Source organism: Serratia sp. FGI94, from assembly GCF_000330865.1.
GTDB lineage: Bacteria > Pseudomonadota > Gammaproteobacteria > Enterobacterales > Enterobacteriaceae > Serratia_B > Serratia_B rubidaea.
The window spans coordinates 4356763-4413060 of sequence record NC_020064.1 but is presented as its reverse complement, the minus strand read 5'-3'; the positions used below and the strand labels follow the sequence as shown (position 1 = coordinate 4413060).

Sequence of the window (56298 nt, the reverse complement as noted above, 5' to 3'; positions counted from 1 at the left end):
TGCATATCGGCGTCGCTGACCTTGATATAGGCGTTGTACGGCATTGCCGGGTAGAGGTTCTCCCCCTGTTTGCCCTTGCCGTGACGCACCGCGCGGAAGAAGTCGCGCTCGCTCCAGCCGCCGATGCCGTCTTCGACGTCCGGGGTGATGTTGCTGGCGTAAATGCTGCCGAACGGCGTGCTGATTGGGTAACCGCCGGAGAACGGCTGCTTGCTGCCCGGCGCGGTATGGCAGGCCACGCAGTCGCCGGCGATCGCCACGTATTTGCCGCGGATCACCGCCTGCGCGTCCGCCGCGGACGGCGGCTGGCTGGTCAGCGTCTGGTCGTCCGCCACGTTATCGGCGCTGGCGTCGCCGTTTCTCCACAGCAGCCCAACCACCACGGCGGCGGCGATCACGGCGATCCCGCCCGCAATTTTGATTTTTTTCATCTCACACCTTTACCAGCGGACCGGGGTTTTTGACGTACTGCTCGATGATGGCTTTCGCCGTCCACAGGCTCAGCGCGCCGATGGTGCCCGTCGGGTTGTAGCCGGCGTTGTTGGGGAAGGAGGATGCCCCCAGTACGAACAGATTATGCATGTCCCAGCACTGCTGATAGCGGTTCAGCACGCTGGTTTTTGGATCCATGCCCATCACCGCGCCGCCGATGGTGTGATCGCTGGCGAGGTTGTACGGCGAGTAGCGGCCGGAGGCGGAGTTGGTGCCGATAACGATTTTGGCACCCATCGCCTTGCCCAGCTCCACGCTTTTCTCTTCGATAAAACGGGCGGCGCGGCGGTCGTTTTCGTTGTAATCGAAGGTGACGCGCAGCAGCGGATTGCCGTTATCGTCCTTGTACTCCGGATCCAGATCGAGGTAGTAATCTTCGTGCGAGTAGCTGGTGCCCTGGCCGAAGATAAAGGTGCCGTTCTGGAAGGCGTGGGTATAGGCCTTTTTCCACGCCTTGCCCCAGCGCGGCGTGCCGGGCGGCAGCGCGTCGGCATTGCCGATCGGGCGGGCGCCGCGGGCTACCACCAGCAGACCGGCGCCGCCGATAAAGCCCAGCTCGCTGTGGTCGAAGTTGTCGCCGTTATAGTCATCCACCTGCTGCGACAGCGCACCGGCGCCGATAAACGGGTTGAGGTTTTCGTCTTCGAAGAACAGGTTGGCGCCGGCTACCGTCTGGAAGCTGTAGGCGCGGCCGACCACGCCGGTTTTGCTGACGGGATCGTAAGGCTGACCGATTTTCGACAGCAGCAGCAGGCGCACGTTCTGCATCTGGAACGCGGACAGCACCACGATATCGGCCGGCTGCTCCCACTCTTTTTTATTGCGATCGAGATAGGTGACGCCGGTGGCGGTTTTGCCATCCTCGGCCTTGTTGACCCGCACCACCGCCGAATCGGTGAGGACGGTAAAGTTCTCGCGCTGCATCAGGGCCGGCACCACGCAGGCGTTGGGGCTGGATTTGGAGAAGTTGCCGCAGCCGTAATACAGGCAGTAGCCGCAGTAGGTGCAGGGGCCCATACGCACCCCGAGCGGGTTGACATAGGCGCGGGAGGTCTGGCCCGCTGGCACCATAAACGGGTTCAGGCCCAGCGACTTGGCCGCGTCGCGGAACAGATCGGTCAGGCGTAGCCCCTCCAGCGGCGGCAGCGGATATTCGCTGCTGCGGTTGCCTTCAAACGGGTTGCCGTCCGGGATGATTTTGCCGTTCAGCTTACCGGCCTTGCCGGAGACGCCGGCGATCTTCTCGAAGCGGTCGTAAAACGGCTCCAGCTCGTCATAGGTGACGCCCCAGTCCTGCAGAATCAGGCCGTCGGCAATCTGCTGTTTACCGTAGCGTTCGACGGTCTGGCTGTACGGCTGCAGATCGAACGGCGTGAAACGCCAGGCCATGCCCGCCCAGTGGGTGCCCGAGCCGCCCACGTTATATCCCAGCTCGTTCAGGTTCCAGTCGCGGGTCGGCAGCGCGGTTTCGCTGCGGCTGTTGCGGAAGGTGGTGGTTTCCACCGCCGGCGGCAGCAGCATGCTGCGGCGGGTATCCCAGCGCAGTTCATCGGTGTCGATGGAGGGCGGAAAGTCGGTGGCGGTCTCAAACCAGGGGCCGCGTTCGATGGCGACGACGTTTAACCCGGCGCGGGTCAGCTCTTCGGCGATTAAAGAGCCGCACCATCCCAGACCGACGATAACCACATCGGCTTTTGGACGTACATTTTTCATAATTGAACTCACAAGTGCTCAGCGCGGCGGTGGCGCAGGATCAAAGCGTGTTATCGATTAAACTGGTGGGGATGATGTTCAGCTTTTGCCCTTTCTTAGCGAGCAGATCGCGGAAGTCATAGCGTGCGCCCGGGAAACCAATCATTTTCCAGCTGGTCATGTCTTTATTGCCGCCGTAAATGGGATCGGCCAGGAAGCCTTCGCGCACGTTTTGCAGCAGCAGCTCAAACAGCACCTTGGTTTCCACCTGCGGGCCGAGATCGTAGCGGTCGGCCTCCATGGCGTGCAGGATGTGTTCCTGCTGCCGTTGGTCGAGGGCGATAAAGTCTTTGCCGAACTGTGACCGCGTGGCGCGATCCAGCGCCGCCAGCCCCTGACGGTAGCGCTGCGCCGGGGTCAGCGGCGACTGCGGCCCCTGCTGCGGGGTGCCTTTGACAAAGCGTCCCAGCCGGTACAGGGCCACGGCGTTGCCGTAGTCGCCTGCCAGCTGACGGTCGATAAAGGTGGCGCAGCCGGCCTCTTGGCCGCCCAGGCTCAGTTCATCGGCCGGAATAAAGCGCTCGGCGATGATGGCGACCGTATCGAATTCGTGCTGCGTGAAGTACTGCAGGCCGCCTTTGCGCGGCGGCGCTGGCGGCGTGTTGATGTCGCCGGGCTCCCAGGGTTGCCCGCCGTTGATAACCTCAGCCTGTGCCGTAGGCAACGACGAAGCCACCCCCAATGCGACCACTGAGGTGAGAAAGTCTCTGCGTTTCATAAATTCCCTGCCGATTAATTGCTCAAAAAACTCTTTTTTTATTTTTTACTTTCGCGTCCGCGCACTGCGACAGACGCGCCCAGCGGTGTTTTTTTACATGCCAACAAAGAAATTAATAAAGTGTTAACAACGCGCCGAGAATAATTTTTTCCGCGTTGGCAGGGAAGGTTTTCGTTGATGGTTTTCCATCATCGGCCCGGTTTCTTTCCCGCATTGGGCTTCCTATAGTGAATTCACCTGGCCCCGACGGCACGCCGCTCTGGCCATCAAACACACGAGGAGAGCCTATGTTTCCCACTGCCTTACCTCAGCCGACGCGGCTGGCGCCTGAGAGCATCCCCGTCTTACGTTGGGGGATTATCGGTCCCGGCTGGATCGCCGATCATTTTGCCGCAGCGCTGCGCGGCCAGACCCGGCAGCAGCTGGTTGCCGTTGTGGGACGCAACGCCGAAAAAACGGCGGCGTTCGCCGCGCGCTGGGATATTCCGCAGGTCTGCCGCAACGTCGGCGAGATGCTGGCGCTGAACCAGCTGGATGTGGTCTATGTCGCCACGCCGCATAATCATCACTTCCCCGACGCCATGCAGGTGTTGCAGGCCGGTAAACACGTGCTGATTGAAAAGCCGCTGGCGCTTAACGCCCAAGAGGGGCGGGCGCTGCAGGAGGAAGCGCGGGCGCGCGGCTTGTTCTGCCTGGAGGGCATGTGGTGCGATTTTACGCCAAAATATGATGTGCTGCGTCAGCTGCTGACCAACGGCGATCTGGGGGAACTGCACACCCTGATTGCCGATCACGGCGAGTTTTTCACCCCGGAGCACCGCATTTTTAATGCCGACCTGGCCGGTGGTCCGATGCTGGATCTTGGCAGTTACCTGATATCATTCAGCATCGGCGTCGCCGGCGCGGTGCCGGCGACGATTGTGGCGTACGGACAGCCTGCGCCGGGCGGGGTAAACGGCCAGGCGTCAATGCTGTTTAACCATGGCAACGGCATGCAGGCGGTGCTGAACACCACGCTGTTCAGCAATACCTCCGGCGCGGCGACGGTCGCCGGGCGCGACGCCACGCTGTATCTGGACGGGCAGTTTTACGCCCCCGGCGACTTTACGCTGCAGTCCAGCCAGGGCAATCGGCGGCTGCACTGGCAGGATCGCGGCGGACGCTATGTGCAGCTGAGCTATGAAATCGAACACGCGGCGTGGTGCATTGGTCAGGGGCTGACGGAGTCGCCGGTGCGTCCGCTGGCCACCTCGCTGATGACGCTGAACACAATGGATGAAGTGCGTCGCCAGCTGGGTATTGTATTTAACGAAGAGCGCGCGGCGGTACGGCTGGCCTAGCCCGCCGCGCCGGGAGCAGAGATGAAGAAGTTAACCATCGGCAGGCTGGCGCAGCTGGCCGGCGTTGGCGTGGCGACGGTGGATCGGGTGCTGAATGAACGCGGCGGCGTTGCGCCGGAGACGGCGCGCAAGGTGCTGCTGGCGGCGCGCGAGCACGGCTTTAACCGGGTATTGCCCGAGGCGTACCAGCATCCCTGGCGCATCGAGGTGATTCTGAGCGCCAACGGCTCGTTTTTTTTCAAAAAGCTTGATAACAGCTTCAGCGAGCTGGCCGGCGCGCTCGGTTACCGCCGGGTGACGCTGCACCGGACGTTTATCTCTGAATCCCATCCGGTCAAACTGGCCGAGCATATCAGAGCGTGCAGCCGTCAGCGGGACGGCATTATCGTGTTTGCGCACGACCACCCTGCGGTCTATGCGGCGTTGGCAGACTGCCGGGCGCGTAATGTCCCGGTGATTACCATCGTGACCGATCTGCCGCACGCCGAGCGCCTGTGCCACGTCGGCGTTAATCAGCTGCAGGCGGGCCGCACCGCCGGCTTGCTGATGGGACGCACCCTGAAGGCGCCGGGAGAGGTGATTATGGTCAGCGGCCGCAGCGACTACAGCGCGCACCGCGAGCGTATTGAGGGCTTCCGGGCGGTGCTGCGCCAGCGCTTCCCACAGATCGATCTGAAAGAGGTGCTGGTGGGCCGTGATGAGCGCCATACCATCCGACGTCTGCTGGCGGAGACGCTGAGCAAAAACGGCCGGATTGTCGGGCTGTATAACACCGGCTCCGGCAACACCGAAATCAGCGCCGAGCTGGCCAGGCACCGGCTGCTGGGGGAGTGCGTCTATATCACCCATGAGCTGTACAGCCTGACGCGCCGGCTGCTGGATAACGACAGCCTCTCTTATGTGATCGACCAGGATGCCCGCCAGCATGCGCAGCTGGCGATCGATCTGATGCTGGGCCGGCTGGGCGGTGACGCCGCCGTGGACATGTACCAGAGCGGCAAGGTCGATTTTAAAATCTTCACTGCGGAAAATTGCGAATAGGGCACCCGCCCGTCGGCGTGAAAAGCGTGGTATCCCGCCAAATTCCTTCTATGCTCAAAATATAGCCAGTTTTTGACGGCGGCCGCATTGCTTACCACGGACGCGCGGCGCGGCATGCCGGACGATGGGCATCTATCGAAGGAATAACTCCATGAATTCTTCAGCATTATTGCAATATTGCATGGCAAAGCCTGGCGCGCAGCAGAGCGACCAGAACCAGTGGCAGGCCAGCCAGGTCAAGGTTGGCGAGGTGATGTTCGCCATGGTGTGGGAGATTGAGGGCCGCCCGGCGCTGGCGGTGAAATCCAGCCCGGAGCAGGCGGAGAATTTGCGCGAACTGCACCCGGAGATTGTCCCCTGTGAACATCTGAACAAGGCGCACTGGAATGCGGTGTATCTGGACGGCGGCCTGCCGGATTCGCAGTTTTATACCCTGATTGACGGTTCGTACCAGCTGGTGCTGTCGGGGCTGCCGGAGCAGGTGCGCCAGGGGCTGCAGGCCTGATTGCTGCCGTTTGCCTTTGTCTCTCTTCTCCGCGGCCTTTCGGCGAGGTTGTGATCGTTAACACAATTTGGGAACGTTCCCTTTTTCTTCGTCGGCGTCAGCGTTTAGGCTGGTGGCCGTAATGCGAATCGCAAAGGGAGAGCGTCTGATGGCGACCAGTGAAGAAAAACGCAAGATGATCGCCGGTGAGCTGTATGACGCCGGCGATGAGCTGCTGTGCAGTGAACGCCTGCGGGCGCGCCAGCTGTTGCATCAGTATAACCATTCCGCGCCGCAGGCGGGGGAGCAGCGCAGGCAGTGGCTGACGCAGTTACTGGGGCGGTATCAGGGCGGCACCATCGAACCCAGCTTCCGCTGTGACTATGGTTACAACATCTATCTGGGAAAAAATTTTTACGCCAACTTCGACTGTGTGGTGCTGGACGTCTGCGAGGTGCATATCGGCGATAACTGCATGCTGGCGCCGGGCGTGCATATCTATACCGCGACGCATCCGCTGGACGCGGCGACCCGCGTCGGCGGTGCAGAGTTCGGCAAGCCGGTGACCATCGGCAATAACGTGTGGATCGGCGGGCGGGCGGTGATCAATCCCGGCGTGACCATCGGTGATAGTGCGGTGATCGCCTCCGGCGCGGTGGTGACCAAGGACGTGCCGGCCAACTGCGTGGTGGGCGGCAACCCGGCGCGGGTGCTGAAACTGCTGTAAACGCCGGGCGCCTGTGCTGCGCTTAGGCGCGCAGCGAGTCGATATCCACCACGAAGCGGTATTTCACATCGCTTTTCAGCATGCGTTCATAGGCGTCGTTAATCTGCTGCATCGGGATCAGCTCGATATCTGAGGTAATGCCGTGCTGACCGCAGAAATCCAGCATCTCCTGGGTTTCCGCAATGCCGCCGATCAGCGAGCCGGCGATGCGGCGGCGCTTCAGAATCAGGTTAAACACCTGCGGTGACGGATGGTCGTGCTCCGGCACGCCGACCAGCGTCAGCGTGCCGTCGCGGCGCAGCAGGTCGAGGAACGGATTCAGATCGTGCTTGGCCGCCACGGTATTGAGGATAAAATCGAAGCTGTTGGCATGCTGCGCCATCTCCTCGGGGTTGCGGGAGAGCACCACTTCATGGGCGCCCAGCCGCTTGGCGTCGTCGATTTTCGACGGCGAAGTGGTGAACAGCACCACGTGCGCGCCCATGGCCCGCGCCAGTTTCACCCCCATATGTCCCAGCCCGCCGAGGCCGACGATGCCGACCTTTTTACCCGGGCCTACGCCCCACTGGCGCAGCGGTGAATAGGTGGTGATGCCGGCGCACAGCAGCGGCGCGACGCCGGCCGGATCGAGGTTGGCCGGCACCCGCAGCACAAAGTCCTGATCCACCACCATATCGGTGGAGTAGCCGCCGTAGGTGACGGCGCCGGTCTGGCGATCCTGACCGTTATAGGTGCCGGTAAAGCCGTTTTCACAATACTGCTCCAGCCCTTCTTCGCAGCTCGGACAGCTGCGGCAGGAATCGACCATACAGCCGACGCCGACCAAATCGCCGACCTGATGAGCGGTGACGCCGCTGCCGACGGCGCTGACGCGGCCGACCACCTCATGGCCCGGCACCACCGGGTACAGGGTATTGTTCCATTCGTTGCGCGCCTGGTGCAGGTCGGAGTGGCAGACGCCGCAAAACAGCACTTTGATTTGTACATCGTGTTCGCGCAGCGCACGCGGTGAGTAATCGAAAGGCACGAGCGCAGACTGCGCGTCATGCGCGGCATAGGCATGCGTAATATTCATGGTTACTCCGGTTATCAATCAGTGACAAAAGGTATTTGTGCCGGCAGCAGAAGGCCGGTGAGGCGCGGCCTGAGTCATGCAGGCGGCCGCAGAGGGAAGATTGATAATAAGTGCTGGGCCGGGGGAGGGAAATGCCTGAACGTGTTGAAATCTTGCCTGTTTCTGTTCAATGTTCGTACGGCGGACGATCGGTGAGAGCGTCCGCCGTACGCGCAGGCGTTAGCGCTTCAGCAGCGGTTTGAGGAAGCGCGCGGTGTGCGATTCCTGGCAGTTCGCCACGGTTTCCGGCGTGCCGGACACCAGGATCTCGCCGCCGCCGCTGCCGCCTTCCGGCCCCAGATCGACAATCCAGTCCGCGGTTTTGATCACGTCGAGATTGTGCTCAATCACCACGATGGTGTTGCCCTGGTCGCGCAGCTGGTGCAGTACCGCCAGCAGCTGCTGGATATCGGCAAAGTGCAGGCCGGTGGTCGGCTCATCGAGGATATACAGCGTCTGGCCGGTGCCGCGCTTCGACAGCTCACGCGCCAGCTTGACGCGCTGCGCCTCGCCGCCGGACAGCGTGGTCGCCGACTGGCCGAGACGGATATAGGACAGGCCGACATCCATCAGGGTCTGCAGCTTGCGCGCCAGCGCCGGCACCGCGTCGAAGAACTCGCGCGCTTCTTCGATGGTCATCTCCAGCACTTCGTGAATGCTTTTGCCCTTGTATTTGATCTCCAGCGTTTCACGGTTATAGCGCTTGCCTTTGCACTGGTCGCAGGGCACGTAAATATCCGGCAGGAAGTGCATCTCCACCTTGATCACGCCGTCGCCCTGGCAGGCTTCGCAGCGGCCGCCCTTCACGTTAAAGCTGAAGCGCCCCGGGTTGTAGCCGCGGCTGCGTGATTCCGGCACGCCGGCGAACAGCTCGCGCACCGGGGTGAAAATGCCGGTGTAGGTGGCCGGGTTGGAGCGCGGCGTGCGGCCGATCGGGCTTTGATCGATATCGATCACCTTGTCGAAGTGCTCAAGGCCGGTGACCTCGCGGAACGGCGCCGGTTCGGCAATGGTGGCGCCGTTCAGCTGGCGCTGGGCGATCGGGAACAGCGTATCATTGATCAGCGTCGATTTGCCGGAGCCGGACACCCCGGTGATGCAGGTGAACAGCCCCACCGGCAGCGTCAGCGTGACGTCCTTCAGGTTGTTGCCGCGCGCGCCGCTCAGCTTCAGCACTTTGTTCGGGTCTGCCGCCACGCGCTCCTGCGGAATGGCGATCTCGCGCTTGCCGCTGAGGAACTGGCCGGTCAGCGAGTCCGGCTTGGCCATAATGTCTTCCACGCTGCCTTCGGCGACGATCTGCCCGCCGTGCACGCCGGCGCCGGGGCCGATATCGATCACGTGGTCGGCGGCGCGGATGGCGTCCTCGTCATGCTCTACCACGATCACCGTGTTGCCGAGGTTGCGCAGGTGGATCAGCGTTTCCAGCAGGCGCTCGTTGTCGCGCTGGTGCAGGCCGATGGACGGCTCGTCCAGTACGTACATCACGCCCACCAGGCCGGCGCCGATCTGGCTGGCCAGGCGGATGCGCTGGGCCTCGCCGCCGGACAGGGTTTCCGCCGAGCGCGACAGCGACAGGTAGTTGAGGCCGACGTTAACCAGAAACTTCAGGCGATCGCCGATCTCTTTCAGCACTTTCTCAGCAATCTTGGCGCGCTGGCCGCTCAGCTTGATGTTCTGGAAGAAGGTCATCGCGTGGCCGATGCTGAGATCTGAAATCTCCGGCAGCGTGGTGTCTTCGACAAACACGTTGCGCGCTTCCTCGCGCAGGCGGGTGCCGTGGCAGGAGGCGCACGGGCGGTTGCTGATAAATTTGGCCAGATCCTCGCGCACCGCGCTGGATTCGGTCTCTTTATAGCGGCGCTCCATATTGTGCAGCACGCCTTCAAACGGATGGCGGCGCACGGTGGTGTCGCCGCGATCGTTGATGTATTTAAACTCGATCGACTCCTTGCCGGAACCGCTCAGCACCGCCTTTTGCACGTTGGCGCTCAGGCTGTTGAACGGCGCTTCAACGTCGAACTGATAGTGCTCCGCCAGCGAGCGCAGCATCTGGAAGTAGTAGAAGTTGCGGCGGTCCCAGCCGCGGATAGCGCCGCCGGCCAGCGACAGCTCTGGGTTCTGCACCACGCGATCCGGATCGAAGAACTGCTGCACTCCCAGGCCGTCGCAGGTCGGGCAGGCGCCGGCCGGGTTGTTGAACGAGAACAGGCGCGGCTCCAGCTCGCGCATGCTGTAACCGCAGATCGGACAGGCGAAGTTGGCGGAGAACAGCAGTTCTTCCGCCTTGTCGTCGTCCATATCGGCCACCACCGCGGTGCCGCCGGACAGTTCCAGCGCGGTTTCAAACGACTCCGCCAGCCGCTGCGCCAGGTCTTCGCGCACTTTAAAGCGGTCGACCACCACCTCAATGGTGTGCTTCTTCTGCAGCTCCAGCTTCGGCGGATCGGACAGATCGCACACTTCGCCGTCGATGCGCGCGCGGATATAGCCCTGCGTCGCCAGGTTTTCCAGCGTTTTGGTGTGTTCGCCTTTGCGATCCTTAACGATCGGCGCCAGCAGCATCAGGCGCTTGCCTTCCGGCTGGGTGAGCACGTTGTCGACCATCTGACTGACGGTCTGCGCCGCCAGCGGCACGTGATGATCCGGGCAGCGCGGCTCGCCGACGCGGGCGAACAGCAGGCGCAGATAGTCATGGATTTCGGTGATGGTGCCGACGGTGGAGCGCGGGTTGTGCGAGGTCGACTTCTGTTCGATGGAGATCGCCGGCGACAACCCTTCAATATGGTCGACGTCCGGTTTTTCCATCAGCGACAGGAACTGGCGGGCGTAGGCGGAGAGCGACTCGACGTAGCGGCGCTGCCCTTCGGCATACAGCGTATCAAAGGCCAGCGAGGACTTGCCGGAACCGGACAGCCCGGTGACCACAATCAGTTTGTCGCGCGGGATAATCAGGTTGATGTTTTTGAGATTATGGGTTCGAGCACCACGAACTTCGATATTGTCCATTTACACTTCCCGTCTTGGTGATACGCCGTGCGGCTTTACGGTTGGTTTTGTGACCAGGTGCGCAAAAAAACGCCACAGCCAGTACGAAACGTATCATTATGACATAAAAAAGCCTGAATGGATATCCAGTATTCGTATGAAACGTTGTCGATCGCGATGACAATTTTGGAATACAATGCGCAGTTATCAAGGCGGGTGTGGTTTCGGCTTTCGCGTGGTAAACTGACTCGTTTATACTGTGTAAAAATCATTCATCAGGAGATAGCTCATGGCCAGCAGAGGCGTAAACAAAGTAATTCTGGTCGGGAACCTGGGCCAAGACCCGGAAGTCCGTTACATGCCGAATGGTGGCGCGGTCGCCAACATGACCCTGGCTACCTCCGAAAGCTGGCGCGACAAGGCGACCGGCGAGCAGAAAGAAAAGACCGAGTGGCACCGCGTCGTGCTGTTCGGCAAGCTGGCGGAAGTGGCCGGCGAATATTTGCGTAAAGGCTCGCAGGTGTATATCGAAGGTTCTCTGCAGACCCGCAAATGGACCGATCAGAGCGGCCAGGATCGTTACACCACCGAAGTGGTGGTTAACGTCGGCGGTTCCATGCAGATGCTGGGCGGCCGTCAGGGCGGCGGCGGCGCACCGGCAGGCGGTGGTCAGGGTGGCCAGGGCGGTTGGGGCCAGCCTCAGCAGCCGCAGGGCGGCAACCAGTTCAGCGGCGGCCAGCAGCAGCAGTCGCGTCCAGCGCCAAGCAGCGCGCCGGCGGCCAGCAGCAACGAACCGCCAATGGACTTTGACGACGATATTCCGTTCTAACAGCTATTTTCACGCAGAGATTTCACCCTATCAGGCCCTGTATATACAGGGCCTTCCTAATGCAGGATGTGGCGTGGATAGCGTTATTGAGCGTGAGGGCGCTTAACGTACGACGCAGAGTCCGGTGTGCTGTCTAATAACAGAAAAGCCCAGTCTGAACTAACTGCATGTTTATATGGAGTTCATTTTTTCTTGGCGACCGTCGGTTGCTATCACACTACAACGGTTCTCCACCGACCTGATGGTACACTATACCGTTTTGATAACGCTTTTAGCCCCCCTAATAGCCAGTAAAATAGCGCCAGTATCTGTACCTTCATCAGACCGCGGAACCGAGCATAGCGGTGACTATGATGCTGTTTGGCATCTGCGAACGGCCCATCGTGTCCTTGCCAATATTGCTGTGGGCGGTCCAGGGCTTCCTATAAGATTGAACAGTGTTAACCCGTAACAGGGCTTGCCCCTCTATTTTGCTAACGCGGTTCATGGGCATTCAGCGTTTGCTGCGCATCATGTTTCATGACGTGCGTGCGAATCGCAGCTTGAAAAACTTTAAACAGTACGCCGTTGATGAAGGTTGCGAGCGTCAGCGTGATGAAGGCTGTCATCACCCAGTCAATCAGCGTCAGGCCACTGTGCAATAAATTAGGACGATAAATCAGCATGGCTGCAAACACCACCCAGTGACTCAGGCAATAAAAGCAGTGAAAAAGATGGCCCAGTAACTCGTTTTTGCGCGCGATCCAGGCCCGGGGTGCTGCGAATAGCTCCGTTTGAGTGATTGTCATAGCGATGCTGGCCGAAGCCAGCGCAATCATTAGACACCGTGAGAAATCGGCGGTCATTATCTCGGTCATGCGTATTTCCTCTTTTTGTCGATAGGCGTGGGAAGTCAGAGCAGGAAAACTGTACGGCTTTCATGTGACATATAAAAGCACATGAATTTCGCCATTGTCAATTTCTCGTATCATTATAAGATACGAGATAGGTGGACAGGAGAGGTAAAGAAATGCGTCAAGACAACAAACTATCACGCATGTTGCACGTATTGCTGCATATGGCACGCCACGATGGGGTTTATACGTCAGAGCAGATCGCCGCCATGCTCGGTACGCATAGCGCGGTGGTGAGGCGTACGTTAGCGGGCCTGCGGGACGCCGGCTTTGTCACCTCAGAGAAGGGGCATCATGGTGGGTGGCGCATTGCGTGCGATTTCCATGACATCAACCTGCTTGATGTCTATTGCGCCGTCGGCGTTAAGCAGCTTTTCGCCATTGGCAACGGGGAAGAGTCTCCGGGATGTGCGGTTGAAGCGGCGGTCAACCAGGCATTGGGCAAGGTTTTGCATGAGGCAGAACAGGCGCTGTTGGCACGTTTTGCTGAAATCACTCTGGCCGAGTTGAAGGATAAGTTCGATCGTCACTTTCCGGATGCGAAAAATCAAGATGACTGGGTTGCTTGTATTGAGCGTTATGATGATTAATGCACGGCGTAGCGCCATTGCATTTTAGTTGTGAACCAGACTCCGGAGCATTGTGTCCGGAGCCTGCACACCATCAGCGTTCTGGTTGTTGCGGTATACGTGTGGAGAATTAGTTAAAGATTTCTGCGGTGCCGTGCAGTTTGTTCTGGCCGCCGGCGGAGGTGATGCGGTAGCTGCTGGCGCCGGCCGCGGCGGCTTTACTGGCCAGGGCGTCTTCCAGTGCGCTCAGGCTGGCGGCGCCGCTGACGGAAATCACACCCACTTTTTGTGCGTTGGCGGCTGGCTGGGCGGCAGGTTGTTCGGCTGCCGTTGCGGTGAAGGCAGCGCCGGTCAGCAGTAGTGCGGTAGCAAATTTTTTGATGTTTTTCATGATGCAATCCTCAGAGTATTTTTTATGTGAGCCGCCGTTGCGTCTCGATGTGTCAAATATTAACCAGGTGGGCCTGAGGTTAAAATCGGAGAGTTTTGAGTATCTCTGTCAAATAAATTGATATTCCGGCGTGGGGGCTGGCTGGCGCAGCAAACCATTCACCGCTACCTTTAAATTTAAACAAGGTAAGTGGGTGGAGAATGAGTGATGACGACAAATGCATTTGTTGGCAGCTGGTCACTGGTGTCTTCGGTATTCAAGAGCGAAGAGGGTGCGCCAAGCTACCCGCTCGGCGAGCAGGTGATAGGGCGCATCAATTACGAGGCCAACGGCACCATGGCGGCACAGCTGTATAGCGCGGTGCGCCCGCGCTTTGCCGCGGACGATCTGGCGCAGGGTAGCGACCAGGAGCTACGCGTCGCGTTTACCAATATGCTCAGTTATTTTGGCCGCTACCAGATTGATGAGCCGGATCAGCGGGTGATTCATCAGGTTGAAGGCTGCTCGTTTCCCAACTGGGTCGGCACCCGCTTTGTGCGTTTTTACAGTTTTTCCGGCGATAGGCTGACGCTGCGCACCGCACCGCTGCAAATCGGTAACGGCGTACAGATTGGCGAGCTGGTCTGGCAACGCATCGAGATGCCCGGATGATCACCGTTCACCACCTGAATAACTCGCGCTCGCAGCCTATCTTATGGTTTTTGGAAGAGCTGGCGGTGCCTTATCAGGTGCAGCGCTATCAGCGGGAGGCGGGGAGCCTGCTGGCGCCGCCGGCGTTGAAGAAAATCCACCCGCTGGGTAAATCGCCGGTAATTGTTGACGGCGATTTGACGCTGGCCGAGTCCGGCGCAATCATCGAGTATCTGCAGGAAGCCTATGATGCGCAGGGGCAGTTTATCCCCACCGATTTTCATGCGCGTCAGCAGTACCGCTACTGGCTGCACTATGCGGAAGGTTCGCTGATGCCGTTGCTGGTGATGAAGCTGGTGTTTGGCCGCCTTGGGCAACCGCCGGTGCCGCTGCTGCTGCGCAAGGTGGCCGGCGCCGTCGGCAAAGGAGTGCAGCGCAACTATCTCGATAAGCAGATCGCCGTGCATCGCGACTATCTGGAACGACACCTGCGGACCAACCCCTGGTTTGCCGGCCATGATTTTAGCGCCGCCGATATCAAAATGAGCTTTCCGCTTGAGGCAATGGCCGCGCGCGGCGGGCTGGACGGCTGCCCGCAGCTGCGCGATTTTCTGCGGCGCATTCATCAGCGCCCGGCTTACCAGCGTGCGCTGGAGCAGGGCGGCCCTTATCATCTGTTGCTCTAGCCGTCTGGACTATACTCGATAGGTCACTGTTTCTCGGAGAAGGTCCATGACGACTCAAATCTTTGTCAATTTGCCGGTCAGCGATCTGCCCGCCTCCATGGCCTTTTTTGGTCAGCTGGGCTTTGCCTTCAACCAGCAATTTACCGACGACAGCGCCGCCTGCATGGTGGTGAGCGACACCATCTATGTGATGCTGTTAACCCACGATAAATTCAAAATGTTTACCCCCAACCCGATTAGCGATGCGAAGCGCGCCAGCGAAGTGCTGCTCTGCCTGTCGCGGCCCAGCCGCGCGGCGGTGGACGAGCTGGTGCGCAAGGCGATCGCCGCCGGCGGCAATACCTATAACCAGCCGCAGGACCACGGTTTTATGTATGGCCACGGCTTCCAGGATCTGGATGGCCATATCTGGGAGCTGATGTTTATGGATCCGCAGGCCATGCCTGCCTGAACGTCCGGGCCTCAGCATGCGGCGGCGTTGTGGTTAATCGCGTCGGATCGACGACTTTTTACCTTTTCTGTCGCGATCTTTAGTTGATCGGACGGTATAGAAGGCTGGATAATCGTTTGCTTCAGTAAAAACACTATAAATTCATCCGTACCTCACGCCGAGAGTTAATCGTTTGCCTTGTGCGCGGCCACGAGCTGCCGTGCAGCGCGAGGCGTTGGGAGCAAACGTGGCGGAAACGATTCCGTTCTGTCGGCTGCGGACGTAAAACACTTTCTGCATCAGACGAGCAGTGATTACAGGGGACAGCAACATGTCGAATTCTCAAGCGAATAACGCCGCAACAGCAAAAGGCGGGCTTGACGGTTATTTTAAAATTTCGCAGCGCGGTAGCAGCGTGCGGCAGGAAGTGGTGGCCGGCCTGACCACCTTTTTGGCGATGGTTTATTCGGTGATTGTGGTGCCGAGCATGCTGGGCAAGGCGGGCTTCCCGCCGACCGCGGTGTTCGTCGCCACCTGTCTGGTGGCCGGCTTCGGCTCGCTGCTGATGGGGCTGTGGGCCAACCTGCCGATGGCGATCGGCTGCGCTATCTCGCTGACGGCGTTTACCGCCTTTAGCCTGGTGTTGGGCCAGCAGATCAGCATTCCGGTGGCGCTGGGGGCGGTATGCCTGATGGGGCTGCTGTTTACCGTGATCTCGGTGACCGGCATCCGCTCCTGGATCCTGCGTAACCTGCCGATGGGCGTGGCACACGGCACCGGCATCGGTATCGGCCTGTTCCTGCTGCTGATCGCCGCCAACGGCGTCGGCCTGGTGGTGAAAAACCCGCTGGACGGGCTGCCGGTGGCGCTGGGCGCCTTTACCTCCTTCCCGGTGGTGATGACGCTGCTCGGGCTGGCGGTGATTTTCGGCCTGGAGAAGCTGCGGGTGCCGGGCGGCATTCTGCTGGTGATTATCGCCATCTCCGTTATCGGCCTGATTTTCGACCCGGCGGTGAAGTATCAGGGGCTGTTCGCCATGCCGAGCCTGGCCGATGAGCAGGGTAATTCGCTGATTTTCAGTCTGGATATTATGGGGGCGCTGCAGCCGGTGGTGCTGCCGAGCGTGCTGGCGCTGGTGATGACCGCGGTGTTTGACGCCACCGGCACCATCCGTGCGGTCGCCGGGCAGGCGAACCTGCTGGATAAAGACGGCCAGATCGTCAACGGCGGCAAGGCGCTGACTTCTGACTCGGTCAGCAGCATTTTCTCGGCGCTGGTGGGCGCCGCGCCGGCGGCGGTATACATCGAATCGGCGGCGGGCACCGCCGCCGGCGGTAAAACCGGCCTGACCGCCACCGTGGTGGGGCTGCTGTTCCTGCTGATTCTGTTCCTGTCGCCGCTCTCCTACCTGGTACCGGTGTATGCGACGGCGCCGGCGCTGATGTATGTCGGCCTGCTGATGCTCAGCAACGTCACCAAGCTGGATTTTGACGACTTTGTCGACGCGATGTCCGGCCTGCTGTGCGCGGTGTTTATCGTCCTGACCTGCAATATCGTCACCGGCATTATGCTGGGCTTCAGCGCGCTGGTGATCGGCCGGATCTTCTCCGGCGAATGGCGCAAGCTGAATATCGGCACCGTAGTGATTGCGGTGGCGCTGGTGGCGTTTTACGCCGGCGGCTGGGCCATCTGACGCCTCTGCCGGGGCGCGTTTGGCGCGCCCCGGTTTCAGATAACTCTCCTTAATCTATTTCGCCGTTTTGAAAGGCACAACAAGCTTTCACCGATGTAAAAAAAGTGATCTACTATTTGGCACATACTCTGGCAATACGCCGTTGAGGTCGAAACCGTAGAGTCTAAGGAAAGCATGGAAATCTTTTTTACAATCCTCATTTTAATCCTGGTGGTCTCCCTGTCCGGGGTGGTGACGCGTATGTTGCCGTTCCAGGTGCCGCTCCCGTTAATGCAAATCGCCATCGGTGCGCTGTTGGCCTGGCCGCATTTCGGGCTGCACGTGGACTTTGACCCGGAACTGTTTTTAGTGCTGTTTATCCCGCCGCTGCTGTTTGCCGACGGCTGGAAAACGCCGATGCGCGAGTTTATTCACCACGGCCGTGAGGTGCTCGGGCTGGCGCTGGTGTTGGTGCTGATCACCGTGGTTGGCGTCGGCTATCTGATCTACCTGATGGTGCCGGGCATTCCGCTGGTGGCAGCGTTTGCGCTGGCGGCGGTGCTGTCGCCGACCGATGCCGTGGCGCTGTCCGGCATCGTCGGCAAAGGGCGGATCCCGAAACCGATTATGGGCGTGCTAGAGGGCGAGGCGCTGATGAACGACGCCTCCGGTCTGGTGTCGCTCAAGTTCGCCATCGCGGTGGCGATGGGCACCATGGTGTTCACCGTGGGCGGCGCGACGCTGGAATTCCTCAAGGTGGCGATCGGCGGCCTGCTGGCCGGCGTGGCGGTTACCTGGACCTACAGTAAGTCGCTGCGCGTGATGAGCCGCTGGAGCGGCGACGATCCGGCGACGCAGATCGTCTTCCTGCTGCTGCTGCCGTTTGCCTCTTACCTGATTGCCGAACATATCGGCGTATCGGGGATCCTGGCGGCGGTCGCGGCGGGGATGACCATCAGCCAGTCCGGCGTGATCCGCAATGCGCCGCTGGCGATGCGCCTGCGCGCCAACAGCGTCTGGGCGATGCTGGAGTTCGTGTTTAACGGCATGGTGTTCATCATGTTGGGCCTGCAGCTGCCGGGGATCCTGGAAACTTCGATTCTGCAGGCGGAGCTGGACCCGACGATTCAGACCTGGTACCTGTTTGCCGACGTGGCGATTATCTACGCCGCGCTGCTGCTGCTGCGCTTCACTTGGCTGTGGCTGATGAAGGGCGCCAGCAAGCGACTGCTGAAAAAGCGCCCGCTGCAGTTTGGCAACTACACCACGCGTGAGCTGTGGGTGGCGTCGTTCGCCGGGGTGCGCGGGGCGATTACGCTGGCCGGCGTGCTGTCGATTCCGCTGTTGCTCAGCGACGGCAGCGCCTTCCCGGCGCGTTATCAACTGGTGTTTATCGCCGCCGGGGTGATCCTGCTGTCGTTGATTGTCGGCGTTATCGCGCTGCCGCTGCTGTTGCGCGGCGTGCAGGTGGCGGACCCGAGCGTCAGTAAGGGCGAGGAGCGGATGGCGATTGCGATGGCGGCGGAAGTGGCGATCGAAAGCATCAACAAAATGGAAGAGCGGCTGACGGCGGATACCGAGGAGAATATCGATCCGCAGGTGCTGAAAGAGGTCAGCTCGCGGGTGGTCGGCATGCTGCGCCGCCGGGTCGCCAGCAAGGACGATATTGAGAATGCGCTGGAGCTGGAAAACCTGGAGCGACGCTTCCGCCTGACGGCGCTGCGCGCCGAGCGCGGCGAGCTGTATCACCTGCGCGCGACGCAGAAAATCAGCAATGAGACGCTGCAGAAACTGCTGCACGATCTCGACCTGCTGGAGGCGCTGCTGGTGGAGCGCGAAGGCTAAGAGCCGGAATTAACCGTAAGGGGCTGAAGAAATTCAGCCCTTTTTTATTTCATCATCGACAGGTGGTCGCGGCAGCAGGCGATCCACGCCTGGGCGCTGTGGGACAGATAACTGTCCTGGCGCCAGATCAGCCCGACCTTCCACTCCATCAGCGGTTCCAACGGCAGCCAGATCAGGCTCTCTTTATCCAGCCACTGGCAGACCGGCTCCGGCAGGGCGGCGATGCCGACGCCGGCCTGCACCATCGAGGCCAGAAAGTCCCACTGGCCGCTGCGCACCGCGATGCGCGGCTCCAGCTCGGCGCGGTGGAAGGCCGCCATCAGCATCTTGTACAGCGCGAAATCTTCGTTATAGATCAGCAGCGGCCAGGCGGCCAGCTCCTCCAGGCTGACGCTGCTGCGTCCTTGCCAGTACTGATTGCGCGGCACCACGACGCACATCGGGTGGGTCAGCAGCGGCAGAAAGGTTAGCGGCCGGTCGGCATCGGGCGAGTAGACCGTCATCGCCAGATCCAGCTCGCCCGCCAGCACCCGCTGCTCGCCGGACAGGCCGCCCAGCTCGGAGATGCGCAGCTCAATGCCGGGATAAGCGTGGCGGAAGTGGCGGATTAAACCGGCGATTTGCCGGCCGACCATCGGCGGGATGCCCAGCCGCAGCACGCCTTTTCTCACCGCGCTGATGTCTTCCAGCTCGGCCTCCAGCTGGCGGAACTCATCCAGGATCGCCACGCCGCGCTGATAGACCGCCTGGCCGCTGTCCGTCAGGTGCAGTTTGCGCCCCTCACGGATCAGCAGGGTGCATTCCAGCTCATCTTCCAGATGGCGCAGCATCTTGCTGATGGTCGGCTGGGTGACGAACAGTTTTTCCGCCGCGCGGGTAAAGCTCTGCTGACGCACGACTTCGACAAAGTAGCGTAGGGTACGAACATCCACGATCCGTTCTCCGATAGGCGATACCGGCGGGAAACTATTCCCTTAAGGCATGAAGTTGATAATTTTAATTCATTTCAGGGCTGGTTTCCCGACTGCGTATACTGTAACCCGTCATTTTTTTGCTTGAGGCCGCTCTCCATGTCCCTGGCGTTACGTCGTGCTGCGCCATCCCTGCTGGCCCGCCTGCAGGTTCCCGTTCAGGTTGTGTTGTACGCGCTGCTGTTCTTGCTGGCCGACCGGCTGGTGGCGCAGTTCCATTTACCGTTGCCCGCCAATATTGTCGGCATGCTGATGCTGCTGGCGTTGATTGTGCTGCGCGTGCTGCCGCTGAGCTGGGTGCGGGCCGGCGCGCGCTGGCTGCTGGCGGAGATGCTGCTGTTCTTCGTGCCGGCGGTGGTGGCGGTGGTCAACTATGCGCAGCTGCTGATGGTGGAGGGCTGGAAGATTTTTCTGGTGATTGCCGTTAGCACCATGCTGACGCTGGGGGCCACTGGACTGGTGGTGGATCGCGTCTATCGCTTCGAACTTTGGCTGCAGCGGCGTAAGCATCATGAATGATTTTCTCCTCAGCCTGCTCTGTCTGGCCGCCACGCTGGCGCTCTACTTCGCCAATAAGCGGCTCTATCGCCGTCGCCGCAGTCTGCTGCTGATGCCGCTGGTGCTGACGCCGATGATTCTGGTGCTGCTGCTGGTGGTGACGCATATTTCCTACCGCGACTATCTGGGGGAGACCCACTGGCTGCTGTGGCTGCTCGGCCCGGCGACCATCGCCTTTGCGGTGCCGGTGTATGAGAACCTGCACATTATCCGCCGTCACTGGCTGTCGCTCAGCGCCGGGGTGATCACGGCGGTATGCGTGGCGGTGTACAGCTCGGTCTGGCTGGCGCGTCTGCTGACGCTGTCTGAAGAGGTGCAGCGCAGTCTGGCGGTGCGTTCGATCACCACGCCGTTCGCGCTGGAGGCGGCCAAGCAGATGGGCGGCCAGCCGGATCTGGTGGCGCTGTTTGTGGTGATCACCGGGGTGTTCGGCATGGCGGTGGGGGATATCCTGTTTTTACGTCTGTCGGTACGCAGTGGCCTGGCGAAGGGCGCCGGGCTGGGGGCGTCGTCACATGGCGCGGGTACCGCGCGCGCCTATGAGATGGGGCAGGAAGAGGGCGTGGTATCCAGCCTGGTGATGATGCTGGCCGGCATCATTACCGTGCTGGCCGCGCCGCTGATTGGCCTGTGGATGTGGTAATTTTGTGTTAGCCATGGCGGTCGCTGCTGATGACGGTACGCCATAGCAAAAGTTTTAGTACAGCGACGGTGCGCCGGTCGGGCGGGTCTTAAAGCGGCGGTGCAGCCACATATACTGCTCCGGCGCGCGCATAATCTCTTTTTCCACCACCTTGTTCATATAGGCGGCGGCGGCCATTTCGTCGGTCAGCGGGTAGTCTTCCAGCGCCGGCTGGATCAGCAGGTCGTAGCCGGCGCCGTTTTCACGCCGAATCAGCACGACCGGCACCAGCGCCGGCTGCGCCATGCGCGCCAGCATAAAGGTGCCGCTGGTGGTGGCGGCCTGATCGACGGCAAACAGCGGCGCAAACACGCTGCCGCGCGGGCCGTAATCCTGGTCGGGGGCGAACCATACCGCTTCGCCGCCTTTCAGCGCCTGCACCATGCCGCGCAGGTTTTTGCGGTCAAGCATCGCCTTGTTGGAGCGCATACGGCCTTTGGTCTGCGCCCACTCCATCGCCTTGTTATTGTGCGGGCGATACATCGCCATCACCGGCTGGCACAGGCCCATTGCCCGGCCGCCCAACTCCAGCGACATAAAGTGCACGCCAATTACCAGCACGCCGCGGCCGTTCTGCTGCGCCATCTTCAGGTGGTTGATGCCGGAGACGTTAAACCAGCGTTTGACGCGCTTATCCGGCCAGAACCAGGCGATGCCGGTTTCCAGCAGCCCCATGCCGAGGGATTCAAAATTGCTGACCACTTTGCGCTCGCGCTGGGCGGCGTCCATATCCGGGAAGCACAGCTCCAGGTTGCGGCGGGTGATGGTGACGCGGCGTTTCAAAAAGCGCATCGAGGTGCGGCCCATCCATACGCCGAGCTTATGCAGCAGCGGGTAGGGTAATTGCACCAGCAGGAACAGCACCGCCAGGCCAAACCAGGTCAGCCAGTAGCGGGGGTGCAGCAGGGCGCGTTGGAATTCTTGCGGACGATTCATAGTCACTCATTTATGCATTAAGGGTAAGAAACCTGTAACGCATAAAGAAGCCACTCAATAGCGATACAATGACTCAGACACTGAGTTGTGGTTATCGTTTAGTCAGGCGTTGAAATTGACTAAAACTTTACATTCGAAGGGCGAATCGCGCTGCGCATCGGTCGGAAACGCCGTGACCGCGGCAATTTGAGGGGCTCTAGGAATGCAGATTGTACCATACCCTACGGCAGTAAACAGATGAGGGGGATGCGAAAAATCCTATTTAGCCGGCGTTCTGCATGCCTCGCCTGAGCGAGGATTCTCCGTGTATGCCGGCGGGTTTTCCGTAGTATTGCCAAGTGTTAACAGCGGCATAAAGGGAGTCGGTATGGCAACGGAAGATGGTGTGAACATCGTACGAGGGGAATACGCTTTGACGTTTTCCACGGCCTGCCTGCCCCACGTGTTGAGAGCGCACCATGAAAATAATGGGTAACTTTACGCCCTGAAAGTTACCGGCAAAGAAAAAGGCGCTTATCGAATGAGATAAAGCGCCTTTTTTCAACACGTTAACTGACTAGTATCAGTTCATGCCGTATTTTTTCAGTTTCTTGCGCAGCGTACCGCGGTTGATGCCCATCATCAGGGCTGCACGGGTCTGGTTGCCACGGGTGTATTGCATCACCATGTCCAACAGTGGCTGTTCAACTTCAGCCAGTACCAGCTCATACAGGTCATTCACATCTTGACCGTTCAGTTGAGCAAAATAGTTCTTCAGTGCTTGTTTAACCGAGTCACGCAGAGGCTTTTGAGTCACTTGATCCTGTGAGTTTACGGTAGAAACGGTCAGTACGTCAGAATTTACGCGTTGTTCGAACATAGTTCTGTCAGCTCTTTTTTTACGCTAGATTTTCGAAATATGCCTCCAACGCCTCCAGCTGTTCGCTGGCATCCTCTATGGCGTTGAATGTGCGCCGAAACTGGTCATTCGGGGCATGCTCCTGGAGATACCAGGATACGTGCTTACGAGCAATTCGGAATCCCTTGCCTTGGCCGTAAAAGCCGTGCAATTCCCGGATATGCCCGATCAACAAGCGCTTCACCTCGCCAAGCGGCAACGGCGGCAGCAGCTCCCCTGTGTCCAGATAATGCTGGATTTCCCGGAAGATCCAGGGTCTCCCCTGAGCAGCGCGGCCTATCATCAGGGCGTCGGCCCCGGTGTAGTCGAGCACTGCTCTGGCTTTATGCGGGTCAGTAATATCCCCATTCGCAATAATCGGAATGGAAACGTTCTGCTTAACTGCCCGAATGCTGTCGTATTCCGCGTCGCCGTTAAACAGGCAGGCGCGGGTTCGGCCATGAATCGTCAGGGCCTGAATACCACAGTCTTCGGCCAATTGGGCAATCTCTACACAGTTACGGTGTTCCGGCGCCCAGCCGGTACGGATTTTCAGCGTCACCGGCACATCCACGGCGTTAACCACCGCCAGGAGGATCTGTTTAACCAGATCCGGGTACTGCAGCAAGGCAGACCCTGCAAGTTTCCGGTTCACCTTTTTAGCCGGGCAACCCATATTGATGTCGATGATCTGTGCACCGCCGGCGACGTTAATCTGCGCGGCGGCGGCCATATCATCCGGAACGCTGCCGGCGATTTGCACGGAGCGAATCCCAGGTTCATCGCTATGAACCATACGCAGACGCGACTTATCCGTCCGCCACACCTCCGGGTTGGAGGAGAGCATTTCGGATACAGCCATCCCAGCCCCCATTGCATGACACAAGGTTCTGAATGGGCGATCTGTAATGCCGGCCATCGGGGCCGCAATCAGGCAATTTGTTAACTGGTGGTGTCCAATGCGCATAGACAAAGAATGACCGTACTGTGTCCGCAAGGGCGCGTATATTACGCATTTTTTCGCCGAGATGAAAGGCCAAACTTTGACCAATTTGCGGCGATCGGGCGCTTAAAATGCGCATCCCGGCGGTGTGTAAAAATATTATATAGAATTAACAATAACTTGACCGATTGTGCTGATTTTATGTTCAGGAAAATAATCGTCGGGCAACAGGATATTATCTCTAAATGAGACGTATTTTTATCGCGATCGGCTGGCATTACCGCGCTTTGCGCGCGCATTATCGCGATTTTCGGCTGAAAAACCATCAATCAACCAGATGGATATGTGAGCGATTATAACGCGCCTAACGGGCATGACGGGGCCGTCGGGAAAAAGGTGAGGGGATGTGTGCCTGAATGCGTCAGCGTCCGCTGACGGCGGCGTGAGGCGCAGATAACGGCAGCGTCGCGGCGATGCCTGGCGGCAATACCAACCCGCCGACGGGCGGCGGGTCTTCAGACGCAGTTAGCGGCGGCGGCCGGTAATGCGGCACCACTCTTCGCGTTCGGCGACCGGGTCCAGATCGAACAGCGGCTGATAGGCCTCCGCCACGCTCTCCGCCTGGGTGGCCAGCACGCCGGACAGGCCGAGGTCGCCGCCGGATTTCGGCAGGCAGCTAATCAGCGGCGCCAGTTCACGCAGCGGGCCGGCCAGAATATTGGCCACCACCACGTCAGCCTGCAGCCCGGCTGGCTGATCCTGCGGCAGATACAGCTCCAGACGCTCAGAGACGCCGTTGCGCTCCGCGTTGTCGCGGCTGGCCTGAATCGCCTGCGGGTCGATATCGATGCCGATGGCGCGCGCTGCGCCGAGCTTCAGCGCGGCAATCGCCAGAATGCCGGAGCCGCAGCCGAAATCAATCACGGTTTTGCCGGCCAGGTCGAGGCCGTCCAGCCACTGCAGGCACAGCGAGGTGGTCGGGTGCGTGCCGGTGCCGAAGGCCAGGCCCGGGTCCAGCATCACGTTGACCGCGTCCGGGTCGGGCACGTCGCGCCAGCTCGGGCAGATCCACAGGCGCTCGCCGAAGCGCATCGGGTGGAAGTTATCCATCCATTCGCGCTCCCAGTCCTTATCTTCCAACTGTTCGATTTTGTGGCGGAAGCCGGCGCCCAGCAGCGGGTGCTGCTCCAGCATGGCGACCACTTCGGCCATATCGGTTTCCGCGTCGTACAGGCCGATTACATCGGTGTCGCCCCACAGCAGGGTTTCGCCGGGCAGCGGCTCGAACACTGGGTTGTCGTGGGTGTCCTGAAAGGTCACCGAGACCGCGCCGCTTTCAACCAGCGCATCGCTCAGCGCTTCCGCCTGGCTGCCGGTGGTGTTCAGTTTTAGTTGGATCCAAGGCATAACAATTCTCTTTAGGAAGATAAAGATGACGCCGGACGGCGTTTTTCGCCGACCAGGTTACCGATATAAAACGCCAGCAGGCTGATCAGCAGCGCGGGCACGATGGGGTGCAGGCCTGCGAGCTGCAGATTGAAGCTGGCTAATAGCGTATAGCATACCGCACCTGCCGCCATTGAGCTAAGGGCGCCCTGCGCATTGGCGCGCTGCCAGTACAGGCCCAACACCAGCGGCCACAGGAATACCGCCTCCAGGCCGCCGAAGGCCAGCAGGTTCAGCCAGATGATCATTTCCGGCGGCCGCCAGGCGGCCAGCAGCACCAATAATCCAAGCACCAGTGTGGTCAGGCTGGAGAAGCGTTTGATCATCTTCTCGTTCTGCTGCTGTTGCGGGCGGACGCCAAGATACAGATCCTTGATGATGGTGGCGGAGGACTGTAGCAGCTGCGCGTTGATGGTCGACATAATGGCCGCCATCGGCGCGGCCAGGAAGATACCGGCGGCGTATGGCGGCAAGACGGTGACCATCAGCGTCGGGATCACCCGATCCGGCACGTTGAGATCCGGCAGTACGGCGCGACCCAGCGCGCCGGCTAGGTGCATGCCGAACATCAGCAGCGCCACGACGATGGTGCCGAGCACGATGCCGCGGTGCACCGCCTTGCTGTCCTTATAGGAGATGCAGCGCACGGCGGTGTGCGGCAGGCCGATAACGCCGAAGCACACCAGGATCCAGAACGACGCCATAAAGGGCAGGCTGAGGATCTGCTCGCCGCCCTGCGGCGATACCAGCGCCGGGTCGATCTGCTGCAGTTTATCGACGGCCGCGTGCAGGCCGCCGGCGGCATGGATCACGCCGGCCAGCAGCAGCGCGGTGCCCAGCAGCATCACCAGCCCCTGCATGGCGTCATTGAGCACGCTGGCGCGAAAGCCGCCGAAGGCGGTGTACAGCGCGATACTGACGCCAAAAATCAGCAGGCCGCTGTCGTACGGAACGCCCGCGGCGGTTTCCAGCAGGCGGGCGCCGCCGATAAACTGCACCGTCATGGCGCCGAGGAAGGCCACCAGCAGGCTCAGGCTGGCCAGCCACACCAGCAGGCGGCTTTGGTAACGGGCGAACAGCATATCGTTGAGGGTGATGGCGTTATAGCGTCGCGCCAGGATAGCGAATTTTTTCCCGAGCACGCCCAGCGACAGCCAGACCGCCGGCAGCTGGATCATCGCCAGCAGCACCCAGCCGAGGCCGTATTTGTAGGCGGCGCCGGGGCCGCCGATAAACGAACTGGCGCTGATGTAGGTGGCGGTCAGGGTCATCGCCAGCACAAAGCCGCCCATTGAGCGGTTGCCGAGGAAATACTCGCTGAGGAAATTGCCGCTCTGCCGGCGGCGATAGGCGTAGACCGACAGGCCGAACACCAGCAGCAGATAGGCGACTAGCGGTACGATCACTTCAGTTTGCATCGTGGTCCTCCAGCGGAATATCGCGGAAGATGACGCGCACCATCAGCCAGCACAGGATAATAAACAGCAGCGGGATCAGCAGGCAGGCCATTTCAAACCAGTGCGGCAGGCCGGTGACGCCGATTTGGCTGTCCGGCAGGTAGGCGGCCAGCGCCCAGGCCAGCACGTAGCAGAGGGTCAGACCCAGCGCCCAGCGCGCTTCGCGATGAGCCTGAATAAAGCGTTTTTCCATCCGTTTCTCCCCCTCTTGTCCAGACATTAGCGCGCATAGCGGCGGCGTGACATGCATCGACAGAGGTTTATGGCTATGGATTTACCAGAGGAAGGGGATTTTACGACAAGCACGGCGTTTGCCAAGCGGTTAAGTCGCGAAAAGAAAAGGGCCGGTGGATCACCGGCCCTGATCGGGTGACGTCTGAGGCTAAAGCGCGCGTTACTGCAGGCCCAGCTTCTTCTCCAGATAGTGGATGTTGGTGCCACCATGCTGGAAGTTTTCGTCATTCATGATTTTTTGCTGCAGCTCAACGTTGGTTTTAATCCCGTCGATGATCAGTTCAGCCAACGCATTTTTCATGCGGGCAATCGCCACGTCACGGTTTTCACCGTAGGTGATCAGCTTGCCAATCATGGAGTCATAGTACGGCGGCACGCTGTAGCCGGCGTAGATATGCGATTCCCAACGCACGCCGAAACCGCCTGGCGCGTGGAAGCGGGTGATCTTGCCCGGGCTTGGCAGGAAGGTGTTCGGGTCTTCGGCGTTGATACGGCACTCTACCGCGTGGCCCTGAACCCGCACTTCTTCCTGTTTGATCGACAGCGGCTGACCGGCAGCGATGCGCAACTGCTCTTTGATCAGGTCCACGCCGGTGATCATTTCGGTAACCGGGTGTTCCACCTGAATACGGGTGTTCATTTCAATGAAATAGAACTCGCCGTTTTCGAACAGGAACTCGAAGGTACCCGCACCGCGGTAGCCGATATCCACACAGGCTTTGGAGCAGCGCTCGCCGATATAGCGGCGCAGTTCCGGCGTGATGCCCGGTGCCGGCGCTTCTTCCACTACTTTCTGGTGACGACGCTGCATCGAGCAGTCGCGCTCGGCCAGATAGATGGCGTTGCCCTGGCCGTCGGCCAATACCTGGATCTCGATATGGCGTGGGTTTTCCAGGTATTTTTCCATGTACACCATGTCGTTGTTGAAGGCCGCCTTGGCCTCCGCCTTCGTCATGTTGATGGACTGTTCGAGCTCCTTATCGCTGCGCACAACGCGCATGCCGCGGCCGCCGCCGCCGCCGGACGCCTTGATAATTACCGGGTAGCCGATGCGTTTGGCAAAGGCGCGGTTCTTATCCATATCTTCGGTCAGCGGGCCGTCGGAGCCGGGTACGCAAGGCACGCCGGCTTTCTTCATGGCGTTGATGGCGGAAACCTTGTCGCCCATCAGGCGAATGGTGTCCGCTTTCGGGCCGATAAAGATAAAGCCGGAACGCTCGACCTGCTCGGCGAAGTCGGCGTTTTCCGACAGGAAGCCGTAGCCAGGGTGAATGGCCACCGCGCCGGTGATCTCCGCCGCTGCGATGATCGCCGGGATGTTCAGATAGCTTTTGACTGACGGCGCAGGACCGATGCACACGGTCTCGTCGGCCAGCAGTACGTGTTTCAGATCGCGATCCGCCGCCGAGTGTACGGCCACGGTCTTGATGCCCAGTTCTTTACAGGCACGCAGGATACGAAGCGCGATCTCGCCGCGGTTGGCGATAACAATTTTATCAAGCATGGTGCGCCTCGTTATTCGATGACGACCAGTGGCTCGTCATATTCAACCGGTTGACCGTTTTCCACCAGGATGGCTTTCACCACGCCGGATTTGTCGGCTTCGATCTGGTTCATCATTTTCATGGCTTCAACGATGCACAGCGTGTCGCCGGCGTTGACTTTCTGGCCTACTTCCACGAAGGCTTTCGCATCCGGGCTTGGGGTGCGGTAGAAGGTGCCTACCATTGGGGAACGCACGACATGGCCACTCACGGCTGCGGCAGCGGCAGGCGCTTCGGCTTCGGCGGCAGCAACGGCGGTGGCCAGCGCTGGAGCCGGCTGTGCCGGTGCGGCATAGGCCTGCTGCATCACTGGGTAAGCCTGCGCCGGCGCGGCGCGGCTGATGCGCACTGACTCTTCGCCCTCAGCAATTTCCAGTTCAGAAATACCTGATTCTTCAACCAGTTCGATCAGCTTCTTGATTTTACGAATATCCATGAGTGTGATTCCGTACTCTTTTTGTGGAGCAATTAGTGGGTTTTTGACAGACGATTAACCGCTGCCTGTAAAGCAAATGTGTAACCTTCCGCGCCGAGTCCGCAGATCACGCCTACCGCAATATCAGACAGATAGGAGTGATGGCGGAAAGGCTCGCGGGCATGCACGTTGGACAGGTGGATCTCGATAAACGGGATTTGCACCGCCAACAGCGCATCGCGCAGCGCCACGCTGGTATGGGTGAACGCCGCCGGGTTAATCAGAATGAAATCTGTGTTGCCGCGCGCCTGATGAATGCGGTCGATCAGCGCGTGTTCGGCATTGGACTGCAGATGGCTCAGGGCAACGCCCAGCGCGGAGGCCTGATGCTCTAATCCGCTAACGATCTCCGCCAGCGTCGTGCTGCCGTATTTCTCCGGCTCGCGGGTCCCCAGCAGGTTCAGATTAGGGCCATTCAGGAGCAAAATGTGAGACTTGTCCGCCATTGTGCTGGTATCTCCGGCAATAAAACCATCATCGTTCAACATAACCCGATGTTACCGATTTGTCACCTTTTTCGGGCAAAAATCACGCTGTCCTTCAGGACAAGGTCGGGCATTATAACGATATCGTAGCAATTCGCAGCTAAATACTGGTCTTATCAGCGAAGATATTCAACCCCTAATTGGTCAGGTTTACCCGCTTCTGTGAGATCGTGCAGGGCGGAAGATGGCGGTTTCTACCGCAACCAGGCGCGGAATTTCGGGTAACGCCACGCTAACAGCAGCACTGCCAACAGGGCGTAGATCAGCGGCTGGGGAGAAATGATTTTTACCGACCAAAGGTAGTGTATCGGCGTCAGAATCGCCACCAGATAGACGAAATTGTGCAGACGCTGCCAGTTTTTACCCAGTTTGCGCATCGCCCGCTGGGTTGAGGTTGCCGCCAGCGCCAGCAATAGCAGCCAGCTGACGATGCCAAGCGTCAGGTAGGGGCGTTCGACCAGCTCGCGGCCGAGCAGCGCGATATTGTTCAGCCCCAGTTCCAACGTGGCGTAGCTGATCAGATGCAGCGTTGCCCAGGCAAAGCACCACAGCCCCAGCAGCCGGCGGCAGCGCATCAGCATCGCCTGGCGGCTGTAGCGGGCCAGCGGGGCGACCAGCAGGGTGACCAGCAGTAGCTTGAGCGCCATGCGCCCAGTAAAGTGCTGGATGTCCTTGGCCGGGTCGGCGCTCAGCCAGCCCTGGTCGATCGCCAGCACCAGCCACGGCAGCGGCAGGAAGGCGGCCAGATGGATCACGGCTTTCAGCCATTTGATATGCACAGGTTTTAAACGCACTCAGAAATTCTCCCGCAGGTTCATGCCGCGATACAGCGAAGCGACCCGATCGCCATAGCCGTTAAACAGCAGCGTGGGCTGACGTTTCACATCCAGAATGCCGCCGGCGCCGATAAAGCGCTCGCTGGCCTGCGACCAGCGCGGGTGATCGACCTGCGGATTGACGTTGGCGTAAAAGCCGTATTCATTCGGCGCCGACAGGTTCCAGGTGGTTGGCGGCTGGTTGCGGGTCAGGCGGATATGCACGATGGACTTGATGCCCTTAAAGCCGTATTTCCACGGGGTAATCAGCCGCAGCGGCGCACCGTTCTGCGGCGGCAGCGTTTTGCCGTACACGCCCACCGTCAGCAGCGCCAGTGGGTGCATGGCTTCGTCCAGGCGCAGGCCTTCCACGTACGGATACTGCAGGCCACCGCCGATAAAGCGGTCTTTCTGCCCCGGCATCTGCTCAGGGTCATAGAGCGTCTGGAAGGCGACAAAGCGCGCGTTGCCGTTCGGCTCGGCCAGCTTCAGCAGCTTGCCCAGCTCAAAACCGATCCACGGCACCACCATCGACCAGGCTTCTACGCAGCGCATCCGATAAATGCGCTGCTCCAGCGGGAAACGTTTCATCAAATCGTCGATATCGAGCGTCAGCGGCTTGGCGACCTCGCCGTCGATGCGCACCTTCCAACCTTCGGTTTTCAGGCCGCCGGCGTTGGCGGCCGGGTCGGCCTTATCCAGCCCGAATTCGTAGAAGTTGTTATAGCCGGTGACCTTGTCTTCCGGCGTCAGCGTCAGTTTGTCCTGCCACTGCGGCGGTCGGCTGAATTCCAGCGCTTTGCCCGGCGGCGCTTTGGGGCGGTCGTTGCCTTTAAACCATGACAGCAGATCGGCCTGGGCGCTGAGCGGCAGCGCCAGCGACGCGGCGCCGATCCCCAATGCCTGCAGCACTTTTCTGCGCTGCTGGAACACGCTTTCCGGCGTGACGTCAGCTTCGGTTAGCTGATGGTTTTTTTTCATTAGCCTGTCCTCCACGGTGATGCCTTAAGCATGGCGTGAAAGCAGGCCGGAAGCGAGATGCGGCGGGAAAATATGAAATTTCGCAGAACGGGGCGGGTGCGGTGACGCGCACCCGCGGGACGGTGTCAGCGGATTTTCACCAGCGTGCGCCCGGTGATTTTATTGTCGAGCAGGTCGCGGGCGGCGGCGGGCGCCTGTTCCAGAGTGATTTCCTGCGTGGCCTGCTGATAAAAACTGTCCGGCAGGATGCCGGCCAGACGCTCCCAGGCGGTCTGACGCTGATGCAGCGGCGTGTGGACGGAGTCGACCCCCTGCAGACGCACGTTGCGCAGGATAAACGGCATCACGGTAGTCGGCAGCTGGTAGCCGCCGGCCAGCCCGCAGGCGGCGACGGTGCCGTTATAGTTCATCTGCGCCAGCACGCCGGCCAGCAGTTTGTCGCCGACGGTGTCGACGGCGCCGGCCCAGCGCTGTTTTTCCAGCGGACGCGGCGCTTCGAGATAGTCGCTGCGCGGCAGCACCTCTTTGGCGCCCAGCGCTTTCAGGTAGTCGGTATTGCTGTCGCGGCCGCTGATGGCGGTCACCCGGTAACCGAGCGCCGACAGCACGGCGACGGCGGTGCTGCCGACCCCGCCGCTGGCGCCGGTCACCAGCACGTCGCCGTCATCCGGGCGTACGCCGCCGTCTTCCAGCGCCATCACGCACAGCATGGCGGTCAGGCCGGCGGTGCCGATGATCATCGCCTGACGCTCATCAAGCCCTTTCGGTAGCGGCACCAGCCACTCGCCGGTGACGCGCGCCTGCTCCGCCAGGCCGCCCCAGTGGTTTTCCCCGACGCCCCAGCCGGTCAGCACCACGCTTTGTCCTTCGCTGAAGCGCGGATCCTTGCTGCTGTGCACCGTGCCGGCGAAATCAATGCCCGGCACCATCGGGAAGTGGCGAACGATTTTGCCCCTGCCGGTAATGGCCAGTGCATCTTTATAGTTGAGGCTGGACCAGTTCACATCGACCGTAACGTCGCCTTCCGGCAGACGGCCGCCGTCGATATCCTGCACCTGGCTGATGATTTGCTCGCCGTGTTGTTCCAATAATAATGCGCGCATGTCACTGTCCTCTTGTTTACCTCGGTTGATCGGCATGTCGCCGAGTCATGACCTCAATCATAAAGATTGCGAGAATAATTCATTAAAGTGATGTTTAAATCCTACTTATTTGACTATATGCATAATAGGTAAGTGATGCTCTGATAAAGAACAAAAAATTACCGTTTAAAGGTTCCTTTCCACGGCGAGGCTTGGTAGCTTGGATGCGTGCGAACCCGGCCGTGAGGTCCCTGGCGGTATTCTGAAAAAACAGACAGTTAACCATAAAATCGGGTTATGCTGTTGTACCCTTATCAGTAGGCTGCCACCTTTTTATTTCCATGGGTGCATACTCACTTAACCATAGCGGACAAGGCACAGGGATGCGATTTACTACCAAACTCTCTGCACTGATCACCCTGCTCGTTGCGCTGGCTATGTTCTTTATGCTGATGGGGTGCTCGTACAGCTTCTTTTATGTGACCCAGGAGCGTATGGAGCGCCGCTTCGATGCGCTGGTCACCTCGCTGGACCAGGCGATGCTGCATAACTCGCTGCAGGCGCAGACGCAGTGGCTGCCGCTGGTGATGAGGCCGCTCGGCATTGTGGAACTGCGCGTTGAGAGCGCCAGCGGTATTCTGCTCAACTATGAACTGCCCGCGTTGACGGGCCAGCCCAGGATCGCACCCAGTAGCCACCGCTATACCTCTTTGCCGCTGATGCAGCACCCCGGCAGTATGCTGAATATCACCTATCTCGATCCCTTCGCCAGCGATGGCTACTCGCTGCGTTCGACGCTGGCCGTCACGTTGGCGATCGTCGTGATGCTGGTGGTGCTGTTGTTCAGCCTGCGCTGGCTGCGTGAGCAGGCCGACGGTGAAGACCGCCTGGCCTGGCGGGCGCGGCGCATTTTGAACGGCGAGCGTGAAGAGGTGATGCAGGGGGACATGCGGGAGTGGCCGCCGAGCGTCAGCAGCGCGCTGGATCGCCTGCTGGCGGATCTGGCCGAAGCGCGCGAGGAGCGGACGCGGGTGGACACCCTGATCCGCGCCTTTGCCGCCCAGGACGCCAAAACCGGGCTGAATAACCGCCTGTTTTTCGACAATCAGCTGACCACGCAGTTGGAGGAGGAGGGGGCGCACGGCATTGTGATGATGGTGCGCCTGCCGGATTTTGAAACGCTGCGTGAAACCCACGGCGCCGCCATGGTGCAGGAGCTGATGTATTCGCTGGTCAATCTGCTGTCTACCTTTGTGCTGCGCTATCCGTCGGCGCTGCTGGCGCGCTATTTCCACAGTGATTTTACCGTGCTGCTGCCGCACCGCACGCTGAAAGAGGCGGACGGCATTGCCGCGCAGTTAGTGAACGCTATCGATGCGCTGCCCGCAACACCGCTGATTGAGCGCGAAGCCTTTCTACATATCGGCATTGTCGCCTACCGCAGCGGCCAGACGACTGAACAGGTGATCGACCGTGCCGAACAGGCGACGCGCCACGCGACGCTGCAGGGGGAAAACGGCTGGTACGTGTACGACAGCCAGGTGCCGGAGAAGGGACGCGGCAGCGTCAAGTGGCGCACCCTGCTGGAGCAGATGCTGGAGCGGGGCGGCCCACGGCTGTATCAAAAACCGGCGGTGACGGTGAAGGGCGAGGTGCATCACCGGGAAATAATGAGCCGTGTTTATGACGGCTCTCAAGAGTTGCTACCTGCTGAATACATGCCGCTGGTGAAGCAGTTCGGGCTGGCTGAACGTTACGATCGCCTGCAGGTAAGCCGGTTGATCCCGCTGCTGGCGCTGTGGCCGGAAGAGACGCTGGCGTTTCCGCTGTGCGTTGATTCATTATTACAGCGCTCGTTTCAGAACTGGCTGCGCGATGCGTTGCTGCAGTGCGAAAAAAGTCATCGGCAACGTATTCTGATTGAACTTGCAGAGGCGGATGTGTGTCAACATATCGACCGTTTACGCCCGGTGCTGCGACTGATCGCGGGGTTGGGCTGCCGCCTGGCGGTATCTCAGGCGGGGTTAACCGTGGTCAGCACCGCATATATCAAGTCGCTGCAGGTGGAGATCGTAAAACTGCATCCCGGTTTGGTGCGCAGTATTGATAAACGCGACGAGAATCAGCTGTTTGTGCAGAGCCTGTCGAGCGCCTGCGAAGGCACCAGCGCGCGGCTGTTTGCCGCCAGCGTGCGTACGCGCAGCGAATGGCAGACGCTAAAAGAGCGCGGGATCCACGGCGGACAGGGCGACTTTTTTGCCTCGCCGGAGCCGATTGACGTCGGGCGCAAAAAATATTCGCGTCGTTATCGCGTTTAACCTGAATATTTGCTCATTTTTCACGTAGAATAACCCGTCCTTTCCCGTCGGACGTTGGTAGGTGCTTACCACCAGTGATAATCAGGGAAAATGTTAGTTTTTATGAGCTGTGTTACGCCGTTTTGCGCGTTGACAGGGGTGGTAAACTGAACCTTGGTTCAGGGAATTCAGGCCTCATCCAATTTCCGTGCATTCGAGCAGTAATAATGCAGATTATTTTCACCGAAGTAGAACGTTTTTGCGCCTTGTCGCTGCTTCGTGTGGTTGGTAAAGTAGGCGGATTTTATTTTTCGCCCCCAGCTTGCAGGATTATCCTTTAGTTATGTTTAAGAAATTTCGTGGCATGTTTTCCAATGACTTGTCCATCGATTTGGGTACCGCCAATACCCTTATTTATGTTAAAGGGCAAGGCATTGTACTGAATGAACCGTCGGTGGTTGCCATTCGCCAGGATCGTGCCGGTTCGCCGAAGAGCGTAGCGGCTGTGGGCCATGACGCCAAACAGATGCTGGGGCGTACTCCCGGCAATATCGCAGCCATTCGTCCGATGAAAGACGGCGTGATCGCCGACTTCTTCGTGACCGAAAAAATGCTGCAGCACTTTATCAAGCAGGTGCACAGCAACAGCTTTATGCGCCCAAGCCCGCGCGTGCTGGTGTGCGTGCCGGTCGGCGCTACGCAGGTTGAGCGTCGCGCCATCCGCGAATCGGCGCAGGGCGCCGGCGCGCGTGAAGTGTTCCTGATTGAAGAACCGATGGCGGCCGCTATCGGCGCCGGCCTGCCGGTTTCCGAGGCCACCGGCTCCATGGTGGTGGATATCGGCGGCGGCACCACGGAAGTGGCGGTGATCTCTCTGAACGGCGTGGTGTACTCCTCGTCCGTGCGCATTGGCGGCGACCGCTTCGATGAAGCGATTATCAACTATGTGCGCCGCAACTACGGCTCGCTGATCGGCGAAGCCACCGCAGAACGCATCAAGCATGAGATCGGCTCGGCCTATCCGGGCGATGAAGTGCGCGAAATCGAAGTACGCGGCCGTAACCTGGCCGAAGGCGTACCGCGCGGCTTTACCCTGAACTCCAATGAAATCCTCGAAGCCCTGCAGGAGCCGCTGACCGGCATCGTCAGCGCGGTGATGGTGGCGCTGGAGCAGTGCCCGCCGGAACTGGCTTCCGACATTTCGGAACGCGGCATGGTGCTGACCGGCGGCGGCGCGCTGCTGCGCAACCTGGATCGTCTGCTGATGGAAGAAACCGGCATCCCGGTCGTGGTGGCAGAAGACCCGCTGACCTGCGTGGCGCGCGGCGGCGGCAAGGCGTTGGAGATGATCGACATGCATGGCGGCGATTTGTTCAGCGAAGAATAGTCAGCCCCAATGAAGGAGGTATCGTCTAAGATCAATGCATCTTGTACGCTGCCTCCTTCTGTTGTCGAGGAACTCGCATAATTTATGAAGCCGATTTTTAGCAGGGGGCCTTCCCTGCAACTGCGACTTTTTTTGGCGGTGATCGTGGCGATTGGCCTGATCGTTGCCGATAGCCGGCTCGGTACGTTCGTAAAAATACGAAACTATATGGATACCGCAGTCAGCCCTTTCTATTTTTTGGCCAACGGGCCGCGTAAGGTTCTGGACAGCGTCTCGGATACGCTGGCAACTCGCCAACAGTTGGAACTCGAAAACCGCGCTTTGCGGCAGGAGCTGCTGCTAAAAGGCAGCGATACCCTTCTTCTCGGTCAATTCAAGCAGGAAAATGCCCGCCTGCGTGAACTGCTTGGCTCGCCGCTGCGTCAGGACGAACAGAAGATGGTCACCCAGGTGATCTCGGCCGGCTCCGATCCGTACAGCGATCAGGTGGTGATCGACAAAGGCTCCGATAACGGCGTCTATGAAGGCCAGCCGGTGATCAGCGATAAAGGGGTGGTCGGCCAGGTGGTGGCGGTGGCCAAATATACCAGCCGCGTGCTGCTGATTTGCGATGCCTCCCACGCGCTGCCGATTCAGGTACTGCGCAACGATATCCGCGTGATCGCCGCCGGCAGCGGCTGCGCCGACGATCTGCAGCTGGAGCACCTGCCGGGCAACACCGATATTCGCGTGGGCGACGTGCTGGTGACCTCGGGGCTGGGCGGACGCTTCCCGGAAGGCTATCCGGTGGCGGTGGTCTCCTCGGTGAAAGTGGATAATCAGCGCGCCTATACGGTGATTCAGGCGCGTCCGACCGCCGGTCTGCAGCGGCTGCGTTATCTGCTGCTGCTGTGGGGCGCCGATCGCAACGGCGATATGCCGCTGCAGCCGGATGAAGTACACCGCGTCGCTAATGAGCGCTTGATGCAGATGATGCCGCACGTGCTGCCGTCGGCCGACGCCATGGGGCCGCCGGCGCCGGTCCCTGCGCCGGCTATCGGCGCCGTGACGCCGCCGTCTGCGGCCGCCGCGCCGCCCGCTGCGGCAGGAGCGCGCTGATGAACCGTTACCGTAGTCACGGGCGCTGGATCATCTGGCTCTCTTTCCTGATCGCGCTGGTGCTGCAGATTATGCCGTGGCCGGAGCAGATTTATATGTTCCGCCCTTCATGGGTGGTGCTGATCCTGATCTATTGGGTGATGGCGTTGCCGCACCGGGTCAACGTCGGCACCGGCTTTGTGCTAGGGCTGATCATCGATCTGATCCTGGGCTCGACCCTGGGCGTGCGCGCGCTGGCGCTGGCGATTATCGCCTATCTGGTGGCGTTCAAGTTCCAGCTGTTCCGCAATATGGCGCTGTGGCAGCAGGCGTTGATCGTGATGCTGCTGTCGCTGGCGATGGACGTGGTGGTGTTCTGGGCGGAGTTTTTAGTGATCAACGTCTCTTTCCGCCCGGAAGTGTTCTGGAGTAGTGTGGTTAACGGCATTTTATGGCCGTGGCTGTTCCTGCTGATGCGCAAGATTCGCCGCCAGTTCGCCGTACAATAACGACGTAAAAAGGGGAGTTTATGATTTCGCTCTATTTGGCTTCAGGTTCCCCCCGTCGGCGTGAATTGCTGACGCTGCTTGGCGTACCGTTCGACATTATTCTGACCCACACCGAAGAACAGCGGCAGCCGGGGGAGAGCGCGGAGAGCTATGTGCGCCGCCTGGCGCAGGATAAGGCGCGCGCGGGCGTGGCGCTGGCGGCGGAAGACCGGCCGGTGCTCGGCGCCGACACCATCGTGGTGCTGAACGGGCGGGTGCTGGAAAAACCGCACGACGCCGCGCACGCCGCAGAGATGCTGAGCCTGCTGTCCGGCAAGCAGCATCAGGTGATTACCGCGGTGGCGATTGCCGACCGGCAGGACATCCTGTGCCAGCAGGTGGTCACCGATGTGACCTTCCGCACGCTGTCGCAGCAGGATATCGCCGATTATATTGCAACGGGCGAACCGATGGATAAAGCGGGCGCCTATGGGATTCAGGGAAAGGGTGGTTGTTTCGTCAGGACCCTCACCGGCAGCTATCACGCCGTGATGGGGCTACCGCTGGTCGAAACACATGAGCTGCTCAGTAATTTTGTCGCATTACGAGAGGTAAGAACCGGTTGAGGGCGGCAGCATCGCGAGCGACCGGCTCTGAGGAGAAGACATGACCGCTGAGCTACTGGTAAATATCACACCGTCTGAAACGCGGGTTGCCTATATTGACGGCGGCATCCTGCAAGAGATCCACATCGAGCGCGAATCCAAGCGCGGTATCGTCGGCAATATCTACAAAGGCCGGGTGAGCCGGGTGCTGCCGGGCATGCAGGCGGCCTTTGTCGATATCGGCCTGGAGAAGGCGGCGTTTTTGCACGCCTCCGATATTATGCCGCACACCGAGTGCGTGGCGGGCGACGAACGGAAAAACTTCCACGTGCGCGATATCGCCGAACTGGTGCGCCAGGGGCAGGATCTGGTGGTGCAGGTGGTGAAAGACCCGCTGGGCACTAAAGGCGCGCGTCTGACCACCGACATTACGCTGCCCTCCCGCTACCTGGTGTTTATGCCGGGGGCGGCGCACGTCGGCGTCTCGCAGCGCATTGAAAGCGAGGCCGAGCGCGAACGGCTGAAAAAAATCGTCGCCGATTACTGCGACGAGCTGGGCGGTTTTATCATCCGCACCGCGGCGGAAGGCATCGGCGATGAAGAACTGGCGCAGGACGCCGCGTTCCTCAAGCGCCTGTGGACCAAGGTGATGGAGCGCAAAAAGCGCAACCAGACCAAATATATGCTGTACGGCGAGCTGGCGCTGGCGCAGCGCATCCTGCGCGACTTTGCCGGCGCGGCGCTCGATCGCATCCGCGTGGACTCACGCCTGACGCACGACCTGCTGACGGAGTTCACCGGCGAATATATCCCGGACATCAGCGGCAAGCTGGAGCTGTATACCGGCAGCCAGCCGATCTTCGATCTGTACGACGTGGAAAACGAAATCCAGCGTGCGCTGGAACGTAAGGTGGAGCTGAAGTCCGGCGGCTATCTGATCATCGATCAGACCGAGGCGATGACCACCATCGATATCAACACCGGTGCCTTTGTCGGCCATCGTAACCTCGACGAAACCATTTTCAATACCAACATTGAAGCGACGCAGGCCATCGCCCGTCAGCTGCGGCTGCGCAATCTGGGCGGCATTATCATTATCGATTTTATCGACATGAATAATGAAGAGCACCGCCGCCGGGTGCTGCACTCGCTGGAGCAGGCGCTGGGCAAGGATCGGGTCAAAACCACCATCAACGGCTTTTCACAGCTGGGGCTGGTGGAGATGACGCGTAAACGCACGCGCGAAAGTATTGAACATGTGCTGTGCAACGACTGTCCTACCTGTAACGGGCGCGGCACGGTCAAGACGGTTGAAACGGTATGCTATGAAATCTTGCGCGAAATCGTTCGCGTGCACCATGCTTATGATACCGACCGTTTCCTGGTTTACGCGTCGGCCGCGGTGGGCGAAGCGCTGAAAAGCGAAGAGTCGCACGCGCTGGCGGAGGTGGAAATCTTCGTCGGCAAGCAGGTTAAAGTACAGATTGAACCGTTATACAGCCAGGAACAGTTTGACGTCGTCATGATGTAAATCGGCTGTGATTGGCGGGGTTCGGCATGCGGAGCCCATTCATTCCCGTTGCCGGGCAGCGGAAGCAAGGAGATAGAGTGAAGCGACTGCCTGGGATTTTGTTGGCAACAGGCGCCACGTTAATTGTCGCCGTGGCGTTGCTGATCAGCGGGTTGCGCCTGGCGCTGCCGGAACTGAACGGTTATCGCCCCCAGTTGCTGGCGAAAATTTCAGCGATCTCCGGCGTGCCGGTGCAGGCCGACTTTATTCAGGGCCAGTGGGAAAACTTTGGCCCGCAGCTGGAGGTGCGCAACCTGCGCGCCGCGATGGCCAAAAGCGACCTTCATATCGAACGGGTCACGCTGGCGCTGGATGTCTGGCAGTCGCTGCTGCACTGGCGCTGGCAGTTTCGCGATCTCACCTTCTACCAGCTGCAGCTGGATATCAATACCACGCTGGGCGGCGATGAAAACAAGGGCAGCGCCATTCAGCCCGGTACCATCAGCGATCTGCTGTTGTATCAGTTCGATCACTTCGACCTGCGCGACAGCCGCATCTCTTTCCTGACGCCGTCCGGCCCGCGCGCCGAAGTTGCGATCCCGCAGCTAACCTGGCTGAACAGCGACCAGCGCCACCGCGCCGAAGGGCAAATCAGCCTGTCGACGTTTAACGGCCAGCACGGCGCCGTGCAGGTGCGTATGGACCTGCGTGATAACAAAGGGCTGCTGAATACCGGCACGGTCTATCTGCAGGCCGATAATATCGATATGAAGCCGTGGTTCAGCCGCTGGCTCAAATCCAACACCGGACTGGAAAGCGCCGACTTCAGCCTGGCCGCCTGGCTGCAGGTGCAGCAGGGGGAAATTTATGGCGGCAATGCCTTACTGAAGCAGGGCGCGGCCCGTTGGACGGTCGGCGACGAGGCGCACCGGCTGGACGTCGATAATTTGGCGCTGGCGGTCAAGCGTCAGGGCGGCGGTTGGCAGCTGGATGTGCCGCAGCTGAACATTAAAACCGATGGTCAGGCCTGGCCGCAGGGGATGCTGTCCGGGCTGTGGCTGCCGGAAAACAGCCGGTTTATCGGGCCGGAGCAGCAGGAAGAGCTGCGCATCCGCGCCAGCGACATCCAGCTGGAGCGGCTGTCGTCGCTGCTGCCGACCTTCTCGTTCCTCAGCCCGGATATGCTGGCGCGCTGGCAAGATATCCGGCCGCAGGGGCGGGTGGATACGTTGGCGCTGGATATTCCGCTGAAACAGCCGGAGCGAAGCCGTTTTCAGGCGCGCTGGCGCGATCTGAGCTGGCAGCACTGGCAGCTGTTGCCGGGAGTTAACCATTTCAGCGGCGCGCTCAGCGGCGGGGTCGAAAACGGCAGGCTGGATCTCGACCTGCAGAACAGCACCTTGCCCTATGGCGATATGTTCCGGGCGCCGCTGGAGATCGGCAGCGCCAGCGGGGCGCTGAACTGGCGCTATGGCGCACAGGGCTGGGAGCTTTCCAGCCAGAACCTGGATGTGAAGGCCAAATCGCTGTGGGTGAACGGCGACTTCCGCTACCGGCAACCGGCCAAGGGCGAGCCTTGGTTAAGCATTCTGGCGGGCATCCGCCTGTATGACGGCGCCGACGCCTGGCGCTACTTCCCGGAACCGCTGATGGGCAGCCATCTGGTTGACTACCTGAGCGGCGCCATCCAGGGCGGTCAGGTGGATAACGCCTCGCTGATCTACGCCGGCAATCCGCACCAGTTCCCTTATAAACATAATGAGGGGCATTTTGAGGTGTACGTGCCGCTGCGCCACTCGACCTTCCAGTTCCAGCCGGGCTGGCCGGCGCTGAAGGACCTGGCTATCGACCTGGATTTCCGCAACGACGGCCTGTGGATGCAGGCGCCGGCGACCAAACTGGGCAAGGTGGACGGCAAAAACGTCCGCGCGGTGATCCCGGACTACACCAAAGAGCGTTTGCTGATTGACGCCGACGTGGCGGGCGCCGGGCCGGAGGTGCAGGCCTACTTTGCCCAGACGCCGCTGCATGATTCCGTCGGCGGCGCGCTGGAGCAGCTGCAGGTTGGCGGCAATGTCAGTGGGCGCTTACATCTTGATATCCCCTTGAACGGCAAGCAGGTGGCGGCCAAAGGCGAGGTGACGCTGAATAATAACTCGCTGCTGGTGAAGCCGCTGGAGAGCACGCTGGAGAAGGTCAGCGGCAAATTTACCTTTGATAACGGCAACCTGGCCAGCGATACCCTGACGGCAAACTGGTTTGGGCAGCCGCTGGCGGTGAACTTCACCACCGATGAAGGGGCGAAGGACTATAAGGTCAATGTCGGCCTGAAGGGCGACTGGCAGCCGGGTAAGTTCCCGGAGGTGCCGCCGGAGGTGGCGAAGGCGCTGTCCGGCAGCGCGCCGTGGAACGGTAAGGTGGCGATCGTGCTGCCGCACGGCGGTGCCGCCAGCTACGCGATCGATCTCAATGCCGATCTGAAAAGTGTGAGCAGTCACTTACCTCCTCCGCTCGCCAAGCCGGCGGGTGAGCCGCTGCCGCTCAGCGTCAAGGTGCAGGGCGGCCTTAACGGCCTCACGCTCAACGGCAGCGCCGGTAAACAAAATTACTTCAACAGCGCCTGGTCGTTCGGCCGGCAACAGGTATCGCTGGACCGCGCCGCCTGGCGCAGCGGCGGCGGCGTGCCGCCGTTGCCGCAGAGCCGCTCGCTGACGCTGCACCTGCCGCCGCTGGACGGCGAAAAATGGCTGGCGCTGCTGTCACCGGCGCTGCAGCAGCCGGGCGGCGCTCAGGGCAAGGTCGGCAGTTTCCGCTTCCCGACCACGGTGACGCTGACCACTCCGCAGCTGCTGCTGGGCGGCCAGGCCTGGCATCAGCTGGAGCTGGCGGCGCGTCAGCAGTTTGGCGGCGTGAACGTCAGCGCCAAGGGCAAGGAGATCGACGGCAGCGTTTTGATCGCCGATAGCGGCCCGTGGCGCGCCGATATCAACTACCTGTACTACAACCCGCAGTTCGCCGACGATAAACCGGCGCCGCTTGCCGCGCCGCCGTCGGCGCCGGCGCAGCGCGTCTCGTTCCGCGGCTGGCCGTCCGTGATGCTGCGCTGCCAGAGTTGTTGGATCCTGGGGCAGAAGCTGGGCAAGGTCGAGGCCGATGTGAAGAACGTCGGCGATACGCTGACGCTGGAGCACGGCCTGATCGATACCGGCAAGGGACGCGTCAGCGCCACCGGCCTGTGGAAACAGAATGCGCAGGAAGAGCGCACCGCGCTGAAGGGAAAACTGCTGGGGAGCAAGATTGACGATACCGCCAGTTTCCTCGGTATCACCACGCCGCTGAAGGACGCGCCTTATGATGTGGACTTTGACCTGCACTGGCGTGGGCAGCCGTGGCAGCCGAAGATGAACACCTTCAACGGCACTATGAAGCTGGCGATGGGCAAGGGGGAGATCGACAGCATCGGCGGCGGTCGGGCCGGGCAGTTATTGCGCCTGGTCAGTTTCGATGCGCTGCTGCGTAAGCTACAGTTTGATTTCAGCGACACGTTTGGTAACGGCTTCTACTTTGACTCCATCCGCAGCACCATCTGGATGAAAGATGGCATAATGCATACCGATAACCTGTTGGTGGACGGGCTGGCGGCGGATATCGCCATGAGCGGCCAGGTTGACCTGGTGAAACGCCGGCTCGATATGCAGGCGGTGGTGGCGCCGGAGATTTCGGCCACGGTCGGGGTCGCGACCGCGTTTGTCATCAACCCGATCGTCGGCGCCGCGGTGTTCGCCGCCTCGAAGGTGTTGGCGCCGCTGTGGAACAAGATTTCGCTGATTCGTTACCATATTGGCGGCAGCCTGGATCAGCCGACCATCAATGAGGTGTTGCGTAAGCCAAAAGAGGATAAGGCGTCATGAAAAATGCCAATATTGCGTTGTTACAACTGTGCAGCGGCGATCGCGTCCGGGATAACCTGGCGCAGATTGAGCAGCAGATTAAGCAGCTCAATGCCGGTGTAAAACTGGTGATGACGCCGGAAAATGCCTTGCTGTTCGCCGACGCCGCGGCGTATCGTCAGCATGCCGAGCGGGAAGGCGAAGGCCCGCTGCAGCAGGCGGTGCGCGATCTGGCGCGCCGTTACGGCGTCTGGCTGCTGGTTGGCTCGATGCCGTTAATCAGCCGCGAAGACCCGCAGCGTCTCACCACCAGCAGCCTGCTGTTCGACGAGCAGGGCGAGCTGCGCGCCCGTTACGATAAGCTGCATATGTTCGATGTCGATATCAACGACGTGCATAGCCATTACCGCGAGTCGGATACCTATCAGCATGGTCAGCAGCTGACGGTGGTGGATACGCCGGTCGGCCGTCTCGGGATGACGATCTGTTATGATCTGCGCTTCCCCGGGCTGTATCAGGCGCTGCGCGATCGGGGCGCGGAGCTGATTTCCGTCCCGTCCGCCTTTACCCGCGTGACCGGCGAGGCGCACTGGGAGATTCTGCTGCGCGCCCGGGCGATTGAGAACCAGTGCGTGATCCTGGCGCCCGCGCAGGTCGGGCGTCATGGCCAGACGCGCCGTACCTGGGGCCATACCATGGCGGTGGACGGCTGGGGGAATATTATGAAAGAGAACCCCGATTCCGTGTCGCCGATTAAAGTACGTGTCGACACCGAGGTGCTGCACACCATACGCGGCAAAATGCCGGTGCGGCAACACAACCGATTCCAGACGTCGCTGCAGGCGCCGTCTGAAGCTAAATTCTCCAATCAAGAGTGAAAAAATTATGAGCCTGACGCTTGTCAGTGAGCAGTTACTTACTGCTAATAAGCTGAGTCATCAAGACCTGCATACGGTATTGGGGCAGCTGGCCGAGCGCCGACTCGACTATGCCGACCTCTATTTCCAGTCCAGCTATCACGAAGCCTGGGTGATTGAAGACGGCATCATCAAGGACGGCTCTTACAATATCGACCAGGGCGTCGGCGTGCGCGCCGTCAGCGGTGAGAAAACCGGCTTTGCCTATGCTGACCAGATTACCCTGAACGCGCTGAACCAGAGCGCCCAGGCCGCGCGCAGCATCGTGCGCGAGCAGGGCGACGGCCGGGCGCATACGCTGGGCGAAATTCGCCATCAGGCGCTGTATCTGCTGCTCGATCCGCTGCAGAGCCTGCCGCGTGAAGAGAAAATCGCCCTGCTGCACCGGGTGGACAAGGTTGCCCGCGCCGCCGACCCGCGCGTGCAGGAAGTGACCGCCAGCGTCACCGGCGTGTATGAGCAGGTGCTGGTAGCGGCCACCGACGGCACGCTGGCGGCGGACGTGCGTCCGCTGGTGCGCCTTTCAGTCAGCGTGCTGGTGGAGGAAGACGGCAAGCGTGAACGCGGCTCCAGCGGCGGCGGCGGCCGTTTCGGCTATGACTATTTTCTGGAAACGATCGACGGCGAAGTGCGCGCCGATGCTTTCGCCAAAGAGGCGGTGCGCATGGCGCTGGTCAACCTGTCGGCGGTTGCCGCGCCGGCGGGCGGCATGCCGGTGGTGCTGGGCGCCGGCTGGCCAGGCGTGCTGCTGCATGAGGCGGTCGGCCACGGCCTGGAAGGTGACTTCAACCGCCGCGGTTCCTCGGTGTTCAGCGGGCAGATGGGGCAACTGGTGGCGTCGGAGCTTTGCACCGTGGTGGATGACGGCACCATGCAGGGGCGTCGCGGTTCGCTGGCTATCGATGATGAAGGCGTGCCCGGCCAGTATAACGTGCTGATCGAAAACGGCGTGCTGAAGGGCTATATGCAGGACAAGCTGAATGCGCGCCTGATGGGCGTGGCGCCGACCGGCAACGGCCGCCGTGAATCCTATGCACATTTGCCGATGCCGCGCATGACCAACACCTATATGCTGGCCGGCCAGTCGACGCCGGAAGAGATTATCGCCAGCGTGGAGTACGGCCTGTATGCGCCGAACTTTGGCGGCGGGCAGGTGGATATCACCTCCGGGAAATTCGTCTTTTCCACCTCGGAAGCCTACCTGATCGAAAAAGGGCGCATCACCAAGCCGGTGAAGGGCGCGACGCTGATCGGCTCCGGCATTGAGGCGATGCAGCAGATCTCGATGGTCGGTAACGATCTGGCGCTGGATAAAGGCGTCGGCGTCTGCGGTAAAGAGGGGCAGAGCGTGCCGGTGGGCGTTGGTCAGCCGACGTTGAAGCTGGACAACCTGACGGTGGGCGGCACCGCGTAAGCGTTACCCGCCGTCGTATCGTTCGCCCGTGATGCCGGTCAGGTTCAGCCTGGCCGGTATTTTTTTGTCTTGCATGGCGGCGACGTCAGCGGTAGCCCTGATAAATCTCCCCGACTTTTTGGAAGTATTCGGTCAGGTAGTCGATGCAGACCTGCACTTTCAGCGGCAGCTTATCCTTTTCGGTATACAGCGCGTACACCGGGCGCGGATCGGAGTGATAGCGTTTGAACAGAATTTCCACTTCGCCGCGTTTGATTTCGTCGATCACCCACATCAGCGGCGCATAGGCGATGCCGGCGCCGGCTTTCAGCCAGCGGATCATGGTCTGCGAATCGTTGGTGACAAAGCGCCCCTGCGGTGAAATGCGCGTGCTGATGCCCTCAGGGGCGATCAGCTCAAACTCGCTGTCCGGGCGTACGCTGTACTCCAGCCAGGAAAAGTTCGCCAAATCGCTGGGGGTGCTCGGCGTGCCGTGGGCGGCCAGGTAACTTCTGGCGGCGCACACCACCATCGGCATTGAGCCGAGCCGTTTGGAGAACAGGCTGGAATCCTGCAGCGCGCCGACGCGGATCACCACGTCCAGCCCGTCGGCGATCAGATCGGGCGCCGGAATGCCGGTGACCAGGTTCACCTTCAGGCCGGGATACTCCTTGAGCATGTCGGCGGTCATGGTGGCCAGCACATTTTGTGCCATGGTTGAGGAACTGCCGATACGTAAATTGCCGGTAGGCGTATTATTGAAGGCGTACAGCTGCTCGTGCACCTCAATGGCTTCCAGCAGCATGCGGCGGCAGCCCTGATAGTAAATTTTACCCGCTTCCGTCAGGCCGATGCTGCGTGTGCTGCGGTTGAGCAGCTTGACCTGTAAATCATTTTCCAGTTTGGACACTGTCTGGCTGATGGATGATACGCTCATGCCCAACTGGCGTGCGGCGGCGGTAAATGAACCGCACTCAACCACTTTGGCGTATACCGACATCCGTTTTAGTCTTTCCATTATTCACTCTGGCTTAAAAGTGATTTAGATCACAGATTGTTGATGGCTTGATAGTAAGCAGGCTAATATAACCAGTGCCGGGTGTAAAAACCTCGTGCGCATAAGCGTGGTGTATCAGATGCTGCGTGATGCGCCCGTTGCAGCGCAACCCGGCTGCCTCGCACTTTCTTATCGCGGATGTATGCCTTGAGTTTAACCTTTTTTCAGGTTTATAGCCTGGACAACCTGTCTGGGGATGTGTTGTGGCGTGCATTCGCTAAAATGTAAATATAATGTGAATTAATATGAGTAAAACCTGTCTTCCCCGGTGTAGTAAACAATAAGGAAAAAATGATGAGTTTGCTTCCGGTGATGGTCATCTTCGGACTGTCGTTTCCCCCGGTGTTTTTCGAATTGATTGTGTCGCTGGCGCTGTTCTTTGTGCTGCGTCGGCTGCTGCAGCCGACCGGTATTTATGATTTTGTCTGGCATCCGGCGCTGTTCAACACCGCGCTGTATTGCTGCCTGTTTTATCTGATTTCGTGTCTTTTTGTTTGAGGTCGCTGTGAAAACTTTTTCGATAAAAATAGCCAGAATCGCGATCACTTTGATTCTTGTCCTGCTGGGGATTATCGCCGTCTTCAAGGCCTGGGTGTTCTATACCGAGTCGCCGTGGACGCGTGACGCCAAGTTTACCGCCGACGTGGTGGCGATCGCGCCGGACGTCAGCGGCCTGCTGAACGATGTGCGGGTGACGGACAACCAACTGGTGACCAAGGGTCAGGTGCTGTTTGTGGTCGACCAGCCGCGCTATCAGCAGGCGTTGGCGGAAGCCAGCGCCGACGTGGCCTATTACCAGGCGCTGACCGCCGAGAAAAAGCGTGAGGCGAGCCGCCGCGTGCGTCTGGGCGTTGACGCCATGTCGCGTGAAGAGATTGAACAGGCCAGCAATGCGCTGGAGACCGCCCAGCACCAGCTGGCGAAAGCAATCGCGGTGCGCGACCAGGCCAAACTCGATCTGGAACGCACCACGGTGCGTGCGCCGGCAGACGGCTGGATCACCAACCTGACCGTACACGCCGGTGATTTTATTACCCGCGGCTCCACGGCGGTGGCGCTGGTGAAAAAGAACACCTTTTATATTCTGGCCTATATGGAAGAGACCAAGCTGCACGGCCTGAACCGCGGCGACCGCGCGGAGATTACGCCGCTTGGCAGCAACCGCATTATGCACGGTACGGTGGACAGCGTGGCGGCGGCGGTGAACAACAGCAGCAGCACCAATGACAGCAAGGGGCTGGCCTCCATCGACAGCAACCTGGAGTGGGTGCGTCTGGCGCAGCGCGTGCCGGTAAAAATCATGCTGGATGCGAAAGACCAGCAGCATCCGTACCCTGCCGGCACCACGGCGACCGTGGTTATCACCGGTCAGAACGACCGCGATAGCGATCGCGAGTCGCCGTTCGTCAAGCTGATGCACCGGCTGCGTGAGTTCGGTTAATGAATAACCCCACCTTTATCCGCCTGAGGTTTGCGTTCAAACTGAGCTTTGCGATCGTCTTCGCGCTGTTTGTCGGCTTTCACCTTAACCTGGAAACACCGCGCTGGTCGGCGATGACCGCCGCCATTGTCGCCGCCGGCCCGGCCTTTGCCGCCGGCGGCGAGCCGTTTTCCGGTGCGATCCGCCACCGCGGCTGGCTGCGTATTATCGGCACTTTTATCGGCTGCTTTGTCGGCCTGCTGATTATCGTCACCACCGCGCGTGCGCCGGTGGTGATGCTGCTGTTGTGCTGCATCTGGGCCGGCTTCTGTACCTGGATCTCTTCGCTTATCAAGGTGGAAAACTCGTACGCCTGGGGGCTGGCGGGCTATACCGCGCTGATCATTATCGTCACCGTGGCCACCAGCGAGTCGCACCTGCTGGAGGCGCCGCAGTTCGCCGTGGAGCGCTGCAGCGAGATCGTGCTGGGGATCGTCAGCGCGGTGCTGGCGGACCTGCTGTTCTCCCCGCGCTCGATCAAACAGGATATCGACCGGGCGGTGGATAACCTGCTGGTGCAGCAGTATCAGCTGCTGCAGATGTGCATCAGCAATGCGGAGAAGGACGAGATTGACCGCGCCTGGGGCAACCTGGTGAAGGCTACCACCGCGCTGAACGGCATGCGCAGCAGCCTGATGATGGAGTCCTCGCGCTGGCAGAAGGTCAACCGCCGGGTGCGCGCGCTGCATACGCTGTCGCTGACGCTGATCACCCAGGCCTGTGAAACCTACCTGATTCTGCTTAACCACCCGGATGCGCTGAGCGAACGGCTGCGTGAACTGCTGATGGAGCCGGCGGAGACGCCGCAGGAGATCCATCGCCGCATGAAGCTGATGCGCCAGGTGCTGACGGTGCATCGCACCGATGACACGCTGTTGACGGTATCCAGCTGGGTCGGCGCGGCCACCCGCTACCTGCTGTTGGCGAAAGGTGTGCATACTAACAGCAGCATCAGTGGCGTGGAGGAGGATATCCTCAGTACCGAGGTCGAGATCAAACCGGCCTCGGCGGAGGGGCACCACGCGATGATCAACGGCCTGCGCACCTTTACCGCCACTGCGCTGGGCTGCCTGCTGTGGCTGTGGACCGGCTGGACCTCCGGCAGCGGCTTTATGGTGATTATCGCGGTAATCACCTCGCTGGCGATGCGTACGCCGAACCCGCGCATGGTGGCGATGGATTTTGTGCTGGGCATGCTGGTGGCGATACCGCTGGGGGCGCTGTACTTTATGGTGATCATCCCGGCGACGCAGCAAAGCATTCTGCTGCTCTGCCTCAGTCTGGGATTACTGGCGTTTATCATCGGCATTGAGGTGCAGAAACGGCGGCTGGGGTCGCTGGGGACGCTGGCCGGCACCATCAATATTCTGGTGCTCAGCAACCCGATGGAGTTCAACGTCACGCAGTTCCTCGATGCCTCTATCGGCCAGTTCCTGGGCAGCTGCGTTGGGTTGATGGTGCTGCTGCTGATCCGCGATAACTCGCGCGAGCGCACTGGCCGTACCTTGCTGAACAGCTTTGTCAGCAGCGCGGTGTCGGCCCTGACCACCAAGGCGGCCAAGCGGCGGGAAAACCATCTGCCGGCGCTGTACCAGCAGCTGAACCAGCTGCTGATGATGTTCCCCAACGATATTGCCAAATACCGTCTGGCGCTGAACCTGATTATCGCGCACCAGCGGATGCAGCGCACCGAGATCCCCGCCAGCGAAGAGCTGTCGGTGTTCCACCGCCAGATTCGCCGCACCGCCGACCGCGTGGTCAGCGCCAAAAATGAGGTGAAGCGGGCGTATTACTACGATCGTCTGCTCAGCGAAATGAACGAATATCAGCAGAAGCTGGTGGATAACCATGCGCCGCTCAGCGTCACCGGGCCGGTGCGCCGCCTGGCGGATATGTTGCACCGTTATCGCCATGCGTTAATTGATTAATCCTGCGCTTTGGCACGCCGCCGGCGCCGATCGGGTCGGCGCGTGCTGCCTGGCCGTTCCTCTAAGACTATACTGAAAAAAGGGCCGTTGATCGCCGTTAGCGGGGCGGTTGCGCGTGTCAGCGCCAGCGTAAAATGGCATGATAACCGGCAGCGGCGCGCGGGTGGCGCCTTTGGCGCGTAATGCTTTCCGGCAGGAAAGGTTACGTGACGTTCATCTTTCATTCATAATATTCATTTATATAAAACAGGGGCCAAGCGGCCCGGATGTCAGGGAAAGTAATGAATAAGCGGATTCTCGTGGCGATAGCGATCGCCGTGGCGGTGGCCGGGTTTAACATGCTGCGCGGTACCGATGATCGGGCGATTTCCAACGTGCCGACGGTGGCCGAGCGGGCGAGTGAAAGCATCGACCAGCTGACGCAGCAGCATCGGGTAGTGAGTTATTTGCAGCGGCATCAGCGTTTGCCGGACTACTACATCAGCAAGCGGCAGGCGCGGGAGCAGGGCTGGGACGCACGCAGCGGCAACCTGTGCAGCGTGCTGCCGGGCAAGGCGATTGGCGGCGATCGCTTCTCGAACCGGGAAGGGCGACTGCCGAACGCCCATAAGCGGGTATGGCGTGAGGCGGATATCAACTACCGCTGCGGCCGCCGCGGCGCCGATCGGCTGCTGTATTCCAGCGACGGTCTGATATTCGTGACGCGCGATCACTACAAAAACTTCATTCGGGTGGAGTGAGTTTGATGGGGAAAGTAGAGTTTGATTTCAGCCAGATCCCCGACCTGCCGGCGTTTTATCGCAACTTTGCCGATAAATTTGCGCTGGGGGACGGTTTTGGCGCCAATCTGGATGCGTTGTGGGACGTGGTGACCGGAGAGATCGGCCTGCCGGTCGAGATTGAGTTCACCAATCTTGATAACCGTCGCAAACGCCGCTTTGGCGCGATCATTCTGCTGTTTGAAGAGGCGGAAGAAGAGCTGGAAGGCAGTCTGTATTTCAATATTCGTGAAGCCGACGCCGCCGCCGCGCATCATCGGGGATGAACGCACGGGTTCATCCCATGATGCCGGCGACGCCGTGACGCCTTACTCGGCGGCTTCAGCCAGGTCGCGCAGATACTGAAAGATCTGACGGGCGGCCTTGGGCGTTTTGTTGGCGGCTTTTTCTTTCTGCGCGTTGCGCACCAGCGAGCGCAACTGCTGGCGATCGGCCTGCGGATACAGCTCCAGCACCGCCGGCACTGCATCATCCCCTTCCTCGACCAGACGATCGCGCAGCGACTCCAACTTATGGAACAGCGAAACCTGCTGGTTATGGCGGTTTTTCAGCTTGTCCAGCGCGGTCTGAATCGGCTCAACGTCGCGGGCGCGCAGCAGTTTGCCGATCAGCTGGATCTGGCGGCGACGGCCCTCTTTCTTGATCTTTTGCGCCAGTTCGATGGCGGCGCGCAGATCGTCATCCAGCGGAATGCGTTCCAGCGCGTTTTTCCCCAAATCAACCAGCTCGCTGCCCAGGTCTTTTAACGCTTCGGCATCGCGTTTAATTTCACTTTTACTGACCCAGATAATCTCGTCATCGTCCTCGTTTTCATTGTCCGGGACATCGTCGAGCCAGTCTTCAGGTTGTTTTTTCATGGTAGGCTCCGTTAAAAAGAGGCTAATCCTAACAGGTTGGCGCGGCGATCCCCAAAAGAATTGGCGCGGCGGCGTCCGCCTGCAGCCTGCGGCGCTAAATACTGCCGCCGGGGATGCGAAATTCTACGCGCTTCCTGTTAGACTCAAGGCTATGGATTTCTAAATTATGGCAGATTGATGAAAGTAGTCACTCAGGTTGCACAGCAGCGCAAGACGCTGGAAAACGCGGTTTCCCAGGCGCTGGATCTGGCGGCGGTCGGTTGCGATGCGGCAGAGGTCGCCGTAACGAAAACCACCGGCATCAGCGTCAGCACCCGCTTTGGCGAGGTAGAAAACGTCGAGTTCAACAGCGACGGCGCGCTGGGCATTACCGTTTATTATCAGCAGCGTAAAGGCAGCGCGTCGTCAACGGATCTCAGCCCGGACGCCATTGCGCGCACCGTGCAGGCGGCGCTGGATATTGCCCGCTACACCTCGCCGGATCCCTGCGCCGGCCCGGCGGAAAAGGATCTGCTGGCGTTTGAGGCGCCGGATCTCGATCTGTTCCACCCGGCGGAGCTGGATGCGGAACGCGGCATCGAACTGGCGGCCCGCGCCGAGCAGGCGTCGCTGGGTGCTGATGCGCGCATCACCAATACCGAAGGCGGCAGCTTCAACAGCCACTACGGCATCAAGGTGTTCGGCAACAGCCACGGCATGCTGCAAAGCTACTGCTCCAGCCGCCATTCGCTGTCCAGCTGCGTGATCGCCGAGCATCAGGGCGATATGGAGCGGGATTACGCCTATACCATCGGCCGCGACCTGAACGATCTGGCCAGCCCGGAGTGGGTGGGCCAGGAGTGCGCGCGTCGCACCCTGTCGCGCCTGGCGCCGCGCAAGCTGGCCACCATGAAGGCGCCGGTGCTGTTTGCCTCGGAAGTGGCGACCGGGCTGTTCGGCCATCTGGTCGGCGCCATCAGCGGCAGCAGCGTCTACCGTAAGTCCACCTTCCTGTTGGACGCGCTCGGCACGCAGATCCTGCCGGAGTGGCTGACCATTGAAGAGCACCCGCATCTGCTGAAAGGGCTGGCTTCGACGCCGTTCGACAGCGAAGGCGTGCGCACCCAGCGTCGCGATATCGTGAAGGACGGCGTGCTGCAAACCTGGCTGCTGACCAGCTACGCGGCGCGCAAGCTGGGCCTGCACAGCACCGGCCACGCGGGCGGCATTCATAACTGGCGCATTGCCGGCCAGGGCAATGACTTTGCCGGCATGCTCAAACAGCTGGGCACCGGCCTGGTGGTGACCGAACTGATGGGTCAGGGCGTCAGCGGCGTAACCGGCGACTATTCGCGCGGCGCGGCGGGCTTCTGGGTGGAGAACGGCGAAATCCAGTATCCGGTCAGCGAGATCACCATTGCCGGCAACCTGAAAGACATGCTGCGTAATATTGTCAGCGTTGGCAGCGATATCGAAACCCGCAGCAATATTCAGTGTGGCTCGGTGCTGCTGCCGGAAATGAAGATCGCCGGTCAGTAACCTGTATCAGCTGGCCGGCGCAACGCCGGCCAGCATTGCCGTTTCCCGCCTTTAACCTTCCTTACAAATCTTCGGTTTCGCTTTGTGCGCATGCCGCCTATGTTAATTAGCGGTTAATTAAAACAATAACGGAAGGTGAGCATGAACAATAAACTCAAAGCGCTGGCGGCGTTGGCGCTGCTGGGCGCCAGTTCGCTGGCGATGGCGGCCGATCTCGATGAGAATATGGATATCATCGCCGGCAACTATAAAACCGCGTTAAAAACCGATTCCGCCGACAGTTTCAAACAAAGTCTGCAAAACATGCGTGCTGCTGCGCAGGACGCCAAGCAGGGCACGCCGCCGAAGCTGGAAGATAAAGCGCCGGACAGCCCGGAAATGAAGGACTTCCGTCACGGTCTGGATACGCTGATCGGCCAGATCGACGCCTCACTGGCGCTGGCTAATCAGGGCAAACTGGCCGAGGCGAAACAGCAGGCGCAAGCGTTTAAAACCACCCGCGACACCTACCACCAAAAGTACCGCTAAGCGCCGTGGCGGCGGTTCTCCCGCCGCTTATCGCGCCATCTCCCCGTACTGCAAAAAGCTGGAGGGCGTCTGCCCCAGCACCCGACGAAACATGGCGGAAAACGCCGCGCTATTCTCATACCCCAGCTCCAGCGCAATCTGCGTGACGCTGTCGCCGGCGGCCAGCCGCGCCAGCGCCCATACCACTGCCGCCCGCTGTCGCCACTGCGAAAACGGCATGCCGGTCTGGCGCTGAAAAAAGCGGCTGAAACTGCGCAGGCTCATATACAGCCGGACGGCCCACTGCTGCGGCGGCAGATGAATATCCGGCCGCTGTAAAAATGCGTGGCACAGCGCATGCAGCCGCGCATCCGCCGGCAGCGGAATATGCAGCGGCAGCGCCGGCATGCGTGCGATCTCATGCAGCAACAGCGCGATCAGCGCGCCGTCGCGCCCGTGCTGCGCGTATTCGAGCGGCATCTCCACGGCGGCGATCAACAGCTGGCGCATCAGCGGCGAGACGCTGACCACCCGGCAGGGGGCGGTGCGTACCGCTTCCGGCAGCGCCGCCGGTTCGAGATACAGACTGTGGGTGGTCACGCCCACCATCGTCACCTGATGCGGCATGCCGGGCGGCAGCCAGACCGCCCGCTGCGGCGGCACCAGCCAGTTGCCCTGCTGTGTCGTGACGTGCATGACGCCGGTGGCGCCGTACAGCAGCTGGGCGCGGCGGTGGCTGTGCATCGCCAGCAGATAGCCGGACGGATAGTGCCTGGCGAGGGCGATGACCGGGCGCGCCAGGTGGTCGACGTCATCGATCGGAACATTGTGCATCGGGGTTGCCGGTAAGGTTGGCCAAAATGCAATGATAGTTGGCATAACGGCGTATGCAAGCCAGCGGCGATCGCTTTTATCCTGTCGCCCTCTTTTCTGGGCAGGACATGGGTTATGACGGACGTGGTTATTCTGCTGGCTGCCGGTTTTCTGACCGGCATCAGCACCATTTTGTTTGGCTTCGGCGGCGGCTTTGTGGTGGTGCCGCTGGTCTATCATCTGATCGCCGGTGCACAGCCCGGGCAGGCGATGCATATCGCCGTCGCGACTTCGACCGCGCTGATGATTCTCAACGCCGGCTATGCCAGCTATGGCCACTGGCGGCGCGGCGCTTTACGGCGGGAAACGATCATACCGCTGTGTTACGCGCTGGCGGGCGGCGCGCTGATCGGCGCGTTTATCGCCACGCGGCTGACGGACGGCCTGATCCGCCTGCTGTTTATCCTCTATATGCTGCTGACCATCGTCGATTGCGTGTGGCGTAAAGGCTTTCTGCAGAAAACCGCGCGGCGTCCGCTGTCTGCCGCCACGCTATGGCTGGGCGGGCCGAGCATCGGCGTGATTGCCGCGATGCTTGGCGTCGGCGGCAGCGTGATGACGGTGCCGCTGCTGCGGCGACACGGCTATGAGATGAAGTACTGCGTCAGCGCGGCCAACCCGCTGTCTATCGCCATTGCGCTGATGGGCGCCGGCATGTACGGCTGGCTGGGTCATGGCAAGATCGCCGGTGCGGGATACCTGGGCTATGTCAATCTGGGGATGCTGGCCTGGCTGGCGCTGTCCGGCATGTTGGGCATGGCGTTCGCCCGTTACGCGCTGCCGAAGATGGGGGATGAGCTGCATGCGCGGGTCTATGTCTGGCTGCTGGTTCTGGTGCTGGTGTCGATGCTGCTGTAACCCTACGGGCGGCGGAGGGCCGCCCGTCGCGCCGCTTAGCGATGGTACTCGCCGGCGGCTTCCGGCTGGTACAGCAGTTCCAGCACCTCAATATTCGCCTGTTCGCCGTTCGGCAGCGTCCAGGCAATCTGTTTGCCGACGTGCATGCCCAGCAGCGCGGCGCCCAGCGGCGCCATTACGGACAGCTGCTGATTGCTGTCCTTGAGCGAGGCGGGGTACACCAGCGTACGCACGTGCTCCTCGCCGGTGTGCAGGTCGCGAAAACGAACGATGCTGTTCATCGTCACCACATTAGCCGGGATTTGCGCCGGCGGCAGGATCTCGGCGCGATCCAACTCGTCGTTAAGCGCGGCGGCAATGTCGGTATGGGCGAAAGCCGGCTGTTCCAATAACGCGTCCAGGCGTTCTGCATCCAGCTCATTAATCGTAATGATTGGTTTGGTCATTCCACTCTCCCGTTATCCCCGACGCCCTGCGTGCCGCAAGCGCCGGAGCTACGTCAAAACACGCCGTGGGGGCGTTTTTCCAAATGGTAAAAAGGCGGCATAAAGCAACACCCCGCGCCTGAAGGTGCGGGGTGTTGGCAATGTCGATGTGTCTTGCCGATAGTAGGCGCTTAGCCGCGGAAAAGAAAGAGATCTCGATCACGAACTTTTCTTCCTCATTTTTTCCCGCGGGCGTACGGGCGGTGTGTTATCTCTTTGTATTTCCATCATGTTATCGCCAAATAATGCGTTTTGCGAAATGGATCCCCATCCGTCACCCAATTTCCACTTTGAACTGGAAAAAA

General features: G+C 60.3%; 54 protein-coding genes (1 of these 54 only partly in view). 30 read left to right on the top strand and 24 right to left on the bottom strand.

Translation table 11 applies throughout. The annotated features are described in order from the left end of the window. The 3 genes in view from D781_RS20125 to D781_RS20115 are tightly spaced (at most 40 nt apart) and all read right to left on the bottom strand, a layout consistent with a single transcriptional unit that may run on beyond the window. Positions 1-431, bottom strand: the beginning of a protein-coding gene (locus D781_RS20125; protein ID WP_015962075.1) for a c-type cytochrome. Its footprint begins 892 nt before the window's first position; 431 of the gene's 1323 nt are visible here — the first part of the coding sequence; the start codon lies at positions 429-431; the stop codon falls past the left edge of the window. A 1-nt stretch (position 432) separates the two neighbouring features. Beyond that, positions 433-2205 (bottom strand): GMC family oxidoreductase, encoded by a 1773-nt coding sequence (locus D781_RS20120; protein ID WP_015962074.1) that lies wholly within the window; start codon positions 2203-2205, stop codon positions 433-435. 40 nt (positions 2206-2245) lie between these two features. After that, positions 2246-2962: a gluconate 2-dehydrogenase subunit 3 family protein gene (locus D781_RS20115; RefSeq protein ID WP_015962073.1), complete on the bottom strand. Its 717-nt coding sequence runs from the start codon at positions 2960-2962 to the stop codon at positions 2246-2248. A 287-nt stretch (positions 2963-3249) separates the two neighbouring features. Between D781_RS20115 and D781_RS20110 the strand changes: the two genes are divergently transcribed. The 4 genes from D781_RS20110 (at position 3250) to maa (ending at position 6554) form a co-directional block, all read left to right on the top strand. After that, on the top strand, positions 3250-4302 hold the full coding sequence (locus tag D781_RS20110) for a Gfo/Idh/MocA family oxidoreductase (protein ID WP_015962072.1): 1053 nt from the start codon (positions 3250-3252) through the stop codon (positions 4300-4302). Positions 4303-4323: 21 nt separating this feature from the next. After that, positions 4324-5343, top strand: a complete 1020-nt coding sequence (locus D781_RS20105; RefSeq protein WP_015962071.1) for a LacI family DNA-binding transcriptional regulator — start codon at positions 4324-4326, stop codon at positions 5341-5343. A gap of 151 nt (positions 5344-5494) precedes the next feature. Beyond that, positions 5495-5848, top strand: a complete 354-nt coding sequence (locus D781_RS20100; RefSeq protein WP_015962070.1) for an MmcQ/YjbR family DNA-binding protein — start codon at positions 5495-5497, stop codon at positions 5846-5848. Positions 5849-5996: 148 nt separating this feature from the next. Next, complete coding sequence (maa, locus tag D781_RS20095; protein ID WP_015962069.1) at positions 5997-6554, top strand: maltose O-acetyltransferase; 558 nt, start codon at positions 5997-5999, stop codon at positions 6552-6554. A gap of 22 nt (positions 6555-6576) precedes the next feature. Here maa and D781_RS20090 read toward each other — a convergent pair whose 3' ends face one another. Beyond that, complete coding sequence (locus D781_RS20090) at positions 6577-7629, bottom strand: NAD(P)-dependent alcohol dehydrogenase (protein ID WP_015962068.1); 1053 nt, start codon at positions 7627-7629, stop codon at positions 6577-6579. 219 nt (positions 7630-7848) lie between these two features. Beyond that, positions 7849-10677 (bottom strand): excinuclease ABC subunit UvrA, encoded by a 2829-nt coding sequence (gene uvrA / locus D781_RS20085; protein WP_015962067.1) that lies wholly within the window; start codon positions 10675-10677, stop codon positions 7849-7851. Positions 10678-10945: 268 nt separating this feature from the next. On the opposite strand from uvrA, the gene ssb1 reads away from it, so the two are divergent. Beyond that, complete coding sequence (gene ssb1, locus D781_RS20080; RefSeq protein ID WP_015962066.1) at positions 10946-11485, top strand: single-stranded DNA-binding protein SSB1; 540 nt, start codon at positions 10946-10948, stop codon at positions 11483-11485. A gap of 473 nt (positions 11486-11958) precedes the next feature. Here the strand turns inward: ssb1 and D781_RS20075 are convergent, their stop codons facing one another. Further along, on the bottom strand, positions 11959-12342 hold the full coding sequence (locus D781_RS20075) for a hypothetical protein (RefSeq protein WP_015962065.1): 384 nt from the start codon (positions 12340-12342) through the stop codon (positions 11959-11961). 152 nt (positions 12343-12494) lie between these two features. Here D781_RS20075 and D781_RS20070 point away from each other — a divergent pair, with 152 nt between their 5' ends. Next, positions 12495-12968, top strand: a complete 474-nt coding sequence (locus D781_RS20070) for an Rrf2 family transcriptional regulator (RefSeq protein ID WP_015962064.1) — start codon at positions 12495-12497, stop codon at positions 12966-12968. A gap of 109 nt (positions 12969-13077) precedes the next feature. Here the strand turns inward: D781_RS20070 and D781_RS20065 are convergent, their stop codons facing one another. Continuing rightward, complete coding sequence (locus D781_RS20065) at positions 13078-13338, bottom strand: YdgH/BhsA/McbA-like domain containing protein (protein WP_015962063.1); 261 nt, start codon at positions 13336-13338, stop codon at positions 13078-13080. 207 nt (positions 13339-13545) lie between these two features. On the opposite strand from D781_RS20065, the gene D781_RS20060 reads away from it, so the two are divergent. The 5 genes from D781_RS20060 to D781_RS20040 all read left to right on the top strand — a co-directional run bounded on the left by D781_RS20060 (position 13546) and on the right by D781_RS20040 (position 18601). Next, on the top strand, positions 13546-13989 hold the full coding sequence (locus D781_RS20060) for a lipocalin-like domain-containing protein (RefSeq protein WP_015962062.1): 444 nt from the start codon (positions 13546-13548) through the stop codon (positions 13987-13989). Next, positions 13986-14654, top strand: coding sequence for a glutathione S-transferase (locus D781_RS20055; protein WP_015962061.1), 669 nt, complete (start codon positions 13986-13988; stop codon positions 14652-14654). The genes D781_RS20060 and D781_RS20055 overlap by 4 nt, the downstream gene beginning before the upstream one ends. A 46-nt stretch (positions 14655-14700) precedes the next feature. Then, on the top strand, positions 14701-15105 hold the full coding sequence (locus D781_RS20050; RefSeq protein ID WP_015962060.1) for a VOC family protein: 405 nt from the start codon (positions 14701-14703) through the stop codon (positions 15103-15105). A gap of 310 nt (positions 15106-15415) precedes the next feature. Continuing rightward, a complete protein-coding gene (locus tag D781_RS20045; protein ID WP_015962059.1) occupies positions 15416-16777 on the top strand; it encodes an NCS2 family permease in 1362 nt (453 codons plus the stop codon). Between the two features lie 174 nt (positions 16778-16951). Continuing rightward, positions 16952-18601 carry a Na+/H+ antiporter gene (locus tag D781_RS20040; protein WP_015962058.1) on the top strand — a complete coding sequence of 550 codons (1650 nt, stop codon included), beginning with the start codon at positions 16952-16954 and terminating at the stop codon, positions 18599-18601. Between the two features lie 44 nt (positions 18602-18645). Here the strand turns inward: D781_RS20040 and D781_RS20035 are convergent, their stop codons facing one another. Then, complete coding sequence (locus D781_RS20035; protein WP_015962057.1) at positions 18646-19533, bottom strand: LysR family transcriptional regulator; 888 nt, start codon at positions 19531-19533, stop codon at positions 18646-18648. Between the two features lie 138 nt (positions 19534-19671). Between D781_RS20035 and D781_RS20030 the strand changes: the two genes are divergently transcribed. Next, complete coding sequence (locus D781_RS20030) at positions 19672-20091, top strand: CidA/LrgA family protein (protein ID WP_015962056.1); 420 nt, start codon at positions 19672-19674, stop codon at positions 20089-20091. Then, the gene (locus D781_RS20025) at positions 20084-20773 is read left to right on the top strand and encodes an LrgB family protein (RefSeq protein WP_015962055.1); all 690 of its coding nucleotides are present in this window, start codon (positions 20084-20086) and stop codon (positions 20771-20773) included. The genes D781_RS20030 and D781_RS20025 overlap by 8 nt, the downstream gene beginning before the upstream one ends. A 54-nt stretch (positions 20774-20827) precedes the next feature. Here D781_RS20025 and lpxP read toward each other — a convergent pair whose 3' ends face one another. The 12 genes from lpxP to D781_RS19965 form a co-directional block, all read right to left on the bottom strand. Continuing rightward, a complete protein-coding gene (gene lpxP / locus D781_RS20020) occupies positions 20828-21748 on the bottom strand; it encodes a kdo(2)-lipid IV(A) palmitoleoyltransferase (RefSeq protein ID WP_015962054.1) in 921 nt (306 codons plus the stop codon). A gap of 562 nt (positions 21749-22310) precedes the next feature. Next, positions 22311-22607: a DNA-binding transcriptional regulator Fis gene (gene fis, locus D781_RS20015; protein WP_000462905.1), complete on the bottom strand. Its 297-nt coding sequence runs from the start codon at positions 22605-22607 to the stop codon at positions 22311-22313. A 19-nt stretch (positions 22608-22626) separates the two neighbouring features. Continuing rightward, the gene (gene dusB, locus D781_RS20010) at positions 22627-23592 is read right to left on the bottom strand and encodes a tRNA dihydrouridine synthase DusB (protein ID WP_015962053.1); all 966 of its coding nucleotides are present in this window, start codon (positions 23590-23592) and stop codon (positions 22627-22629) included. Between the two features lie 501 nt (positions 23593-24093). Next, on the bottom strand, positions 24094-24975 hold the full coding sequence (prmA, locus tag D781_RS20005; RefSeq protein WP_015962052.1) for a 50S ribosomal protein L11 methyltransferase: 882 nt from the start codon (positions 24973-24975) through the stop codon (positions 24094-24096). An 11-nt stretch (positions 24976-24986) separates the two neighbouring features. Then, positions 24987-26432: a sodium/pantothenate symporter gene (panF, locus tag D781_RS20000; RefSeq protein WP_015962051.1), complete on the bottom strand. Its 1446-nt coding sequence runs from the start codon at positions 26430-26432 to the stop codon at positions 24987-24989. Continuing rightward, positions 26422-26664: a YhdT family protein gene (locus D781_RS19995; protein WP_015962050.1), complete on the bottom strand. Its 243-nt coding sequence runs from the start codon at positions 26662-26664 to the stop codon at positions 26422-26424. Before D781_RS19995 ends, panF begins: the two co-directional genes overlap by 11 nt. Before the next feature lie 201 nt (positions 26665-26865). After that, the gene (gene accC, locus D781_RS19990; protein WP_015962049.1) at positions 26866-28209 is read right to left on the bottom strand and encodes an acetyl-CoA carboxylase biotin carboxylase subunit; all 1344 of its coding nucleotides are present in this window, start codon (positions 28207-28209) and stop codon (positions 26866-26868) included. An 11-nt stretch (positions 28210-28220) separates the two neighbouring features. Then, positions 28221-28685: an acetyl-CoA carboxylase biotin carboxyl carrier protein gene (gene accB / locus D781_RS19985; protein ID WP_015962048.1), complete on the bottom strand. Its 465-nt coding sequence runs from the start codon at positions 28683-28685 to the stop codon at positions 28221-28223. A gap of 32 nt (positions 28686-28717) precedes the next feature. Further along, complete coding sequence (aroQ, locus tag D781_RS19980) at positions 28718-29170, bottom strand: type II 3-dehydroquinate dehydratase (protein WP_015962047.1); 453 nt, start codon at positions 29168-29170, stop codon at positions 28718-28720. Positions 29171-29403: 233 nt separating this feature from the next. Continuing rightward, positions 29404-30003 (bottom strand): protein-methionine-sulfoxide reductase heme-binding subunit MsrQ, encoded by a 600-nt coding sequence (gene msrQ / locus D781_RS19975; RefSeq protein WP_015962046.1) that lies wholly within the window; start codon positions 30001-30003, stop codon positions 29404-29406. After that, a complete protein-coding gene (msrP, locus tag D781_RS19970) occupies positions 30004-31005 on the bottom strand; it encodes a protein-methionine-sulfoxide reductase catalytic subunit MsrP (protein WP_015962045.1) in 1002 nt (333 codons plus the stop codon). A gap of 125 nt (positions 31006-31130) precedes the next feature. Next, positions 31131-32108, bottom strand: coding sequence for an MDR family oxidoreductase (locus tag D781_RS19965; RefSeq protein ID WP_015962044.1), 978 nt, complete (start codon positions 32106-32108; stop codon positions 31131-31133). 362 nt (positions 32109-32470) lie between these two features. On the opposite strand from D781_RS19965, the gene csrD reads away from it, so the two are divergent. The 9 genes from csrD to tldD all read left to right on the top strand — a co-directional run bounded on the left by csrD (position 32471) and on the right by tldD (position 45672). After that, positions 32471-34405, top strand: coding sequence for an RNase E specificity factor CsrD (csrD, locus tag D781_RS19960; protein ID WP_015962043.1), 1935 nt, complete (start codon positions 32471-32473; stop codon positions 34403-34405). Positions 34406-34727: 322 nt separating this feature from the next. Beyond that, positions 34728-35771 carry a rod shape-determining protein MreB gene (gene mreB, locus D781_RS19955; protein ID WP_003855260.1) on the top strand — a complete coding sequence of 348 codons (1044 nt, stop codon included), beginning with the start codon at positions 34728-34730 and terminating at the stop codon, positions 35769-35771. An 84-nt stretch (positions 35772-35855) separates the two neighbouring features. Then, positions 35856-36869 (top strand): rod shape-determining protein MreC, encoded by a 1014-nt coding sequence (gene mreC, locus D781_RS19950; protein WP_015962042.1) that lies wholly within the window; start codon positions 35856-35858, stop codon positions 36867-36869. Then, positions 36869-37357 carry a rod shape-determining protein MreD gene (gene mreD, locus D781_RS19945; RefSeq protein WP_015962041.1) on the top strand — a complete coding sequence of 163 codons (489 nt, stop codon included), beginning with the start codon at positions 36869-36871 and terminating at the stop codon, positions 37355-37357. Before mreC ends, mreD begins: the two co-directional genes overlap by 1 nt. A 20-nt stretch (positions 37358-37377) precedes the next feature. Then, positions 37378-37962, top strand: a complete 585-nt coding sequence (locus D781_RS19940) for a Maf family protein (protein WP_015962040.1) — start codon at positions 37378-37380, stop codon at positions 37960-37962. 40 nt (positions 37963-38002) lie between these two features. Beyond that, a complete protein-coding gene (rng, locus tag D781_RS19935) occupies positions 38003-39472 on the top strand; it encodes a ribonuclease G (protein WP_015962039.1) in 1470 nt (489 codons plus the stop codon). A 77-nt stretch (positions 39473-39549) separates the two neighbouring features. Then, complete coding sequence (gene yhdP / locus D781_RS19930; RefSeq protein WP_015962038.1) at positions 39550-43362, top strand: AsmA2 domain-containing protein YhdP; 3813 nt, start codon at positions 39550-39552, stop codon at positions 43360-43362. Continuing rightward, the gene (nit1, locus tag D781_RS19925) at positions 43359-44219 is read left to right on the top strand and encodes a deaminated glutathione amidase (protein WP_015962037.1); all 861 of its coding nucleotides are present in this window, start codon (positions 43359-43361) and stop codon (positions 44217-44219) included. The genes yhdP and nit1 overlap by 4 nt, the downstream gene beginning before the upstream one ends. A gap of 7 nt (positions 44220-44226) precedes the next feature. After that, on the top strand, positions 44227-45672 hold the full coding sequence (gene tldD, locus D781_RS19920; RefSeq protein WP_015962036.1) for a metalloprotease TldD: 1446 nt from the start codon (positions 44227-44229) through the stop codon (positions 45670-45672). Positions 45673-45757: 85 nt separating this feature from the next. Here the strand turns inward: tldD and aaeR are convergent, their stop codons facing one another. After that, complete coding sequence (aaeR, locus tag D781_RS19915) at positions 45758-46669, bottom strand: HTH-type transcriptional activator AaeR (RefSeq protein ID WP_015962035.1); 912 nt, start codon at positions 46667-46669, stop codon at positions 45758-45760. 333 nt (positions 46670-47002) lie between these two features. On the opposite strand from aaeR, the gene aaeX reads away from it, so the two are divergent. The 5 genes from aaeX to D781_RS19890 all read left to right on the top strand — a co-directional run bounded on the left by aaeX (position 47003) and on the right by D781_RS19890 (position 51161). Next, positions 47003-47206 carry a p-hydroxybenzoic acid efflux pump operon protein AaeX gene (gene aaeX / locus D781_RS19910; protein WP_004958078.1) on the top strand — a complete coding sequence of 68 codons (204 nt, stop codon included), beginning with the start codon at positions 47003-47005 and terminating at the stop codon, positions 47204-47206. Positions 47207-47213: 7 nt separating this feature from the next. Next, positions 47214-48149: a p-hydroxybenzoic acid efflux pump subunit AaeA gene (gene aaeA / locus D781_RS19905; protein WP_015962034.1), complete on the top strand. Its 936-nt coding sequence runs from the start codon at positions 47214-47216 to the stop codon at positions 48147-48149. Then, positions 48149-50116 (top strand): p-hydroxybenzoic acid efflux pump subunit AaeB, encoded by a 1968-nt coding sequence (gene aaeB, locus D781_RS19900; protein WP_015962033.1) that lies wholly within the window; start codon positions 48149-48151, stop codon positions 50114-50116. Before aaeA ends, aaeB begins: the two co-directional genes overlap by 1 nt. 281 nt (positions 50117-50397) lie before the next feature. Next, the gene (locus D781_RS19895) at positions 50398-50856 is read left to right on the top strand and encodes a ribonuclease domain-containing protein (RefSeq protein WP_015962032.1); all 459 of its coding nucleotides are present in this window, start codon (positions 50398-50400) and stop codon (positions 50854-50856) included. 5 nt (positions 50857-50861) lie between these two features. Then, positions 50862-51161 (top strand): barstar family protein, encoded by a 300-nt coding sequence (locus D781_RS19890; protein ID WP_015962031.1) that lies wholly within the window; start codon positions 50862-50864, stop codon positions 51159-51161. A 42-nt stretch (positions 51162-51203) separates the two neighbouring features. On the opposite strand, the gene yjgA is transcribed toward D781_RS19890, so the two are convergent. Then, positions 51204-51752: a ribosome biogenesis factor YjgA gene (gene yjgA / locus D781_RS19885; RefSeq protein WP_015962030.1), complete on the bottom strand. Its 549-nt coding sequence runs from the start codon at positions 51750-51752 to the stop codon at positions 51204-51206. Positions 51753-51929: 177 nt separating this feature from the next. On the opposite strand from yjgA, the gene pmbA reads away from it, so the two are divergent. Both pmbA and cybC read left to right on the top strand, forming a co-directional pair. Beyond that, positions 51930-53270 carry a metalloprotease PmbA gene (gene pmbA, locus D781_RS19880; protein ID WP_015962029.1) on the top strand — a complete coding sequence of 447 codons (1341 nt, stop codon included), beginning with the start codon at positions 51930-51932 and terminating at the stop codon, positions 53268-53270. A gap of 141 nt (positions 53271-53411) precedes the next feature. Continuing rightward, a complete protein-coding gene (gene cybC / locus D781_RS19875; RefSeq protein ID WP_015962028.1) occupies positions 53412-53798 on the top strand; it encodes a cytochrome b562 in 387 nt (128 codons plus the stop codon). 27 nt (positions 53799-53825) lie between these two features. Here cybC and D781_RS19870 read toward each other — a convergent pair whose 3' ends face one another. Continuing rightward, complete coding sequence (locus D781_RS19870; RefSeq protein ID WP_015962027.1) at positions 53826-54611, bottom strand: helix-turn-helix transcriptional regulator; 786 nt, start codon at positions 54609-54611, stop codon at positions 53826-53828. Positions 54612-54725: 114 nt separating this feature from the next. Between D781_RS19870 and D781_RS19865 the strand changes: the two genes are divergently transcribed. Next, positions 54726-55508, top strand: coding sequence for a sulfite exporter TauE/SafE family protein (locus tag D781_RS19865; protein WP_015962026.1), 783 nt, complete (start codon positions 54726-54728; stop codon positions 55506-55508). Positions 55509-55543: 35 nt separating this feature from the next. On the opposite strand, the gene rnk is transcribed toward D781_RS19865, so the two are convergent. After that, positions 55544-55954, bottom strand: coding sequence for a nucleoside diphosphate kinase regulator (gene rnk / locus D781_RS19860; RefSeq protein ID WP_015962025.1), 411 nt, complete (start codon positions 55952-55954; stop codon positions 55544-55546). Positions 55955-56298: the final 344 nt, after the last annotated feature.

Excerpts from the sequence above, each read along its gene's own strand:
- maa (WP_015962069.1), top strand. The coding sequence starts at position 5,997 with ATGGCGACCAGTGAAGAAAAACGCAAGATGATCGCCGGTGAGCTGTAT.
- fis (WP_000462905.1), bottom strand. The coding sequence starts at position 22,607 with ATGTTCGAACAACGCGTAAATTCTGACGTACTGACCGTTTCTACCGTA.
- csrD (WP_015962043.1), top strand. The coding sequence starts at position 32,471 with ATGCGATTTACTACCAAACTCTCTGCACTGATCACCCTGCTCGTTGCG.
- accB (WP_015962048.1), bottom strand. The coding sequence starts at position 28,685 with ATGGATATTCGTAAAATCAAGAAGCTGATCGAACTGGTTGAAGAATCA.
- rng (WP_015962039.1), top strand. The coding sequence starts at position 38,003 with ATGACCGCTGAGCTACTGGTAAATATCACACCGTCTGAAACGCGGGTT.
- D781_RS20050 (WP_015962060.1), top strand. The coding sequence starts at position 14,701 with ATGACGACTCAAATCTTTGTCAATTTGCCGGTCAGCGATCTGCCCGCC.
- D781_RS19870 (WP_015962027.1), bottom strand. The coding sequence starts at position 54,611 with ATGCACAATGTTCCGATCGATGACGTCGACCACCTGGCGCGCCCGGTC.
- accC (WP_015962049.1), bottom strand. The coding sequence starts at position 28,209 with ATGCTTGATAAAATTGTTATCGCCAACCGCGGCGAGATCGCGCTTCGT.
- D781_RS20060 (WP_015962062.1), top strand. The coding sequence starts at position 13,546 with ATGACGACAAATGCATTTGTTGGCAGCTGGTCACTGGTGTCTTCGGTA.
- tldD (WP_015962036.1), top strand. The coding sequence starts at position 44,227 with ATGAGCCTGACGCTTGTCAGTGAGCAGTTACTTACTGCTAATAAGCTG.
- ssb1 (WP_015962066.1), top strand. The coding sequence starts at position 10,946 with ATGGCCAGCAGAGGCGTAAACAAAGTAATTCTGGTCGGGAACCTGGGC.
- uvrA (WP_015962067.1), bottom strand. The coding sequence starts at position 10,677 with ATGGACAATATCGAAGTTCGTGGTGCTCGAACCCATAATCTCAAAAAC.
- D781_RS20025 (WP_015962055.1), top strand. The coding sequence starts at position 20,084 with ATGAATGATTTTCTCCTCAGCCTGCTCTGTCTGGCCGCCACGCTGGCG.
- D781_RS20105 (WP_015962071.1), top strand. The coding sequence starts at position 4,324 with ATGAAGAAGTTAACCATCGGCAGGCTGGCGCAGCTGGCCGGCGTTGGC.
- D781_RS20090 (WP_015962068.1), bottom strand. The coding sequence starts at position 7,629 with ATGAATATTACGCATGCCTATGCCGCGCATGACGCGCAGTCTGCGCTC.
- msrP (WP_015962045.1), bottom strand. The coding sequence starts at position 31,005 with ATGAAAAAAAACCATCAGCTAACCGAAGCTGACGTCACGCCGGAAAGC.
- mreD (WP_015962041.1), top strand. The coding sequence starts at position 36,869 with ATGAACCGTTACCGTAGTCACGGGCGCTGGATCATCTGGCTCTCTTTC.
- D781_RS19995 (WP_015962050.1), bottom strand. The coding sequence starts at position 26,664 with ATGGAAAAACGCTTTATTCAGGCTCATCGCGAAGCGCGCTGGGCGCTG.
- rnk (WP_015962025.1), bottom strand. The coding sequence starts at position 55,954 with ATGACCAAACCAATCATTACGATTAATGAGCTGGATGCAGAACGCCTG.
- aroQ (WP_015962047.1), bottom strand. The coding sequence starts at position 29,170 with ATGGCGGACAAGTCTCACATTTTGCTCCTGAATGGCCCTAATCTGAAC.
- D781_RS20065 (WP_015962063.1), bottom strand. The coding sequence starts at position 13,338 with ATGAAAAACATCAAAAAATTTGCTACCGCACTACTGCTGACCGGCGCT.
- D781_RS19965 (WP_015962044.1), bottom strand. The coding sequence starts at position 32,108 with ATGCGCGCATTATTATTGGAACAACACGGCGAGCAAATCATCAGCCAG.
- yjgA (WP_015962030.1), bottom strand. The coding sequence starts at position 51,752 with ATGAAAAAACAACCTGAAGACTGGCTCGACGATGTCCCGGACAATGAA.
- cybC (WP_015962028.1), top strand. The coding sequence starts at position 53,412 with ATGAACAATAAACTCAAAGCGCTGGCGGCGTTGGCGCTGCTGGGCGCC.
- D781_RS20115 (WP_015962073.1), bottom strand. The coding sequence starts at position 2,962 with ATGAAACGCAGAGACTTTCTCACCTCAGTGGTCGCATTGGGGGTGGCT.
- D781_RS20110 (WP_015962072.1), top strand. The coding sequence starts at position 3,250 with ATGTTTCCCACTGCCTTACCTCAGCCGACGCGGCTGGCGCCTGAGAGC.
- aaeX (WP_004958078.1), top strand. The coding sequence starts at position 47,003 with ATGAGTTTGCTTCCGGTGATGGTCATCTTCGGACTGTCGTTTCCCCCG.
- D781_RS20120 (WP_015962074.1), bottom strand. The coding sequence starts at position 2,205 with ATGAAAAATGTACGTCCAAAAGCCGATGTGGTTATCGTCGGTCTGGGA.
- D781_RS19895 (WP_015962032.1), top strand. The coding sequence starts at position 50,398 with ATGAATAAGCGGATTCTCGTGGCGATAGCGATCGCCGTGGCGGTGGCC.
- D781_RS20075 (WP_015962065.1), bottom strand. The coding sequence starts at position 12,342 with ATGACCGAGATAATGACCGCCGATTTCTCACGGTGTCTAATGATTGCG.
- panF (WP_015962051.1), bottom strand. The coding sequence starts at position 26,432 with ATGCAAACTGAAGTGATCGTACCGCTAGTCGCCTATCTGCTGCTGGTG.
- dusB (WP_015962053.1), bottom strand. The coding sequence starts at position 23,592 with ATGCGCATTGGACACCACCAGTTAACAAATTGCCTGATTGCGGCCCCG.
- D781_RS19890 (WP_015962031.1), top strand. The coding sequence starts at position 50,862 with ATGGGGAAAGTAGAGTTTGATTTCAGCCAGATCCCCGACCTGCCGGCG.
- aaeB (WP_015962033.1), top strand. The coding sequence starts at position 48,149 with ATGAATAACCCCACCTTTATCCGCCTGAGGTTTGCGTTCAAACTGAGC.
- mreC (WP_015962042.1), top strand. The coding sequence starts at position 35,856 with ATGAAGCCGATTTTTAGCAGGGGGCCTTCCCTGCAACTGCGACTTTTT.
- D781_RS20070 (WP_015962064.1), top strand. The coding sequence starts at position 12,495 with ATGCGTCAAGACAACAAACTATCACGCATGTTGCACGTATTGCTGCAT.
- D781_RS20100 (WP_015962070.1), top strand. The coding sequence starts at position 5,495 with ATGAATTCTTCAGCATTATTGCAATATTGCATGGCAAAGCCTGGCGCG.
- D781_RS20040 (WP_015962058.1), top strand. The coding sequence starts at position 16,952 with ATGGAAATCTTTTTTACAATCCTCATTTTAATCCTGGTGGTCTCCCTG.
- lpxP (WP_015962054.1), bottom strand. The coding sequence starts at position 21,748 with ATGAATCGTCCGCAAGAATTCCAACGCGCCCTGCTGCACCCCCGCTAC.
- D781_RS20055 (WP_015962061.1), top strand. The coding sequence starts at position 13,986 with ATGATCACCGTTCACCACCTGAATAACTCGCGCTCGCAGCCTATCTTA.
- D781_RS20045 (WP_015962059.1), top strand. The coding sequence starts at position 15,416 with ATGTCGAATTCTCAAGCGAATAACGCCGCAACAGCAAAAGGCGGGCTT.
- D781_RS19940 (WP_015962040.1), top strand. The coding sequence starts at position 37,378 with ATGATTTCGCTCTATTTGGCTTCAGGTTCCCCCCGTCGGCGTGAATTG.
- pmbA (WP_015962029.1), top strand. The coding sequence starts at position 51,930 with ATGAAAGTAGTCACTCAGGTTGCACAGCAGCGCAAGACGCTGGAAAAC.
- D781_RS20030 (WP_015962056.1), top strand. The coding sequence starts at position 19,672 with ATGTCCCTGGCGTTACGTCGTGCTGCGCCATCCCTGCTGGCCCGCCTG.
- prmA (WP_015962052.1), bottom strand. The coding sequence starts at position 24,975 with ATGCCTTGGATCCAACTAAAACTGAACACCACCGGCAGCCAGGCGGAA.
- mreB (WP_003855260.1), top strand. The coding sequence starts at position 34,728 with ATGTTTAAGAAATTTCGTGGCATGTTTTCCAATGACTTGTCCATCGAT.
- aaeR (WP_015962035.1), bottom strand. The coding sequence starts at position 46,669 with ATGGAAAGACTAAAACGGATGTCGGTATACGCCAAAGTGGTTGAGTGC.
- D781_RS19865 (WP_015962026.1), top strand. The coding sequence starts at position 54,726 with ATGACGGACGTGGTTATTCTGCTGGCTGCCGGTTTTCTGACCGGCATC.
- nit1 (WP_015962037.1), top strand. The coding sequence starts at position 43,359 with ATGAAAAATGCCAATATTGCGTTGTTACAACTGTGCAGCGGCGATCGC.